At 66.0% G+C, this 57,671-nt stretch carries 50 protein-coding genes (1 of these 50 running past the window's edge); 32 read left to right on the top strand and 18 right to left on the bottom strand.

The genetic code is table 11. The annotated features are described in order from the left end of the window. Positions 1-757, top strand: the 3' portion of a protein-coding gene (locus tag D4765_RS10045; protein WP_161580407.1) for a sulfurtransferase. Its footprint begins 263 nt before the window's first position; only the last 757 of its 1,020 coding nucleotides appear in the window; its start codon lies beyond the left edge, outside the window; it ends in the stop codon at positions 755-757. A 4-nt stretch (positions 758-761) separates the two neighbouring features. On the opposite strand, the gene D4765_RS10040 is transcribed toward D4765_RS10045, so the two are convergent. Beyond that, positions 762-2,384 (bottom strand): thioredoxin domain-containing protein, encoded by a 1,623-nt coding sequence (locus D4765_RS10040; protein WP_136642165.1) that lies wholly within the window; start codon positions 2,382-2,384, stop codon positions 762-764. Positions 2,385-2,449: 65 nt separating this feature from the next. Between D4765_RS10040 and hrpA the strand changes: the two genes are divergently transcribed. The 3 genes from hrpA to D4765_RS10025 all read left to right on the top strand — a co-directional run bounded on the left by hrpA (position 2,450) and on the right by D4765_RS10025 (position 8,548). Next, positions 2,450-6,289 carry an ATP-dependent RNA helicase HrpA gene (gene hrpA, locus D4765_RS10035; RefSeq protein WP_136642164.1) on the top strand — a complete coding sequence of 1,280 codons (3,840 nt, stop codon included), beginning with the start codon at positions 2,450-2,452 and terminating at the stop codon, positions 6,287-6,289. Positions 6,290-6,380: 91 nt separating this feature from the next. After that, positions 6,381-7,589 (top strand): MFS transporter, encoded by a 1,209-nt coding sequence (locus D4765_RS10030; RefSeq protein ID WP_136642163.1) that lies wholly within the window; start codon positions 6,381-6,383, stop codon positions 7,587-7,589. A 134-nt stretch (positions 7,590-7,723) separates the two neighbouring features. Continuing rightward, positions 7,724-8,548 carry an aldo/keto reductase gene (locus D4765_RS10025; RefSeq protein WP_136642162.1) on the top strand — a complete coding sequence of 275 codons (825 nt, stop codon included), beginning with the start codon at positions 7,724-7,726 and terminating at the stop codon, positions 8,546-8,548. Between the two features lie 135 nt (positions 8,549-8,683). On the opposite strand, the gene D4765_RS10020 is transcribed toward D4765_RS10025, so the two are convergent. Continuing rightward, the gene (locus D4765_RS10020) at positions 8,684-9,667 is read right to left on the bottom strand and encodes an aldo/keto reductase (RefSeq protein ID WP_136642161.1); all 984 of its coding nucleotides are present in this window, start codon (positions 9,665-9,667) and stop codon (positions 8,684-8,686) included. Positions 9,668-9,814: 147 nt separating this feature from the next. Here D4765_RS10020 and D4765_RS10015 point away from each other — a divergent pair, with 147 nt between their 5' ends. From D4765_RS10015 to D4765_RS09985, 7 genes are all read left to right on the top strand, one after another. Then, complete coding sequence (locus D4765_RS10015) at positions 9,815-10,237, top strand: hypothetical protein (protein WP_161580406.1); 423 nt, start codon at positions 9,815-9,817, stop codon at positions 10,235-10,237. 53 nt (positions 10,238-10,290) lie between these two features. Beyond that, positions 10,291-10,977, top strand: coding sequence for a Pr6Pr family membrane protein (locus D4765_RS10010; protein ID WP_136642159.1), 687 nt, complete (start codon positions 10,291-10,293; stop codon positions 10,975-10,977). A gap of 74 nt (positions 10,978-11,051) precedes the next feature. After that, positions 11,052-11,585 carry a hypothetical protein gene (locus D4765_RS10005; RefSeq protein ID WP_136642158.1) on the top strand — a complete coding sequence of 178 codons (534 nt, stop codon included), beginning with the start codon at positions 11,052-11,054 and terminating at the stop codon, positions 11,583-11,585. Positions 11,586-11,612: 27 nt separating this feature from the next. Beyond that, positions 11,613-12,920 carry a sensor histidine kinase gene (locus D4765_RS10000; protein ID WP_136642157.1) on the top strand — a complete coding sequence of 436 codons (1,308 nt, stop codon included), beginning with the start codon at positions 11,613-11,615 and terminating at the stop codon, positions 12,918-12,920. Beyond that, the gene (locus D4765_RS09995; protein WP_136642156.1) at positions 12,917-13,600 is read left to right on the top strand and encodes a response regulator transcription factor; all 684 of its coding nucleotides are present in this window, start codon (positions 12,917-12,919) and stop codon (positions 13,598-13,600) included. The genes D4765_RS10000 and D4765_RS09995 overlap by 4 nt, the downstream gene beginning before the upstream one ends. Positions 13,601-13,642: 42 nt before the next feature. Further along, a complete protein-coding gene (locus D4765_RS09990; RefSeq protein ID WP_237280359.1) occupies positions 13,643-15,373 on the top strand; it encodes an MFS transporter in 1,731 nt (576 codons plus the stop codon). 9 nt (positions 15,374-15,382) lie between these two features. After that, the gene (locus tag D4765_RS09985; protein WP_237280358.1) at positions 15,383-15,919 is read left to right on the top strand and encodes a MarR family winged helix-turn-helix transcriptional regulator; all 537 of its coding nucleotides are present in this window, start codon (positions 15,383-15,385) and stop codon (positions 15,917-15,919) included. A gap of 68 nt (positions 15,920-15,987) precedes the next feature. Here the strand turns inward: D4765_RS09985 and D4765_RS09980 are convergent, their stop codons facing one another. From D4765_RS09980 to D4765_RS09965, 4 genes are all read right to left on the bottom strand, one after another. Beyond that, on the bottom strand, positions 15,988-16,749 hold the full coding sequence (locus D4765_RS09980) for an SOS response-associated peptidase (RefSeq protein WP_136642155.1): 762 nt from the start codon (positions 16,747-16,749) through the stop codon (positions 15,988-15,990). Positions 16,750-16,843: 94 nt separating this feature from the next. Continuing rightward, on the bottom strand, positions 16,844-18,082 hold the full coding sequence (locus tag D4765_RS09975; RefSeq protein ID WP_136642179.1) for a glycoside hydrolase family 3 N-terminal domain-containing protein: 1,239 nt from the start codon (positions 18,080-18,082) through the stop codon (positions 16,844-16,846). Between the two features lie 61 nt (positions 18,083-18,143). Beyond that, positions 18,144-18,674 carry a gamma carbonic anhydrase family protein gene (locus D4765_RS09970; RefSeq protein ID WP_136642154.1) on the bottom strand — a complete coding sequence of 177 codons (531 nt, stop codon included), beginning with the start codon at positions 18,672-18,674 and terminating at the stop codon, positions 18,144-18,146. Then, positions 18,671-19,825 carry an acyl-CoA dehydrogenase family protein gene (locus D4765_RS09965; protein WP_136642153.1) on the bottom strand — a complete coding sequence of 385 codons (1,155 nt, stop codon included), beginning with the start codon at positions 19,823-19,825 and terminating at the stop codon, positions 18,671-18,673. Before D4765_RS09965 ends, D4765_RS09970 begins: the two co-directional genes overlap by 4 nt. A gap of 87 nt (positions 19,826-19,912) precedes the next feature. Between D4765_RS09965 and D4765_RS09960 the strand changes: the two genes are divergently transcribed. Beyond that, the gene (locus D4765_RS09960; protein ID WP_136642152.1) at positions 19,913-21,685 is read left to right on the top strand and encodes a glycoside hydrolase family 15 protein; all 1,773 of its coding nucleotides are present in this window, start codon (positions 19,913-19,915) and stop codon (positions 21,683-21,685) included. Positions 21,686-21,694: 9 nt separating this feature from the next. Here the strand turns inward: D4765_RS09960 and D4765_RS09955 are convergent, their stop codons facing one another. From D4765_RS09955 to D4765_RS09940, 4 genes are all read right to left on the bottom strand, one after another. Then, complete coding sequence (locus D4765_RS09955; RefSeq protein WP_136642151.1) at positions 21,695-24,124, bottom strand: transglutaminase TgpA family protein; 2,430 nt, start codon at positions 24,122-24,124, stop codon at positions 21,695-21,697. Continuing rightward, positions 24,121-25,503, bottom strand: a complete 1,383-nt coding sequence (locus D4765_RS09950) for a DUF58 domain-containing protein (protein WP_136642150.1) — start codon at positions 25,501-25,503, stop codon at positions 24,121-24,123. Before D4765_RS09950 ends, D4765_RS09955 begins: the two co-directional genes overlap by 4 nt. 2 nt (positions 25,504-25,505) lie before the next feature. Continuing rightward, positions 25,506-26,609 (bottom strand): AAA family ATPase, encoded by a 1,104-nt coding sequence (locus D4765_RS09945; protein WP_136642149.1) that lies wholly within the window; start codon positions 26,607-26,609, stop codon positions 25,506-25,508. A 313-nt stretch (positions 26,610-26,922) separates the two neighbouring features. Beyond that, complete coding sequence (locus D4765_RS09940; protein ID WP_136642148.1) at positions 26,923-27,777, bottom strand: NAD(P)H-binding protein; 855 nt, start codon at positions 27,775-27,777, stop codon at positions 26,923-26,925. A 446-nt stretch (positions 27,778-28,223) separates the two neighbouring features. On the opposite strand from D4765_RS09940, the gene D4765_RS09935 reads away from it, so the two are divergent. Continuing rightward, complete coding sequence (locus D4765_RS09935) at positions 28,224-29,045, top strand: IclR family transcriptional regulator (protein ID WP_136642147.1); 822 nt, start codon at positions 28,224-28,226, stop codon at positions 29,043-29,045. Positions 29,046-29,059: 14 nt separating this feature from the next. On the opposite strand, the gene D4765_RS09930 is transcribed toward D4765_RS09935, so the two are convergent. The 4 genes from D4765_RS09930 to D4765_RS09915 all read right to left on the bottom strand — a co-directional run bounded on the left by D4765_RS09930 (position 29,060) and on the right by D4765_RS09915 (position 33,014). After that, a complete protein-coding gene (locus D4765_RS09930) occupies positions 29,060-29,602 on the bottom strand; it encodes a YbhB/YbcL family Raf kinase inhibitor-like protein (protein ID WP_136642146.1) in 543 nt (180 codons plus the stop codon). Positions 29,603-29,673: 71 nt separating this feature from the next. Continuing rightward, entirely contained in the window at positions 29,674-31,239 is a 1,566-nt protein-coding gene (locus D4765_RS09925) for a GMC family oxidoreductase (protein ID WP_136642145.1), read from the bottom strand. Further along, complete coding sequence (locus tag D4765_RS09920) at positions 31,236-31,862, bottom strand: hypothetical protein (RefSeq protein WP_136642144.1); 627 nt, start codon at positions 31,860-31,862, stop codon at positions 31,236-31,238. Before D4765_RS09920 ends, D4765_RS09925 begins: the two co-directional genes overlap by 4 nt. Positions 31,863-31,907: 45 nt before the next feature. After that, complete coding sequence (locus D4765_RS09915) at positions 31,908-33,014, bottom strand: NAD(P)-dependent alcohol dehydrogenase (RefSeq protein WP_237280356.1); 1,107 nt, start codon at positions 33,012-33,014, stop codon at positions 31,908-31,910. A gap of 250 nt (positions 33,015-33,264) precedes the next feature. Between D4765_RS09915 and D4765_RS09910 the strand changes: the two genes are divergently transcribed. The 12 genes from D4765_RS09910 to argG all read left to right on the top strand — a co-directional run bounded on the left by D4765_RS09910 (position 33,265) and on the right by argG (position 44,358). Beyond that, positions 33,265-34,638: an L-serine ammonia-lyase gene (locus D4765_RS09910; protein ID WP_136642142.1), complete on the top strand. Its 1,374-nt coding sequence runs from the start codon at positions 33,265-33,267 to the stop codon at positions 34,636-34,638. Between the two features lie 110 nt (positions 34,639-34,748). Then, positions 34,749-34,874, top strand: a complete 126-nt coding sequence (locus D4765_RS19965) for a hypothetical protein (RefSeq protein ID WP_272898618.1) — start codon at positions 34,749-34,751, stop codon at positions 34,872-34,874. Between the two features lie 12 nt (positions 34,875-34,886). Continuing rightward, positions 34,887-35,228: a DUF7882 family protein gene (locus D4765_RS09905; protein ID WP_201799281.1), complete on the top strand. Its 342-nt coding sequence runs from the start codon at positions 34,887-34,889 to the stop codon at positions 35,226-35,228. Between the two features lie 8 nt (positions 35,229-35,236). Beyond that, positions 35,237-36,193: a bacteriorhodopsin gene (locus tag D4765_RS09900; protein ID WP_136642141.1), complete on the top strand. Its 957-nt coding sequence runs from the start codon at positions 35,237-35,239 to the stop codon at positions 36,191-36,193. 24 nt (positions 36,194-36,217) lie between these two features. Next, positions 36,218-37,039, top strand: a complete 822-nt coding sequence (locus tag D4765_RS09895) for a methylenetetrahydrofolate reductase (RefSeq protein ID WP_136642140.1) — start codon at positions 36,218-36,220, stop codon at positions 37,037-37,039. A 52-nt stretch (positions 37,040-37,091) separates the two neighbouring features. Next, on the top strand, positions 37,092-38,021 hold the full coding sequence (locus tag D4765_RS09890) for an MTAP family purine nucleoside phosphorylase (RefSeq protein ID WP_136642139.1): 930 nt from the start codon (positions 37,092-37,094) through the stop codon (positions 38,019-38,021). Positions 38,022-38,107: 86 nt separating this feature from the next. Beyond that, complete coding sequence (locus tag D4765_RS09885; protein ID WP_237280364.1) at positions 38,108-39,253, top strand: NAD-dependent epimerase/dehydratase family protein; 1,146 nt, start codon at positions 38,108-38,110, stop codon at positions 39,251-39,253. Continuing rightward, positions 39,246-39,917 carry a glycosyltransferase family 2 protein gene (locus D4765_RS09880; RefSeq protein WP_136642137.1) on the top strand — a complete coding sequence of 224 codons (672 nt, stop codon included), beginning with the start codon at positions 39,246-39,248 and terminating at the stop codon, positions 39,915-39,917. Before D4765_RS09885 ends, D4765_RS09880 begins: the two co-directional genes overlap by 8 nt. A gap of 98 nt (positions 39,918-40,015) precedes the next feature. Further along, entirely contained in the window at positions 40,016-40,816 is an 801-nt protein-coding gene (locus D4765_RS09875) for a TIGR04282 family arsenosugar biosynthesis glycosyltransferase (protein WP_136642136.1), read from the top strand. A gap of 2 nt (positions 40,817-40,818) precedes the next feature. Continuing rightward, entirely contained in the window at positions 40,819-41,481 is a 663-nt protein-coding gene (locus D4765_RS09870; protein WP_136642135.1) for a class I SAM-dependent methyltransferase, read from the top strand. A 90-nt stretch (positions 41,482-41,571) separates the two neighbouring features. Further along, complete coding sequence (locus tag D4765_RS09865) at positions 41,572-42,876, top strand: LCP family protein (RefSeq protein WP_136642134.1); 1,305 nt, start codon at positions 41,572-41,574, stop codon at positions 42,874-42,876. A 39-nt stretch (positions 42,877-42,915) separates the two neighbouring features. After that, positions 42,916-44,358: an argininosuccinate synthase gene (gene argG, locus D4765_RS09860; RefSeq protein ID WP_136642133.1), complete on the top strand. Its 1,443-nt coding sequence runs from the start codon at positions 42,916-42,918 to the stop codon at positions 44,356-44,358. An 11-nt stretch (positions 44,359-44,369) separates the two neighbouring features. Here the strand turns inward: argG and D4765_RS09855 are convergent, their stop codons facing one another. Further along, positions 44,370-44,840, bottom strand: a complete 471-nt coding sequence (locus D4765_RS09855; protein WP_136642132.1) for a hypothetical protein — start codon at positions 44,838-44,840, stop codon at positions 44,370-44,372. Next, positions 44,840-46,135 carry a molybdopterin-dependent oxidoreductase gene (locus D4765_RS09850; RefSeq protein WP_237280355.1) on the bottom strand — a complete coding sequence of 432 codons (1,296 nt, stop codon included), beginning with the start codon at positions 46,133-46,135 and terminating at the stop codon, positions 44,840-44,842. The genes D4765_RS09855 and D4765_RS09850 overlap by 1 nt, the downstream gene beginning before the upstream one ends. A 91-nt stretch (positions 46,136-46,226) precedes the next feature. On the opposite strand from D4765_RS09850, the gene D4765_RS09845 reads away from it, so the two are divergent. The 7 genes from D4765_RS09845 to D4765_RS09815 all read left to right on the top strand — a co-directional run bounded on the left by D4765_RS09845 (position 46,227) and on the right by D4765_RS09815 (position 55,207). After that, on the top strand, positions 46,227-47,672 hold the full coding sequence (locus D4765_RS09845; protein WP_136642131.1) for a glycosyltransferase 87 family protein: 1,446 nt from the start codon (positions 46,227-46,229) through the stop codon (positions 47,670-47,672). A gap of 62 nt (positions 47,673-47,734) precedes the next feature. Beyond that, positions 47,735-48,415 carry a hypothetical protein gene (locus D4765_RS09840; RefSeq protein WP_136642100.1) on the top strand — a complete coding sequence of 227 codons (681 nt, stop codon included), beginning with the start codon at positions 47,735-47,737 and terminating at the stop codon, positions 48,413-48,415. 195 nt (positions 48,416-48,610) lie between these two features. Further along, positions 48,611-50,248: an ABC transporter substrate-binding protein gene (locus tag D4765_RS09835; protein ID WP_136642130.1), complete on the top strand. Its 1,638-nt coding sequence runs from the start codon at positions 48,611-48,613 to the stop codon at positions 50,246-50,248. 150 nt (positions 50,249-50,398) lie between these two features. Continuing rightward, positions 50,399-51,502: an ABC transporter permease gene (locus tag D4765_RS09830; protein ID WP_136642129.1), complete on the top strand. Its 1,104-nt coding sequence runs from the start codon at positions 50,399-50,401 to the stop codon at positions 51,500-51,502. 149 nt (positions 51,503-51,651) lie between these two features. Further along, a complete protein-coding gene (locus tag D4765_RS09825) occupies positions 51,652-52,614 on the top strand; it encodes an ABC transporter permease (protein WP_136642176.1) in 963 nt (320 codons plus the stop codon). A 28-nt stretch (positions 52,615-52,642) separates the two neighbouring features. Further along, positions 52,643-54,358, top strand: coding sequence for a dipeptide ABC transporter ATP-binding protein (locus tag D4765_RS09820; RefSeq protein WP_237280362.1), 1,716 nt, complete (start codon positions 52,643-52,645; stop codon positions 54,356-54,358). An 84-nt stretch (positions 54,359-54,442) separates the two neighbouring features. Beyond that, positions 54,443-55,207: a dienelactone hydrolase family protein gene (locus D4765_RS09815; RefSeq protein ID WP_136642127.1), complete on the top strand. Its 765-nt coding sequence runs from the start codon at positions 54,443-54,445 to the stop codon at positions 55,205-55,207. Positions 55,208-55,231: 24 nt separating this feature from the next. Here D4765_RS09815 and D4765_RS09810 read toward each other — a convergent pair whose 3' ends face one another. After that, entirely contained in the window at positions 55,232-56,776 is a 1,545-nt protein-coding gene (locus tag D4765_RS09810; RefSeq protein ID WP_237280354.1) for a DUF7059 domain-containing protein, read from the bottom strand. Between the two features lie 73 nt (positions 56,777-56,849). Beyond that, on the bottom strand, positions 56,850-57,545 hold the full coding sequence (locus D4765_RS20140; RefSeq protein ID WP_420824531.1) for an HNH endonuclease signature motif containing protein: 696 nt from the start codon (positions 57,543-57,545) through the stop codon (positions 56,850-56,852). Between the last annotated feature and the right edge of the window lie 126 nt (positions 57,546-57,671).

Genomic DNA, 57,671 nt, shown 5'->3' with positions numbered 1-57,671 from the left:
CCTGGTGGGCGGGCACATTCCGGGCGCCATCTTCGCTGATCTGATTGACGAGTTCAGCAACCCGACTGGCGCGTTCGGCTTCGAACGCCCCAGCATCGCGCAGTTCGAGGCTGCCGCGGCCGCCGTCGGAGTGACGAACGACAGCACCGTGATCGTCTACGACACCGCCGCGGGCCAGTGGGCAGCCCGGCTCTGGTGGCTCTTCCGGGCCAACGGCTACGACCGCGTCGCAGTGCTCGACGGTGGCCTCACCAAGTGGAACCACGAAGACCGTCCCATCGACACCGGCTCTGTCGAACCGGCTCGAGGCGCATTCACGTCGACCGAGCGCCCACAGCTCTGGGCAGACAAGACATTCGTCGCGTCGGTCGTCTCGGGCGAGGCCGCTGCCACGTTGGTGTGCGCCGTTCCGGCCAGCGAGTTCGCCGCAGAGTCAGGCGAGCGCGCCCGGCGTGGGCACATTCCCGGCAGCGTCAGCGTGCCCTCCGGGCGCCTGGTCGACGCTGAGACGAACGCATTTCTGAAACCGGATGCCCTGCGAGCCCTGTTCGCCCCGACGCTCGATCTCACCGCTCGGTCTGCCGTCGCGGGCACACCGACTCTCATCGTGGCCTACTGCGATGGTGCGATTGCGGCGGCGGCCGACGCTCTCGCACTCGCTCTCATCGGGGTCACCGACGTGGCAATCTACGACGGGTCGCTGACCGAGTGGTCGGTCGACGACGCGCTCCCGCTGGTCGGGGCGGCGATCTACTGACGCCTCAGGCGTCGGCGCTGAGCCGCAATATGATCTCGAGCGACGCACCGAAACCGATGGGCCGCGAAAGCGCATCGGCCGACAGCGGCGTCAACACCTCGACAACGGCAGCACGGTAACGCTGCTCGCCCGTCGAAAGGTACAACGCGTACGCCGCCGCTGACACTGCGCTCGTTCCAGAGGGGTAGGCCCCCTCTGACACATCGCCGTCGATGAGCAAGCCGCGCGCCGCAAGCACCGGGTCTCCGCCGCCCGGAGTCGCGAACCCAGCGTCGAGCACCTTGTCGACCAGGTCGCGGCCGGTGCGGGAATAGCGCTCGTCACCCGTGACGGCGGCGAGCGCGAGCAGGGCCTCGGCGAACATTCCGTAGTCTTCGAGGGTCGCCCGGGCGTCAGATGTGCGCTCTCCCAGCGAGGCCCGCACCAGGGTTCCATCGGGGCGGAGGTGGTGCCCGAGAAGGTAGTCGGCCGCCGCGACGGCAGCGGCCAGCCACGCGCCCGGCTGTGTTGACGATGGAGGGGTGAGCGCCGGCGACAGGGCCGCAGAAGCCCTCGCCAGCGCCGCGATGGCGAGGCCGTTGAGCCCGGTGAGAATCTTGAGGTCGCGCGCGGGGGCCGGCTGATCGACGCGCTGGGCAGCGTTCAGGGCGTAGTACCCGCCCTCCGAAGCGGTGCCGTCGACGAGGCTCTCGGAGTCTTGCGCCGCCGCGAACGCGCCGCCGTCGACCTGCAGCACGTCGACAAGAAACGAGGCGATGCCCGCGGCCGTATCGGTCGCCCACTGTTCGCCCGGGTACCGCACCGCCGCAGCGGTGTAGGCATCGAGCAGCAGCGCATTGTCGTAGAGCATTCGTTCGTAGTGCGGCTCGCTCCAGTCAGCGCGGGTGGCGTACCGAAAGAAGCCGCCCTCGACGCGGTCACGCAGGTCGGAGGCCGCCATGGCCTGAAGGGCGCGCGTGGCTACGGGTGCATCCATCGCCTGCAGAAATTTGAGCACCGGCGCGACGGGAAACTTCGGCGCACCACCGAACCCACCATTGACGGTGTCTTCGTAGTCGTCGAGTTCGAGTACCACCTGCTCCAGCTGTGCCGGGGTGGGAAGCGCGTCGACTGCCTGGTCTGCGTTCTCTACCGCGACCAGCGCGGCCGTGAGCTGGCGAGCAGTGCTCTCGACGTCGTCGCGGCGGGTCTGCCACGCGTCGCTGACGGCACCCAGCACCTGGCCGAACGAGGGGTTGCCCTGCACTGCGACGGGCGGCGAATACGTTCCCGCGAAGAACGGCTTGCCCTCCGGCGTCACGAAGACGTTGAGCGGCCAGCCGAGGTTCTGCGTGAAAGCCCCAGCCGCGGCGAGGTAGACCGCGTCGACTTCCGGATGCTCTTCCCGGTCGACTTTGATGGCCACGAAGCCGCGGTTCAGAACTTCGGCCAAGGCCGGATCGCTGAAACTCTCGCGTGCCATCACGTGGCACCAGTGGCAGGTGGAGTACCCGATCGACACCAGCACGGGCACATCTCGCCGCTCTGCCTCAGCGAATGCTGCCTCACCCCAGGAGAACCAGTCGACAGGGTTGTCGGCATGTGAACGGAGGTACGGGCTGATCGCATCACCCAGTCGGTTGGCCATTGTTCAAGCCTAACCCGAGCCTCCGGGGGCGCCCGGGGCCGGTCGGCACGTAGAATTGAGGGCCGATGAATGCTGAGACGATCTACTTTCCGCCGGAGCTGCCCGTCAGCCAACTGCGCGAGGAGATCGCGCGCACCATCGCCGCGAACCAAGTCGTGATCGTGGCCGGCGAAACAGGCTCGGGCAAGACCACGCAGCTGCCGAAGATCTGCCTCGAACTCGGCCGCACGAGCATCGGGCACACCCAGCCCCGCCGCATCGCCGCGCGCACGATCGCCGAGCGCATCGCCGAAGAGCTGGGCCAGGAGGTGGGCGACCGGGTCGGCTACCAGGTGAGGTTCACCGACAAGGTGGGGCCGAACACCCAGATCAAACTGATGACCGACGGCATTCTGCTGAACGAGATTCATCGCGACCGGTTGTTGAAGAAGTACGACACGATCATCATCGACGAGGCCCACGAGCGCAGCCTCACCATCGACTTTCTTCTCGGGTATCTGCGTGAGCTGCTGCCCAAGCGACCCGACCTCAAGGTCATCGTCACCTCGGCGACGATCGACCCCGAGAGTTTCTCCCGGCACTTCGGCGGCGCCCCCATCATCGAGGTGTCGGGCCGCACCTACCCGGTTGAAGTTCGCTACCGCCCCCTGGTGGCCGATGGCGAGGTGAGCGACGATGTCGACGACGGTGCCGACACAGACGAGGCGAGCAGCACAAGCGGCACGAGCAGCACGCGCAGCGAGAACCGCGATCCGCTCGACGCGGTGAACGAGGCGCTCGACGAGCTGGCCCGAGAAGGCGAGGGCGATGTTCTGGTGTTCTTCTCGGGTGAGAACGAGATCCGCGACGCCGAGGAGTCGATTCGGGGGCGTCTCAGCTCGGGCGGCGCGCTGGGCGCGGCAACCGAAGTGCTGCCGTTGTACGGGCGGTTGTCGGCGGCCGACCAGCACAAGGTCTTTCAGAGAACGGCCACCCCGGGCATCCGGCGCCGCATCGTGTTGGCGACGAACGTGGCCGAGACGAGCCTCACTGTGCCGGGCATCAAATACGTGATCGACACGGGAACGGCTCGTATCAGCCGCTACAGCGTGCGGTCGAAGGTGCAGCGACTGCCGATCGAGGCCATTTCGCAGGCGTCGGCCAATCAGCGCGCCGGGCGAAGCGGCCGCACGAGCGATGGCATCTGCATTCGGCTGTTCTCTGAAGACGACTACCTCGCCCGGCCCAAGTTCACTGAGCCGGAGATTCTCAGAACCAATCTCGCAGCCGTGATTCTGCAGATGATCTCGCTCGGGCTCGGCGACATTGCGAGTTTTCCGTTTCTGCAGCCGCCGGATTCCCGCGGGATCAAAGACGGCCTCGACCTGCTGAGTGAACTCGGCGCCATCAACCCGGGTGCCATCAACCCCGGCGGTAACGCAGCTGTACCCACGCTCACCCGCGTTGGCCGCGACCTCTCGCGCATGCCCATCGAACCGCGCTTCGCCCGCATGGTGATCGAGTCGAAGAACCACGGCACCAGCCGCGAGGTCATGATCATCGTCGCGGGCCTCACCGTGCAGGACCCGCGAGAACGGCCACTCGAGAAACGCCAGCGAGCCGACGAGCTGCACGCCCGTTTCACCGACCCGACGAGCGACTTTCTCACCCTGCTGAACCTGTGGAACTACGTGGAGGAGAAGCAGCGAGAGCTGTCGTCGAGCGCGTTTCGGCGACTCTGCAAGGCCGAACACCTGAATTATCTGCGCGTGCGCGAATGGCAAGACGTGTTTCGCCAGCTGCGTCAGCTCAGCAAGCCGCTGGATCTCACGCTCGGCGAGCCGTCGATGAACTCCGACGGCATTCACCGCTCGATTCTCGCGGGACTGCTCTCGCACATCGGTTTGAAAGACGTGGCGAAAAAAGACTACGTCGGTGCACGGCAGACGCGCTTCAGCCTGTTCCCCGGCTCTGGCCTGTCGAAGAAGCAGCCGAACGCCGTGATGAGCGCCGAGTTGGTGGAGACCAGCCGCCTGTTCGCTCGCACGAACGCCTCGATCGACCCAGCGTGGGCCGAGGCGTTGGCGGGCGACCTGTGCAAGCGCACCTATTCTGAGCCGCACTGGGAGAAGAAACAGGGCGCCGTGGTGGCGTACGAGCGGGTCACGCTGTACGGAGTACCGATCGTGCTCAAACGACGGGTGCAGTTCTCGCGGGTCGACCCGGCGTACGCCCGCGAGCTGTTCATTCGTCATGCTCTGGTCGATGGAGACTGGGAATCGCAGCACGCCTTCGACCGCGACAACCGACGCTTTCGCACCGAACTCGCCGAGATCGAAGAGCGCACGCGCCGCCGCGATCTGCTGCTCGACGACGAGGCGGTCTTCGAGTTCTACGACGCCCGCGTTCCTCGCGAGGTCAACACCGCGCGGAGCTTCGACGGCTGGTGGAAGACGACGCGCCACGATTCGCCGAACCTTCTGACAATGACGCTCGACTCGCTCGTGCCAGAGGGCGCGCCCGACATCGACGAGACCAAGTTTCCGGCGACGTGGCAGCAGGGCGATCAGCATCTGGCCCTCACCTACCGGTTCGAACCGGGCACCGACGACGACGGCGTGAGTGTGACCGTGCCACTCACGCTGCTGCCCCGCCTCGAGCCGGGCGGCTTCGAGTCGCAGGTGCCGGGATTCCGAGAGGAACTGGTCACCGCTCTTATCAGGGCGCTGCCGAAGAACATTCGCAAGAACTTCGTTCCCGCCACCGACTGGGCCGTCAAACTGCTGGCGGCAATTCCCGCCGACGTGGGCGGCGACCCCTTCCTGACCGCTCTCGCCCGCACAATGGCGCGTTTGGCGTTCATTCCGGTCACCGAAGCCGACTTCGACAGATCACGCATTCCTTCACACCTCTCCGTTTCGTTTCGTGTGGTGGATGATCGGGGCCACACCCTGGCCGCGTCGAAAGACCTTGCGGCGCTGCAGACCCGCTACCGTTCGGCGGCACGCGAAAGCGTCGCCCGGGCATCCAGTCAGACCGCCAACGCCATCGAGCGAAGCGGCCTCACCTCGTGGGACTTTACGGAACTCCCCCGCCATCTCGACACCCGATTGCAAGGCAGTGTGATTCGCGCGTATCCGGCGATTGTGGACGAGAAGACGTCTGTCGCCATTCGCCTCATGAGCACCCAGCAGGAGGCCGACCGGGTCTCCCCCGCCGGAGTGCGACGACTGCTGCTGCTCGCGGTGGCATCGCCCGTCTCATACGTGCGCGAGCACCTGACCCAGAACGAGAAGCTGGTGCTGTCGACGAGCCCGTACCCCGGCATCCAGGCGCTGTTCGACGACTGCATGAAGGCGGTGGCCGACCAGGCGATCCGGCTCAACCACCCCGACGGGCTCGTTTTCACCCGACAGGCATTCGAGGCCGTTCGCGACCAGCTGTCAGCCACAGTGATCGACTCGATGTACGGCGTGGTGGCAAACGTGGCAGCCGTGCTCACGAAGGCGCGCGACGCCGAACGGGCCCTCAAGAGTGTGACGAGCGTTTCACTGCTGCCCGCCCTGTCTGACGCCCGGGCCCAACTGGCGGCTCTGGTCTACCCCGGCTTCGTCTCGGCCGCCGGTGCCGAACAGTTGCGCCACGTGCCGCGATACCTCGCCGGGGTCGAGCTGCGCATGCAGAAACTGCAAGACGCAGTGGCCCGGGATCGCGCATGGATGATCGAAGTACAGAACGCGACCGCCCGCTACGAGGCCGCCGGGGGGCTGCTACCCCTGCCCCAGGGCGCTGAGGTCGTGCTGCCGGCGCCGATCATCCGGGCGCGCTGGATGCTCGAAGAGCTGCGCATCAGCCTCTTCGCCCAAACCCTCGGCACCGCTGAGCCGGTCTCGCTGCAGCGCATCCAGAAGCTGCTCGCCGTGTAGTTCTGGTACCCCGATTGTGCAGTTTCTGTTCACAGTCGGGGCACCACACGGTAGACCGGGAATACCGTCTGGCTGGTACAGTTAACCTCTTGTGAGCAGTTATTCCAGCCTTTTGAAAACCCGCGGTGTCGCGCGCATCATGGCTGCCCAATTGGTGGCCCGTTTTCCCTTCGGAATGCTCTCACTCGCGTTCCTGCTGCACATCGAACGGGTGCACAACTCCTACGGCTCTGCCGGTCTCGTTCTGGCCGCGCTGTCGATCGGGCAGGCCATCGCTGGCCCGCTCACGAGCCGTCTGATGGGTCGCTGGGGCATGCGCCCGGTCATCACGGGCACCATTGCCATCTGCGCTGTGGCGATTTCGATCATCGCCCTCGTACCCATGAGCATCACGACGACGATGATGGTCGCGTTCGTCGCCGGGCTGACGATGCCGCCCATCCAGCCCGCCGTTCGCACCATCTACCCCAAGATGGTCAACTCGAAGCAGCTCACACCGCTGTTCTCGCTCGACGCATCGGCGCAGGAGATCATCTGGGTGGTCGGGCCGGTCATCACAACCTTCACGGCGACGCAGATCGGTACAGTTCAGGGCATTCTGCTCGCCGTCACCTTTCTCGTGGGCGGTGGCGCCTGGTTCCTGGCGAGCCCCGAACTCGGCCGGGTGCGCATCCCCCGCAGCCGTCGTCGAATCGGCGCCGTTCTGGCCAAACCCCCTGTGCTTCTCGCCACGATTGTCGGCTTTCTGCTGGTCGCGGCCTGCGCGGCCATCGAGGCCGGCGTCGTGTCGGCATTCAGCCACGGCGGCGCCGAGGCAGGAATCGTGCTCGCGGTCTTCGCCGTGGGTTCGCTCGTGGGCGGTCTCGCGCTCGGCCACATCGCCATCGGGCCGTGGGCCCTCGCCCAGCGCATGTTCATCGTCTTCGTGGGCACCGCCATCGCCGCGCTGTCGCTCAACGTGGGCTGGTTGGCCGTGTTCCTCTTCCTCGCGGGCGTCGGTATCGCTCCGGCCCTCGCCGTCATGTTCTCGATCGTGTCGTCGAGCGTACGCTTCAGCGACACCGCGGAGGCCTACGGCTGGGTGGGCACGGGCCAGTTGATCGGTGCGGCAGTGGGGTCGGCGCTGGCCGGCTTCATGATCGACTCGAGCGGGTCATCCGGAGCCTTTGTCGTCGCCGCCGTACTCGCCCTGTTCGGCTTTCTGGTGCCTCTACTCGGTCGCCGCTTTCACCCCGACCTGCGCGGCAGAGACGCGAGCCCCATTCCCGACACCGAGCCCGTGGCCACCGTCACGAGCTAGCTGCACTGCTCGCAGCCGCGGGGCGCCGCCTGTTCTGCTGGCTACTCGCTCACATCGGTTCGCGTCACCCGATTCTCGACACGGCACCGGATGCCCACCCGGTCGGCCTCGCCCGATGCCGGATAATTGCGGGCATGACCTTCGCACCCCTCGTCACGCTGAACAACGGCGTCACCATTCCCCAGCTCGGCCTCGGCGTCTACAAGGTCACCGATGACGAAGCCATCACTGCGGTGGGCTCCGCGCTCGACGCCGGCTACCGCCACATCGATACGGCGACGCTCTACGACAATGAGGTCGGTGTGGGCCGGGCCGTCGCGTCGAGCTCGGTTCCGCGCGACGAGATCTTCGTCACGACCAAGGTCTTCCAAGACCGGCATGGCTACGACGAGGCTCGCCGCTCGTTCGACGACAGCCTCGCCCGGCTGGGCCTCGACTACGTCGACCTGTTTCTCATCCACTGGCCGGCGCCCCGGCAGAACCTGTACGTCGAGACGTGGCGCGCACTGGAGAAGATCCAGGCCGACGGCCTCGCTCGCTCGATCGGCGTCTCGAACTTTCACCCGCACCACCTCGAACGCCTCGCGAACGAGACCAGCGTGGTTCCGAGCGTCAACCAGATCGAGCTACACCCGTGGCTGCCGCAGACCGAGGTGCGTGCCTACAACGACCAACACGCAATCGTCACCGAAGCCTGGTCGCCGCTGGCCCGCGGTCGCGTTCTCGACAACCCGGTGCTCGACGCGCTGGCCGCGAAACACGGCCGTACCCCGGCGCAGGTGGTGTTGCGATGGCACATCCAGCTCGGCAACGTGGTGATTCCGAAGTCGGTGACGCCGTCGCGCATCGCCTCGAACATCGACGTGTTCGACTTCGCCCTCGACGCCGACGATCTGGCTGCCATCGCGTCGCTCGAATCGGGCGAGCGCACGGGGCGCGACCCCGACCTGGTCGACTAGGGTCGCGCAGCCCGGCCGTCAAACACCCGGGCGCCCGCTGAATAAGGCTATTGTGACCACCGCACCGGATGTCGTAGCTGGCGACCAAAACAGCCTTATGCAGTGCTGGTGGCGAGGTGTCGGCGAGGTGCAGGCCTACCAGCGGGAGTGGATACTCGCGCGAAAGTACCGGTCGTAGATGCCCTGAACACTGGCCTCGAACTGTTCGCCGAGCGGCGCCAGCGAGCCCGCGGCGGCGTTCGATCGCGCCTGCTCGGGGTTTCGAGCACCGGGAATGACGGTGCTCACCCCGGCCTGCTGCAGAACCCAGGCCAAGGCCGCCGCAGCCGACGACACGCCATCGGGAGCCAGAGCGGCGAACTCCTGCGCCGCCGCAAGCCCGTCGTCGTAGTTGACCCCCGAAAAGGTCTCACCCACGTCGAACGCGCTGCCGTCGCGGTTGTAGTTGCGGTGGTCGTCAGCTGCGAAGGCCGTCTGCTTCGAGTACTTCGCACTCAGCAGCCCCGACGCCAGCGGAACGCGGGCGATAATACCGACGCCCGCCTCTCGCGCTGCGGGCAACACCTCGTCGAGCGGCTTCAGCCTGAACGCGTTCAGAATGATCTGGATGGTCGCGGTTCCCGGCCTCGCTATCGCAGCGAGCGCCTGGCTCGTCTCTTCGACGCTGAAACCGTAGGTGGCGATGACCTCCTCCGAAACAAGTGTGTCGAGGGCGTCGTAGACCGCGTCGCTGTCGTAAACCGAGCTCGGGGGGCAGTGCAGCTGCACCAGATCCAGCGTCTCGACCCCGAGGTTGCGGCGTGACCGATCGGCCCAGGCACGAAAGTTGTCGAGAGTGTAATTCGAGGCGACCTGGTCGACCCGCCGGCCCATCTTCGTGGCCACGGTGATCGAGTGGCCGGGGTTCGCCGCCAGATACCTCCCGATGACCTCTTCGCTTCGACCGTCGCCGTAGACGTCGGCCGTGTCGAAGAACGTCACCCCCGACTCGACCGACGCGTCGAGTACAGCGACGGCGTCTTTCTCGTCGACGTTGCCCCAGTCGGAGCCGAGCTGCCAGGTGCCGAGCCCGATGCTCGATACGGTGCGGTGTGTTCTGCCGAGTTCGCGGTATTCCATTCGACCAGCCTATGTGCGCACCCGGGTGCCGGGGCAACCCCCCACCACAGCCGGTCTTGTTCGCCGCACAGAACACCCCCGCTGTAGGGAATCGACGACGCCTCCTCGTTGTTACACGTGACAAGGTACAAATCTCTGGAGATGCAGTTGAGCAAAATATACGTAGAAATCGAAAATGAATTCGGCGAGCTCTCGCGCTACAAGCACCACCTGAACGGTCGGGGCTTCATCTCGGCGACCGCTACCGTGCATCCCAGCGCGTACATCGAATCGTCGGCGTACGTCGAACCTGATGCGCAGGTCGGCCAGGGGGCCTGGATCGGTGCCGGCAGCTGGATCGACCGCGGAGCAATGGTGGGCCCCGGCGTCTTCATCGGCGCCAACGTGCACATCGGCCAAGACGCTCGCATCGGCCGTGGCGTCAAGATCGGCAGCCACACCCGTATCGGTGACGGTGTCGTGGTCGCCGACGGCATGAAGATCTCGCACGACACCATCGTGGCCGACCGCCAGGTCGTCAAACCTGATGCGCGGCACGCAGCTGAGGGTGGGTTCGCCAAGGCGGCATAGCGCCTGGGCAGGGCGTCGGGGCCGCGCGAGCTGCGCGGCCCTATGCTGAGCACATGCGCACACTGTTCGTCGTTCTGAGAATCGTGGTGGGGGTCGCTGTCGCGGTCGCCATCATCGCCCAGCTGGCCCACACCGTCGATTTTCAGCGGGCAGCAGGTGCAACTGACGTCAGTTTCTACGTCACGAATTTCTTCAGTTTCTTCACCATCGACTCGAACGCCGCGAGCGTTGTCGTGCTTCTGGTGGGTGCCGGCCTGCTGCTGAAGCAGGGCGTCGGCAACGACGCCGCCCGAGACCCACTGCTGTTCACCACCGTTCGCGCCGCCGTCGTCACCTACATGGTCACGACCGGCATCGTCTACAACCTGCTGCTGCGCGGCATCTCATTGCCGCAGGGCCAGACCGTCGAATGGTCGAATGAAATCCTGCACGTGGTCGGGCCGCTCTACCTCCTGCTCGACTGGCTCTTCGCTCCGGGGCGCATTCCCCTGAACTACCGGCGTCTCTGGGCGATCGTGGCGTTTCCCATCGTCTGGGCCGCGTACACGCTGATTCGCGGGCCGTTCGCTCTCGACCCTGTCACCGGCGCAGCGTGGTACCCGTACCCGTTTCTCAACCCCGTCACCTCGGCCGAGGGCTACTTCTCGGTGACGTTCTACGTCATCCTCATCGCTCTGGTGATCTGTGCGCTCGGTGCCGGTGCCATCGCGCTCTCGCGCAGGAAGCCCGTCACGGCCTGATCGTCTGAGATCTCCACCCTCATCTCCACCCAGGGGCGGTGGATGCCCACCCCACGCCTTGCGAGACTTCGGTCATGACATTTCAACTTCTCGCCAACGCGGCCATCATCATCGCTGCCGTGGCGTTCCTGGGGTTCCGCCAGCTCGCCTGGCGCCCCGTGGTCACAAGTCGCCTATGGCGGTTGCCGGTTGTGCTCGGCATAATCGGGGTCGTCACCCTCGCCAACGCATCGAGCCCCCTTGCTCTGTCGACGCTCGACATCAGCCTGCTGATCATCGAGGTGGTCGTCTCGCTGGGGGTCGGCGCTGCGATGGGTGTCATTGCACGGTTCCGCCCGATCTCCGCTGCCGACCAGGCGCGGTATCACGCGAACGGCAAGCCCGGAGACCCCGTGCCGAATCTCGAGAGCCGAACCGGCTGGGTGGGGTTCGCCCTGTGGGCCGTCTTCATCGTGGTGCGCATCGGCCTTGACGTATGGGCCACTCAAGCCGGTTCGCAGCTGGCGACATCGACTGCCGTGATCCTCGTCATGATCGCCGCCAACCGGGCCGCACGTGGTGCCGTGGTGGCTGCACGGGTGATTCGTCTCGAGGCGGTAGCTGCGTAGCCGGGCCGCCAGCGAGAGAATGAACCTATGTCGCACACCACTCGCCTGAGCCCGCTGAGCTTGGGGCTCAACCTGCTCGGCGTGGCGGTGGTCACCTTCTACCTGCTCACATCGTTCACACCTGTCATCGATCTCTGGCTGAGCGCCGTGGCTCTGATCGGCATCGCGGCCTGGATCGCCGAAATCGTTCTGGCAACGCTGAACCAGCACGCTGACCGCCGCATTCGGGCGCTGGCGCTGTGGCTCACGGCAACCTGCGGCGCACTCGTGGCGGCACCGACGCTCGGGCTCGGCTGCACACTGATCGTGGTGGGGGTACTGCGAGCGATCGCCAACCTCGAATGGCCACTGTGGCGGGCTGTCACCCTCACTCTCGTCACCGCCGTGATCGTGCCCATCGGTGCGCTCCTGGCCACCCTGCCGCCGCTCGCCCTCGTGGCGATCGAATGCTCCGTCGCCCTCGCCGCGCTGGGCGGTATCAACCGCCGCCAGTTCCGTCGGGCCGATGCGCAGGCCCGGGCGTTGCTCGACGAGCGCCTCGCGATTCGCGAAGAACAGGCGCGGGTGCAGGTTCTGGCCGACCGCCAGGCCGTGGCGCGCGACATCCACGATGTTCTCGCCCACAGCCTCGGCGGCCTGGTGCTGCAACTCGACGCCGTCGAGGCGCTGCTCGAGTCGGGGCACCTCGACGACGCTCTCCGTCGTGTTCACGACGCCCGCCTGCTTGCGGCATCCGGTCTCGCCGACGCGCGCCGGGCGGTGGATGCCCTGCGAGCCCACCCTGAGAACACCACCGCGCTGACGCTCCCCCTCACCGAGGTTCTCTCGAGCATCGTCACCCTCGTCGAGTCGCACCGCTCGTTGGGCGGTGCCGTCACCGAGCACCTGCCACAAATCACGGCGACACATGCCGTGAGCGTCTCACCCGACGCCGCGGCGGCCCTCACCCGTGCAGTGCAGGAAGGCCTCACGAACGCCCGCAAACACGCGCCCGGCAGCACTATTCACCTTGTCGTCAGGCTGGCGGCGGGCTCCCTTACGCCGACGGTCGAAGTCGCTCTCAGCACGGCCCTCGAGCCGGGCATCATCTCTGCACCCGCCGCCCCCTCTGCACCCGCCGCCCCCTCTGCACCAGGCCGCACCACAGAGCCAGCGCTCATCACGGCGGCGCCCCTCATCGCCAGCCTGCAGCAGTCCGGCGGCCAGCACGGCCTCGCCGGCATGCGCGAACGGTTCGAGGCGCTGCCGGGCGCCTCCCTGAGCGCCGGGGTGCAGAACGGCCACTTCGTTGTCGCGGCTATCGTGCCGGCTCGCACTGTGGCAGAGCCTGCATGACGGCCGATCGCATTCGCGTACTCGTCGTCGACGACCAGGCCATTGTTCGCGACGGGCTCGTCACCGTGCTCGCGCTACTGCCCGACATCGATGTGGTTGGCGAGGCAGCCGACGGCGAAGAGGCCGTGCAGCGCGCGGCCGAGCTTCGGCCCGATGTCGTGCTGATAGATCTGCGCATGCCCGTGCTGGGCGGCACCGAAGCCACGGCACGCATCGTCGCCGAGCGGCCCGCGACGGCCGTACTCGTGCTCACGACGTTCGCAGACGACGAGTCGCTGCTGGGTGCCCTGCGGGTCGGTGCTCGGGGGTATCTGACAAAAGACGCCTCCCGGGCCGAGGTGGCGTCGGCCATCCGTGCCGTGGCGAACGGTCAGACCACGTTCGGCCCCGAGATCGGCGCGAAACTGATCGACAGTTTCACCCAGACGAACACGCTAACCCCTCAGCCTGCCGCTGCGTCTTCGATCAACACCGCCGCGGGCATCCAGAGCCGGTTTCCGCAGCTCACTCCGCGAGAGGCGGGGGTGCTGCAGCTCATCACGGAAGGCCTCAACAACCCGGAGATCGCCGCCCGACTGTTCGTGAGCGTCGCGACCGTGAAGACCCACATCAATTCGATCTTCACCAAGCTGCCCGCCAGAGACCGGGCGCAGGCCATAACCCGAGCACAAGAGTTATAGTTAGTTGAGCTAACACAACTTATTATTGTTCGGAGAATCACCGTGGCCACTCGAACCGGCTTGTTCACCCGCGACCACCCGCGCTACCGGTGGATCGCGCTCAGCAACACTACGCTCGGCGTGCTCATGGCCACCATCAACTCCTCCATCGTGATCATCTCGCTGCCGGCCATCTTCAAAGGCATCGGGCTCAACCCGCTTGAGCCCGGCAACGTGAGCTACCTGCTCTGGATTCTGATGGGCTACATGCTTGTAACCGCCGTGTTCGTCGTCACATTCGGGCGCCTCGGCGACATCTTCGGCCGGGTTCGCATCTACAACATCGGGTTCATCGTCTTCACGGTGGGCTCGATCGCGCTGGCGCTCGACCCGTTCGCGGGCGGAGCCGGCGCGATGTGGCTGATCATCTGGCGGCTCGTGCAGGGGGTCGGCGGCGCCATGCTGTTCGCGAACTCGACGGCCATTCTCACCGACGCCTTTCCTGTCAACAAGCGCGGCTTTGCCCTCGGTATCAACCAGGTCGCCGCCATCGCGGGCAGCTTCATCGGCCTCATCGTGGGTGGCCTGCTGGCCGTGGTCGACTGGCGTGCCGTGTTCTTCGTGAGCGTGCCCATCGGCATCATCGGCACCATCTGGTCGTACAAGTCATTGCATGAGGTCGGAACCAGCACGAAGAGCACAATCGACTGGCCCGGAAACATCACGTTCGCACTGGGGCTGACAGCGGTGCTCGCCGGCATCACCTACGGAATCCAGCCCTATGGCGGCGCGAGCATGGGGTGGCTGAACCCGTGGGTTCTGGCAGCCATCATCGGCGGCCTCGCGCTGTTGGTGGTCTTCGTGGTCATCGAGCTGCGGGTGGCCAACCCCATGTTCAACATGCACCTCTTCACAATCCGGGCGTTCTCAAGCGGCATCTTTGCAGGCCTCCTTGCGGCCATCGGGCGCGGTGGTCTGCAGTTCATGCTGATCATCTGGCTGCAGGGAATCTGGTTACCGCTGCACGGTTACTCGTACGAAGACACACCGCTGTGGGCCGGCATCTATCTCCTGCCCATCACCATCGGGTTCCTCATCGCCGGCCCTCTCTCGGGCGCGCTCAGCGACCGGTTCGGCGCTCGCGCCTTCGCCACGGTCGGGCTGCTGTTGAACGCGGCCACTTTTCTGGCCCTGCTGGTTATTCCGGTCAACTTCGACTACTGGGAGTTCGCTCTCATCACCGGGCTGAGTGGTATCGGCTCAGGGCTGTTCAGTTCACCCAACCGCACGGCCATCATGAACAGTGTTCCGGCGAATCAGCGCGGTTCGGCCTCCGGGATGGCCGGGGCAGCGCTCAACGCCGGCAGCTCACTCTCGATCGGGGTGTTCTTCTCGCTGATGATCGTGGGGCTCTCGGGTTCGTTACCCGGCGCACTCACCGCTGGGCTCGCGAACAACGGGGTGCCCGCGAACATCGCAGCGCAGATCGGCCAGACACCTCCGGTGGGCAGCCTGTTCGCCGCCTTTCTGGGGTACAACCCCATCCAGAGCCTGTTGGGGCCGAGCGTTCTCGGCTCGCTGCCGGGCAACAGTTCGGCCGTGCTCACCGGGCAACAGTTCTTTCCCGAGCTGCTCTCGGGGCCGTTCCACGACGGGCTCGTGCTTGTCTTCGTGGTGGCGGCAGCCATGTCGGTGGTCGCGGCGGTCATGTCGATCACGCGCGGCAGCAAGTACGTGCACGACGACTCCGTTGTCGCGCCGACGCCGGCCGCCGCATCGGCCTCGGCAGTGTAGGGTCATAAAATGCCCGAATCTGCCGATGAAACGATCGACCGAACGGCAGCCGTGGGGGCCCAGGGCGAGACCGTACCCGCCAGCACGCCTGCCGTCGGTTCGCCCGAATCCATGCTCATGCCCGACGTGAACCGCGACGATGTCGCCGAACGGCTCACCCTGGTGATCAGCCGGCTCAGCCGGCGCATCCGACCCGTCGGAGACGAGCTGAGCCACGGCGTACTGTCAGCATTGTCAAGCGTGAAGACCGCGGGCCCCCTGCGGCCGAGCGACCTGGCACGCCTCGAGAATGTCGCGGCTCCCACGATGACGCGCATCGTGGCCGACCTCGAGAACCGCGGGCTCATCGAGCGAACCGCCGACCCCCTCGACGGCCGTTCGTTTCTCCTCCGTGCGACGCCGGCTGGTGTCGGCGCGGTGGCCCAGGCTCGGTCGTCGCGCACGGCCCGGGTGCTCACCATGCTGGCCGAGCAGTCTGATGCCGATCTGGCAAGCCTCGCCAGAGCGTTGCCGGTTCTCGAAACCGTCGCGGCCGGCCGACTCTGAGCCAGAACTGGCGCGTCCTGGGCCTGGCGTGGCCGACCCCGCGATGCGATGGCACCGCTACCGACTCGTCAGAGCGGTAACGACACCGGGGCGATGAGCGTCGGATCAGCCGGGTCGAGCGTGCGCGAGTTATTCACAGCGCGGGCGACCGGGTACGTCGTGATCGAGCGCGCCACCGCGAGACTCGAGCGGTCGAGTGCCGCGAGTGCGGCATCCTTCGCTGCGATGGGAGTGGGGTCGAGCCACCGATCCCAGAGGTCAGGCGTCAGAAAGACCGGCATGCGCTCGTGCACGTCGCCCGATGCGTCTCTCGCCTCGCGGGTGATGATCGTGAACGTGACCTTCCACTCGTCGTTCACGCGGCGCGCGCTGTAGAGCCCGGCCGCCGCGAGCAGGTCAGTGTCGGCATGGATGAAGTACGGCTGTTTTCCGTCGGCCTGCTGCTGCCATTCGTAGTATCCGGTCATCGGAACAATGCACCGATGCGACGCGAACGCCGACCGGAACATGCCATTCGTCGCCACTGACTCCAACCGAGCGTTTATCGGCGCTGGCCCACCGGGTTTCGCCCAGGCCGGCTTCAGCCCCCACGCCGCGAGCTCCAGTTCACGAATTGCCTCGGCCCCAGAGCCCTGCGCCGCATCTGCACCTTCATCCGCACCCGAATCCGTCTCACCCTCTGACGTATGCATTCGCTCGCGGATGATCGGGGCAGAGTCGGTCGGAGCCACGCTGTAGCTCGGCCGCCACTGCTGCGGGTCTCCCCCACGAGCGACGAACTCGAGAATGAGGTCATCGGTTTCTTTGTTCATTGCAAACCGACCGCACATCAGGCACCACCCGTTCTCTCGTCTCGCGCATCCGGAGCCCCGACCGCCACAACCACCGCGACCGCCACCCCGACCCCGACCCCGACCGAAGACTTCACGGCGCGGGATGCGTTCGGAGCCACGCCACCCGCTGCAACTGCAACACCCGTGTCGCCGACGCGTCGATCTGCTGTTCGCTGATGGTTCCAGCCTGCACCGCGGCAACAATTGCGGCAACCGGTGGTGCCATATCGATTGCGCTGTCGTACAGCAGGAGGTCGTTGCCCGCGGCCACCGCCGCCACGGCGTTCGCCGACGGATCAGCGAACTGCGGCAGCCCCGAATCCTGCAGCATGAGCATGTCGTCGGTCACAGCCACGCCCGTGAAATGCAGATCGTCGCGCAGAATCTGGTGCCAGCGCAACGACAACGAGGCCGGCGCCGTGTCGACAGAACTGTAGGAGAGGTGCCCGAACATCACGAGCCCGGCGCCGGCTGAGATCCCGGCCACGAAGGGTGGGGCATCCTGAATCTGCCAGCGGTCGAGGGTCACTTCGGTGCTCGGGATGCTCGTATGCGAGTCACCCGTGGTCTCGCCGTGCCCGGGAAAGTGTTTCAGGGTGCTGAAGACGGAGTCATTCTCGGCCGCGACGGATGCCGCCACCCGCTCACTCGCGGCGGCGGGATCGGTGCCCAGAACTCGGTCGAAGATGAACGACGAGGGGTTGGCTGTGACGTCGGCGACGGTTCCGAAGTTGACCGAGACGCCCGCCGCGGTGAGAAGGGCGGCGCGCTGCGTGAAGGCGTCAGTGGTGGCTTGAACGGGCATCGACTTCAGCTGGTCGGCACCGGGAAAGGTGTCTTGACCGAGTCGGGCGACATCGCCGCCTTCTTCGTCGATGGAGATGAGGGGGCTGAGCCCGGTCGCGGTGCCGACGCCGGAGAGCTGGGCGGCGAGCGCGTCGGCGGTGGCGGGAACATTGCTGCCGAGCAGAAGGAAGCCGCCGGGCCGATTCGCCGCGAGGTAGGCCTGCATGGGCGCCGGGTCGGTGCCCGCGACCTGCACCATGAACAGGAGTGAGACCTTGTCGACGAGGCTCATCGAATGCATGCGCGTTCGGGCATATACGTCGTCGAGGTCGGTCGCGCCGGGCACAGGTGGCACGGCAGGAACGCGCGGCACGGCAGGAACGGCGGGCACGGGGCTGGCTGAGGGCGTTGCGGTGAGAGCGGGGGTCTCACCCTCGGCGGTGCCTGTGGAAGGTGCCGGCGACGACCCTTCAGCCGCGACCGACGCACCACTGCACCCCGACAACAGGATCGAAACGGCAATCGCGCCCGCAACCGCGTTCACCCCACCCCGCGCGGCTCCGAGCCGAGAGACCCCACTTCGCGTGAACCCACCTCGCGTCACCTCAGCCGCCTGCCGCGACCCGATGCTCGGCCGACAGCCGCACGTACGTCGCAGCGTTCTCCCGCACGGCAGCCCGCTCGGGAGCCGTCAGCTCACGGCGCACCTTGCCCGGTACGCCGGCAACCAGCGAACCGGCCGGAATCACGGTGCCCTCGAGGATGAGCGCACCCGCCGCCACCAATGACTCGGCACCGATCACGGCGCCGTTCAGCACCGTGGCGTTCATGCCGATCAGACAGTCGTCTTCAATCGTGCAGCCGTGCAGGACCGCACCGTGGCCCACACTCACGCCGGAGCCGATCCGGGCCGGAAAACCGGGGTCGCCATGCACCACAACAGTGTCTTGAAGGTTGCTGCGGGCACCCAGGGTGATGGCTGAGGAGTCGGCGCGCACCACCGCCCCGTAGAACACGCTCGCCTCGGCCCCCACAGAGACATCGCCGATCACGGTGGCTGTCGGCGCCAGCCATGCGGTCTCGGCTACGAGCGGCGTGCGCCCACCGAATGGGATGATCAGTGCGACAGACGTCATGAGAGGGGCCCCAACCAGGCATTGGCAACGGTCGAATGCGCTGATTCGCCGTCGGAGGGATGAAACATTCCGGCCAGCACGTCGCGGTAGAGCCGCCCGAGCTCGCTCGTGGCGCTCATCGACGAGCCACCGGCAACCCTCAGCGCCTGATCGACCACGAATCGCGCGTTCTCGGTCGCGCGCACCTTGAGCCCCACGAGCCGGGGAAACCACTCGGCCCCGTGATCCGCGCCCGAATCGACGTCGCGCGCGAGCGCCTCGACCTGCGGATACAGCCCGTCTTGGGCGATGGCTGCCTCGGCGACCTTCCAGCGAATGTCGGGGTCGGCCGCATACGTTCGCCCATCGTTCTTCATCGACGTGCGGCGATGCGCCGCCTGCACCGCGAGCTCGAGAGCCCGCTCTCCGATTCCGGCGTAGACAGCGGCGATGAGAATCTCGAAGTTCGCGAACATGGCGAAGATGAACGGGTCACCGTTCGGCCCCACCGGCAGTCGCCTCACGATACGGTCTGCGGCCACCTCGGCACCCTCGAGTACGGTCGTTCTGCTCTGCGTCGCCCGCATTCCGAGGGTGTTCCAGTCGTCGAGGATTCGGTAGCCGGTGGCCTCCCGTGCAAGAAAACCGTGCACCAGCACGGGCGAGCCCGGCTCCGAGTCGTCACGCCCGAAAATGCCGAGCCTCGTCCACGCCGGTGACAGCGACGTGAAGATCTTCTGCCCGAAGAACCGGTACGCGCCGCCGGGTTGCGGTTCAGCCCGAGTGGTCGAGTCGAACAGCACCTGGTCGTTGCCGGCCTCGCTGTTGCCGAAAGCGAACACCTCACCCTCGGCAGCCTCGCGTAGAACGAAGTCGAGCGAATGATCGCCCCTGTCGTGCAGCAACCGGGCAACCCCTGTCCAGACCAGATGCATGTTCACAGCGAGCGCGGTGGCCGGCGCAGCGGTGGCGAGACGGGTCTGCTCACGGGCGACACTGGCCAGCCCCAACCCCGGGCCGCCGAACTCTGCCGGAACGAGCATCCGGAGATAGCCGGCCTCGGCCAGTTCGGCGAGGTCTTCGGTGAAGAAACTGTTGTCGGCGTCGTAGCCGGCGGCACGAGACCGGATGCCCTGCAGCAGGTCGTCGCTGACCAGGCTTTCGATACTCACCTCTCAACCCTAAGTCTTTGGCCCCGAACGTGCGCTGGCAACCGCGCCCGCGCTGCAACCCCGCGCCCAGTCGGGCAAGATAGGGAAATGGCCCTTCCCATCGAGAACTACGCGCTCATCAGCGACTGCCACACCGCCGCCCTGGTGGGCATCGACGGCAGCATCGACTGGTTGTGCCTGCCGCGCTACGACTCCCCCTCGACATTCGGCGCACTCCTCGGCGACGAGGGCAACGGGCGCTGGATGATCGCCCCCGCCGACCCGAACGCTCACGCCCGCCGCGAATACGTGGGCAACACCTTCGTTCTGCGCACGGTCTGGAGCACGGCGACCGGCGTCGTGGAGGTCACCGACTTCATGCCGCACGGCGACCGCCATGCCGACCTCGTGCGCCGCGTTCACGGGGTCTCTGGGCACGTCAACATGACCACCGACCTGCGCATTCGGTTCGCGTACTCGAGCGCACTGCCCTGGGTGCGCCAGGTGCGGGGTGACGACGGGCGGGTCTCGCTGCTCGCTGTGGCCGGCCCCGACGCACTGGTCTTTCGAGGGCCGGAGCTGCATTCGAAGGGCAAGACCCACTCGCACGGGCGCGACTTCACCGTCGGCGCCGGTGAAACGGTCGACACGGTGATGACCTGGTACCCGGCGCACCGCCCGGCCCCCGCGCTGATCGACGTCGACAAGGCACTGGCCGACACGTGCGAGTGGTGGGAGAACTGGAGCTCGAACAGCACCCACGAGGGCCCGTACAAGGCCGCAGTGGTGCGGTCGCTGCTGGTTCTGCGCGCCCTCACCCACGAAGACACCGGCGGCATTGTGGCAGCGGCGACAACGTCATTGCCCGAGTCATTCGGCGGCCAGCGCAACTGGGACTACCGCTACGTGTGGCTGCGCGACGCGTCGCTCACGCTCTCGGTGCTGGTCAAGCACGGCTTCGTCACCGAAGCGAACGACTGGCGCAGCTGGCTGCTGAGGGCCATCGCGGGCGACCCGAACGACCTGCAGATCATGTACGGCATCGAGGGCGAACGCTGGTTGCCCGAGCGCGAGCTCGACTCACTGCCCGGCTACCAGGGCGCGTCTCCCGTGCGGGTGGGCAACGGTGCGGTCGACCAGTATCAGGCCGATGTCATCGGCGAGGTCATGGTGGGCCTGCACGAGGCTCGCGAGGGCGGCGTGGAGCAGAGCCAGGATGCGTGGGCGCTCGAACGCGCTCTGCTCGGCTTTCTCGAAGAGAACCTGAAGCGCCCCGACTCAGGAATCTGGGAGATCAGAGGGCCCGCCCAGTACTTCACCCACTCGCGTGTCATGGTGTGGGCGGCGTTCGACCGCGGTGTGAAAGCCATCGAACAGTTCGGGCTGCGCGGCCCGGTCGCCACCTGGCGGCGCATCCGCGATGAAGTGCGAGCCGAGATCGAGGAGAAGGGTTTCAATACCGAACTGGGCACGTACACCCAAGTGTTCGGCGGCTCTGAGGTCGACGCATCACTGCTGCAGCTGGCCCAGGTGGGCTACTGCGAACCCGATGACCCCCGAATGCTGGGCACGGTGTCCCAACTCGAGAAGACGCTGCTGCGCGACGGGCTGGTCATGCGGTATCGCACCGAGAGCGGCGTCGATGGCATGCCAGCCGGCGAGCATCCATTTCTTGCCTGCTCGTTCTGGCTGGTCGAACAGTACGCCCGCACTGGCCGTACCGAAGACGGCGCAGCGCTGATGAAACGGTTGCTGGCACTCCGCAACGATGTCGGCCTGTTGTCTGAGGAGTACGACGTCGAAGGCGAAAGACAAGTGGGCAACACTCCGCAGGCGCTCTCGCACCTTGCACTCGTGCGCGCGGCCGACGCGCTGAACTGAGCGGCCAGCTCACTCTTCGGCCCGGCTGAACAGCGAGCGCGGCACTATCAGCGCCCACCGGTCGTCTGCCCGACTGGCGTTCTTCTGCAGGCCCCGGATGACCTCCCGCACATCGCCCGCCAGCGCCTGCCTCTGGGCGTGGTCTGGTTCGGCCGCTCCCCCGGGCGCGAAGCGTTCACGCTCGACCGCCTGCACCAGTCGCAGCACCGGCTCGGGCGGCACAGTGTCGAGCGCCGCCAACCGAGCGCCGAACGCCCGCACCGTCTCACCGGCCGGAACATCGAGCCGGTAGTCGACGGCCGTGTCGGTGATCTCCCGCCAGCCGATTGTCGCGGTCGATCTGCCCGAACCCGCCATGCGCGACAGCCGACGACGGCGACGCAGCCGACGAAGACCCGCAGGGATGAGCGCGAGGCCGCCGACAACAATAACAATCACCACGGCCACCAGCCAGGCCCGCCCGGTCTCTGCGGCCTGCGCCTGAGGGGTGAGAGCCGGGTTGGCGGCAAGGTCGGTGGGGGTCTGTGTTCTCGGTGTCACCGGCGTGGCACTGCTGGGGGCGGTACTCGGCGCCGTGGTCGCCGGCGTCGCACTCGTGTAGTTCGGAAGCGAATATGCGGGCGGGGTGAGACCGAGCCCGGGGGTGGGCTCGAACGACAGCCAACCGACCCCTTCGAACCACAGTTCGGGCCACGCGTGCAGCTCATCGCTGAACACCTGGAATGTGGCCGTGCCATTGTCTTGGCGCGACACCGCAGCACCGGGGTGATAGCCGATCGCGATGCGCGAGGGAATACCGAGGCTGCGTGCCATTACCGCCATCGCCGACGCGAAATGGATGCAGTAGCCGCTCTTTGCCGACAGAAACTTCGCCACGGCCTGAAAGTTGCCACCGTCGTACTTGCCCTCGACCGGTGCCGTGACCGAATACGTGAACGCCCCCGAGGTGAAGTACTTCTGCAGAGCGACGGCTTTGTCGTAGTTCGAGACGGCCCCGGCCGTGACCTCGGTGGCGGTGCTCTGGATGATCGGGTCGATGCCTCTGGGCAGCGACACGTAACTCTGCAGTGCAGCGGGAACCGCGGCCGACGACGCGGCAAGCTGCGCCGCCGACGGCTCGACGTCGAGGCTCGTCACCGTGTAGTTCTGGCCATCGGCGTTCGCCTCGACAGCCGTCACCGTGAGGCTACCGGGAGACTGCACCCAGTCGCCGGTCAACCCCGTGACCGTCTCGGCGGGGTAGGGCAGGGGTAACCAGTCACTGCGCAACCCGCTGACCGACACCGATGTGGTGACCTCCTGCGTGGCGACATCGGTGTTGAGGCCGTCGGGTGTGTCGAAGGCGGTGCCGAGCGGGTGCGCCGAGTCGGTGTTCTCGGGCTGCCAGGGCCCGTTGGTGAAGTTCCACAGGTTCACGAGCTTGAGGTAGAGCCCGCTGGCCGCACTGGTTGTGTAGGTCATCGACAGAACCGGGTTCGTGCGGCGCAGGTCTTGGCTCAGCTGAATGGTGGGGTCAACTCCACTCGAGTACACCGAGGGCAGCTGGCCCTGTGGCAGTGAATGAAACGAATTGGCGGTCAGGCCCGGTGTTACCGCCGGCAGCACCACCGCGAGGGCGATTGCCACGGCACCCGACACCAGCGCACGAACAGTGTTGCGACCCGGCCGCAGACTCGAAGCCGACCGTAGCCGCAGGCCCACACCCCAGCGGTCGGCGAGCCACACGAGCACGAGAAACACGGCCGCGAGCCACACGAACAGCCACACGTCGAAGTCTTGCTGGCGGATCGTGTACGGCACCGCGAGAACCGTGATGGGTACGAGGCCGACCAGGGCGGGCATCCGTACGGCGAAGACGAGTGCGTCAGCGACCAGCGCCAAGAGGCCGATGGTGAGGGCGAGCAGAAACACGATCGAGGCGACCGGTTCGGCCGGAACACCCTGTGAGGCGATCGATGCACCAGCGTCTCGCAGTTCGTCGCGCAGCGTTCGCAGCGTGTCGAAGGTGGGAAGAATGCCGAACAGCGCCTCACTCGGAGCAAACAGAACGGTGATGCTGACACCCCACGCGACCAGGGCCGCCAGCGACGGTATCCAGCTGGCAACGGGTAGCAGACGTGCGCCCGCAGCAATCGCCAGCACAACGGCAACGACCAGGCAGGTCGTGAACCACCAGCCAGTGCCCATCAGCAGCGGTGCGAGCCCGCCCACGGGAAGCGCGAGCAGCAGAAAAACTAGCGCCGACAACAGCGCCGCACGAGCGAGGCCTGGCCGCGCAGGGCGCCCGCGCGTGGAGGCCAGCTGTGTCTCGTCTGGGTCGGCGCCTCGTCTGGCCTCACCCCGGCCGGGTGCTGCACCTCTCTCGTAGCCTCGCCCGGTGGCTCCGGATGCCCGCTGTGATGCTCCGCCCGACCGGGCAGGTGTCTCGAGCCGGGTCACAGCACGAACCGTTCTGCGCCGGTGGCGCCCCACGCCGCTGCCGGTGCTTCGTCGGAGCCGACGCACTGCGCGCTCCATCCACCCGCTTCGAGCACTTCGCAGAGCCCCGTTGCCCACCGCGGTGCCCGAACGCCGGGCGACAGCGGTTCGGTGACCACGATCGCAACAGCGCCCGACGAATACCGGGCCGCCGAGGCCAGGGCCTGCGCCGACGCGTCACCGAGCTGCCCGACCACGGCGAAGACGGGGGGCAGCTCGCCCACGACGGCGTCGCTTCGGCTGAGCGCGAGGCGAAAATCGGTCTCCCACGCGTCGATCAGATCAAGCTGGGCGGCATGCAGAAGCAGAGCCTCTTCGCCTCCGTTCGGTTCGAAGCGCGTCGAGACGGGGCCGGGGTGCTGCGCGGAGCCACCTGGCCCGCGCGTGCGGAGGGCACTGTCGACGACAGCGTCAGCCGACGTGACGAGCTGAACGTGAAAGCCCTCGGCCAGCAAGTGCAGGCCGATCGACGCGCTCATCGACACTGCCCACTCGAACTCGGCCGAGAAGGTGTGCGCGGTACCGGGCGCCCCGTCGTGCTGGGCCTCGAGCCCGAAGCTCGCCGCGGCCGTGTCGAGCAGCACGATCGAGTTCTGATCACTCTGCTGATCGTCTTGGCGCACCATGAGCTCACCGAACCGTGCGGTGGCCGGCCAGTTGACGCGGCGCATGGAGTCGCCGGTCTGGTATTTACGGGAGATCACGTCTTGTTCGCCGGCACCGCCGAGCTGACGCGAGACCTGATCGGCGCCCGCGCCGGTGGCCAGGCGCACGGCTCCCCGCGGCAGGAGGGTCGTCGACGGTGTCACGGTGAGGGTGTCGGTTGTTCCGATGGCCAGACGGCGAACGACGAGCGCAAACGGGTCGGAGAGCAGCAGCACGAACGGGCCCACCGCGTGACGGCCCCGGTGCCGGGCCTCGAGCCGATAACCGAGTGAGAGCGGCACGGGGGCGTCATGAATCGAGGCGCGAAAGCCGGGCATCCGGGGCAGCCGAGAGCGGCCTGCCGCTTCAAGCGGCCCGGAGACCCTGTCGAAGAAGGCGGCTTCGGGGCTCGACAGGCTGCCCCAGTTGCGCACGAGCAATCGCACCGACACGTCAGAACCTGCCGGGGCGAGTTCGGGATCGAACCGGCGTTCGATGGTCAGCGGGGCGCTGTACAGCGATACCCCGATGGCGGCGACAACGGGAAGGGCGAGCACCAACAGGGCGACAAAACTGAACTCCCGGCGCTGCAGAACCTCCATCGCGACAAGCATCGCCGCGCCGGTCACCAGAAGGCCCCAGCCGCGCACGGTGGGGCGCGGCAGCCGCGAGAGGAGGGCCGCCAGGGCTCGCACGCTCAGCCCTTCCGAGCCGCCACGAGAGGCACCGGGGTGTTCGCCACGATGCGGCGGAGCACCTCGTCGACCGGTCGGGAGGTGCTGCCGGCGGTTGCGGCGAGGCCCGCGCCCGCGTACCCCGCCGAGGGGCGAGCGCCTGGGCGGCTGTCGGCAAGCGAGCGCCGCGTGAGCAGTACCCGGTGGGCGAAGACGGGGATGACCAGAGCATCGATATCGTCGGGAAGAACGAATTCGCGGCCGTCGAGTGCGGCCGTCACCTTGGCGGCGCGCACGAGGTGCAGGGTGGCCCGTGGGCTCACGCCGAGACGGATCTCGGGGTCGCGCCTGGTGGCCTGGGCGATGTTCACGGCGTACTGCTCCACGGCAGGAGAGACGAATACCGTGCGGGCGGTCTCGATCATGCCCCTGAGTTCGTCACGGCTCACCACAGCGTCGATATCGTCGAGTGGGCTCTTCTGCTCACGGTTCTGCAGCATGGCGAGCTCTGCACGGGCATCCGGGTAGCCCATCGACACCCGCACCATGAAACGGTCGCGCTGGGCCTCGGGGAGGGCGTACGTGCCCTCCATCTCGATGGGGTTCTGCGTGGCGACCACGCTGAAAGGAGCGTCGAGAAAGTAGGTCTGGCCGTCGATCGAGACCTGGCGCTCTTCCATGCATTCGAGCAGGGCCGACTGAGTCTTTGGTGACGCGCGGTTGATCTCGTCGGCGATGACGATGTTCGCGAAGACGGCGCCCGGCTTGAACTCGAACTCGCGGCTGTGCTGGTTGTAGATCGACACGCCCGTCACGTCGGAGGGCAGCAGATCGGGGGTGAACTGGATTCGGCTGACCGAACAGCCCACCGAGCGGGCGAGGGCCTTGGCGAGGGTGGTCTTACCCACTCCTGGTACATCTTCGACCAGCAGATGGCCCTCCGCCAGCAGAACGACCAGCGAGAGAGCCGCTATCTCGGGCTTGCCGTTGATGACGCGCTGCAGGTTGTCGAGAATGGCCGCCGCGTGCCGGCCGAACTCATCGAGTGAGGGCTCGCCTGTCTGGCCGCTCACTCTGTTGCCGATAGCACTGCCGCCGATAGCACTGTTGCCAACCGCATTCGTCATGACTACTCCCGCAGGTCTCGAACGGGGGCATCGCACGCCTGAAATCGCGCGCATCACGCCTCGTTTGCGCCTGATTGTAGCCTGCAAAACTTGAGGGTCGGTGGCGAATGCTTCACCTTGACACGGCGCCCTGTGTACGAGTCAGTGGTGACCCTCGTAATTCACAGGTTCGGGTAGCCCGGCCTCCTGCCGCACCCGCCGGGAGAGGCGCTCGATCGACTTCATCGAGAATCGAGAGCCTCATCGAGGCTAAGCCGTCTTGAGGTGTGGTGCAGGTGTTGCAGCTACGGCGCCGCACCCGATCCGGACCGTGTCACCGTTTACGTGCGCTGAACCCCTCATTCTCGTGCTGATCTTGGTTGAGCTGGCTTACGAGGCTATGCACTACGTCTGAGATGCTCGCCGGTGCGTGGCCGAGGAGTTCGGCGAGACCGTCGCTCTCCGAGGCGAACACGCCGCGCCGCACGAGCGGAAAGAGTACGGCGAACGGTCCGGTTTCTTCATCGCTGACCTCTTCCTGGCTAATCTGTCGGCGAAGCGACGCTGTCAAGGCTGTCGCCATTTCTTCAAAATTCCACGCGGGACCGCGAAGTTCCCAGAGTTGTTTCGTGGGCATGATGATCGAGGCCGTTGCTGCCGCGTCCCCCAGGTCACCGATCGCGGCGGTAGCTATCCTCTGCCCGGCACTCGCCGACTGAATCACTCCGCTCGCCAGCGCCTGGGTGAGCGCACGGTCTACGAATGGGTCTGTGTAGAGAGCGTTCCGCAATATCGCATGGTGCACGCTACTCTCGGTGAGCGCATCTTCGGCTGCGGAATGGCCCGGATCGTGTCGCGCACCCATGCCGCTCGTGTACACCACGTGACGCACTCCGGCGGCGACAGCCGCCCCCACGACCCGACGGTGCTGCGCGGTACGCACCGAAGGATCCAGTACGGGGCTAGAGACCACGATCGCGCGATCAACTCCGGCGAAGGCTCGATCCAAGGAAGCAGAATCCGAATAGTCCGCAACACACGCTGTGAGCCCACGGGCAGCGTACTCAGCCGCCGCGCGCTCTGTGCGCACCAGCACCCGCACATCTGCCACACGAACGTGAACGAGCAGGCTGCGAAGCGCCGCCGTACCAAGGTTGCCGGTCACACCAGTTACGAGAAAAACAGTCATTACTTACTCCAGTTGAGAGATTTTGTGTGGGTCGAATCGAGCGGGGACCCAAACTCGGGCCCCGCTCGAAGGCACACAAAATCGCCATCCCTGGGCGGCGTAGTGAACTACGGCTGCAAAGAAGGATGCTAGTCAGGCAACACAACGAATAAGCATTCACCTCACTGTACCCCCGACGCGGTTACGTCAGACAGGCATCCCCCGGACAGGAACTGGATAGATTACGGCCAGGGCAGAGGTAGGCCCCCGATTCCTTGATGACTCCAACGAGACGGTCGACATCCTGGGCCGTGGTAATACCGTTGAACTTCTCTCTGCGCACCGGCAGCCCCGCTTCGTTCAGCGACGACGAGGGGGTAGCCTGTTCGCCCAGAGGCGCTCTCACGGAGTGAGAAAGGCCGGGCATCCGCGTTGCACCGGAGAGACTCGACGACGAGACTGAGGGCATGCGAACCAGCGATGTTTCAGCGATTCCCCGCGAGCCTGGGGTGGCGACGGTCGAAAAGACGCTCTCAATCCTTGAGATTGTGGCGGAGCGAGGCGGGGCCACGGCGAAAGAGGTCTCACTGGCCCTCGGCTACCCGCTGCCGACCGTCTACCGCCTCATGCAGGCACTCGTCAGCAGCGACTATCTCGTGCACCTGAAAGGGCAGCGTCGGTTCGAGCTGGGGTACAAACTCGACCGGCTGGGCGTGTCACTGCACCGCCAGATCGGAGTGCCGAATCCGGTGCGGGCCGAGATCGGGCGGCTGCACGACGCGGCACAGACCGCCGGATACTTCGCGGTGTACCGCGGCGCCGATGTGGTGGTGGCGTACGTGGTCGACAGCCCCGAGCATCCGCGACTCACACCTCTCGGCTTCGGGTTTCACGAAGCGGCCCACGCCACGGCCTTCGGCAAGATCATGCTGGCCGGAATGACGCCAGAGCAGGTGAACCAGTACCTCGAAGTGCACGGAATGCCTCGGATGACCGAGCGCACCATGACCTCACGGGCACAGCTCGACGAGCATCTGGCCGGGGTGGGTCACCTCGGGGTGGCGTGGGAGCACGAGGAGTTCGTGCCCGGCATGACCTGCGCGGCCGTCGGTGTTCGAAACGGCGCCGGAATGGTGGTGGGGGCCGTGGCGATCAGCGCCCCCAGCGAGCAGATCTCCCGCGTCCGAGAGCGCGAACTCGAGCGATACCTGCGCGACGCCTCGAATCACGTCAGCCGCTACTACCGCTCGGGTCAGACCCGTAAGCCCGGCGCGCCCGCCGCCGCCTGACGCGAATGTGCAGCCTACTTCGCCTCCCACCAGGGCGTGATCACAGCACGGGCCAGGGTGTGGCCCGACATGTTGAAGCCGAGGAATGCGGGGGTCGCGCCAGCATCGATACCGAGCGACGCGACATCCAGAGCATGCACCGCAATGTGGTACAGGTGCTTACCGTGACCGGCCGGCGGTGCCGCACCGAGGAAGCGGGCGAGGCTCGCGTCGTTCTTCAGCTGAAATGCTCCGGTGGGCAGGCCCGCACCGGCATCGTCGCCGACGCCTGCTTCGAGAGAGGTCGTCTCGACGGGGATGTCGACGACAGCCCAGTGCCAGAACCCGGCGCCTGTCGGGGCGAGCGGGTCGTAGACCGTGACCGCGAAGCTCTTCGTGCCCTCGGGAAAACCGCTCCAGCTGAGCTGCGGGCTCGTGTCGCTGCCGCCGGCACCGAAGATACCGCTCACCTGGGGTGTGGGCAGCTCTTCGCCGTCGGCGACGTCGGTGCTCGTCAGGGTGAAGGTCGGAACCTCGGCGATGGCGTCGTACGGGTTGGCATTTGTCGTTGTGCTCATTGTGTTCTCCATTCGTTGTAAAACTCTACGCACCGAGGGGGCACGTACAGAAAGGGGGTTGTGCCCGAAACTCAGATACCCCCGGTTCTCAGTTGGTCGGCGATGTACTCGGCCTGCCGGATGGCCAGGGCCACGATCGTGAGCGTGGGGTTCGCGGCGGCACCGGTGGTGAACTGCGACCCATCGCTGATGAACAGGTTCGGCACGTCGTGCGCCCGCCCCCACTTGTCGACGACGCCGTCTTGGGGCTTCTCGCTCATGCGTGAGGTACCGAGGTTGTGCGTCGACGGGTACGGCGGAGTGCGATGCGACCCTGTCGCGCCCACCGCGTCGTACAGCAGCTCGGCCTGGGTGTATCCGTGTGTGCGCATCGCGATGTCGTTCGGATGGTCGTCGAAGTGCACGTTCGGCACGGGCAGGCCATTCTTGTCGGTCACGCTCGTGTTCAGGGTGACCCGGTTCGACTCCTGCGGCATGTCTTCGCCCACCACCCAGAGTCCGGCGGTGTTCGCGTACGCGTCGAGAATCTCGGTGAACTCCCGGCCCCACGCCCCGGGCTCTGCGAAGCTCGCCAGAAACGCCGGGCCGAGCGAGATGGTCTCGAGGTAGTAGCCGCCCGCGAACCCGCGGTCAGGGTCGTGCTTCGACTCGTCGGCGATCACCCCGGCCATCGTCTCGCCGCGGTACATGTGAACCGGCTTGTCGAACCGCGCGTAGACCGAGCCGGTGGTGTGGCGCATGTAGTTGCGGCCCACCTGCCCCGACGAGTTCGCGAGGCCGTCGGGAAACATCGGTGACGCCGACTGCAGCAGCAACCGGGGCGTCTCGATCGAGTTGCCGGCCACCGCGACGAGCTCGGCTGCCTGGCGTTGCAGGTTGCCGTCTGCGTCGAGGTAGAGCACAGCATCCACTCGGCCCGACGCGTCGTGCGTGATCTGCACGACGTGACTGTTGGGGCGCAGGTCGAGCAGGCCGGTCGCCTCGGCGCGCGGAATCTCCCGCACCAGCGTCGACCACTTCGACGTGTTCTTGTCGCCCTGGAAATTGAAGCCATCTTGAATCGATGCCGGGCGGCCGTCGTACTCCTCGGCGTTCGTCGCGTACGGGCCCGTCGAATAGAACGAGTACCCGACGCGTTCGGCGCCGTTCGCGAACACGGTGTAGTTGTTGTTCGCCGGCAGGGGCTTTCGCCCGTGCACGTGAGTCGAACCCATCGCGATCTCGGCGAGGTCGTAGTACGGCTCCAGCTCGGCCAGCGTGAGGGGCCAGTCGAGCAGGTTCGCCCCGTCGATGCGGCCGTACGTGCTGCGGGCCGCGAACTCGTGCGCTTTGAACCGCGGGGTGGCGCCCGACCAGTGGGTCGTGGTGCCGCCCACCGCTTTCACGATCCAGGTGGGCAGGTTGGGAAAGTCGCGGGCCACCCGCCACGAACCCGACGTGGTGCGCGGGTCGAGCCACGCCATCTGGTTGAACGCCTCCCACTCGTCGTTCACATAGTCGTCGTTCGTCAGGTACCCGCCGGCTTCGAGCACGACCACAGGGATGCCCTTCTTCGTGAGCTCGTACGCCAGGGTTCCGCCGCCAGCGCCCGACCCGACGATCACAACGGCGTTCTCGGCGTGGTCGATAGCGGTCATTTCTTCACCTCTGCCATTTCTGCGGCACGCTTGCCGGGCTGGTTGCTGGTGTCGCGGCTGCCTGTTCCGACCGGTGCGGTGGGGATCGTCGTGACCGGGCCGGTGGCCGTGGCGGCGCGACCCTTGGCGAGGGGCACGTTGTCGGCGATCTCGATCAACGTGTTCGGGCCGGTGTAGGTCTCGACCCGGGCATCCGGAAGCCAGTCGAGATCATCGAACCCACGGTCGATGTAGCCGCCCTTGTCGAAGCTCGGGCCCTCGTAGCCGAGCACCTGCCAGACGTCTTCGTTGTCGTACAGGTTCAGTACCGTGGTGCGCCGGATGAACCCGAAGAACTCGGTCGATTCGATTCGCCGCAGCACCTTCGTTGCGTCTTCTTCATTCAGGTCACGAAAGTCACCCCCGGCCAGGTGGCTCAGGGTGAGCAGACCCTGGGTGAGCGCCACCCGAAACCAGGTCGACGTCTCTGCCTCTTTCAGAATCGTGTCAGCAGTGCGCTCGTAGGGGCCATCGGGAAAGTTGTCGTGCGGAAACGCGACTCGAATGACCCGGATGAGAACGCTGCGCGCCTCGTCGGTCAGCTCGGTCGCATTCAGTTGCGGATATTTGGCGGGAAAAGCCATCAGTAGCTCCTTTGCGTGATGTGGTGGGGGTGGGGTGTGAGCCGGTCAGGGAACGAGGATGCCCCGCCCGACCAACCGGCCTGCTTCGAGGTCGGCGATGGCGTCGTTCACAGCATCGAGCGGATACACCGCGGTGTGCAGCGTCACGCGGCCCTGCGAGGTGAGCGTCATCAGTTCGACGAGGTCGTTGTAGGTGCCCACCAGATTGCCGATGACATTGATCTCCCGGGAGATGATGTCGATTGTCGGCAGGTTCACGGCGCCGCCGTAGCCGATGACGTAGTGCGAGCCGCGGTTGCGGAGCAGTTTGGGCGCCAGCAGCTCTGCACTCTTCTCGCCGACGAAGTCGAAGACCACGTGCGCTCCCCCGCCCGTGATGTCGAGCACCTGCTGCTCGACCTGGTCGTCGTTGAACGACAGAACGGTGTGGTGCGCGCCGAGCTGGCGAGCCAGTTCGAGAGCCTCCTCGCTGCGGTCGACCACGGTTATGGTGGCGCTGGTGATGGCAGCGAGGGCCTGGATACCGATGTGACCCAGGCCTCCCGCACCGATCACGACGGCGTGGGTTCCCGGGAAGAGGTCACCGGCGGCCTTCCGCACCGCATGGTAGGCCGTCAGCCCGGCATCGGCGAGCGCAGCCACGTCGCGCGGCTCGAGCCCGTCGTCGAGCTTCACCACCGCACGGGCGTTCGTGAGCAACTGGCCGGCCATGCCGCCGTTGACGTTGATGCCCGGGAAGGTGGCGTTCTCACAGTGCGAGTCTTGGCCCACCCGGCACGCCGGGCAGAGCCCGCAACTGGTGAGCGGGTGCATGATGACGGTGTCGCCGACCTTCACATTGTGAACCGCGCTGCCCACCTCGCGCACCCAGCCGGCGTTCTCGTGGCCGAGAATGTAGGGCAGACTCGGGTGCTGAATCGGATCCCACTGACCCTCGATGATGTGCAGGTCTGTGCGGCAGAGGCCGGCAGCGCCCACATCGACGATCACGTCCCACGGGCCCGACACCGTCGGTTCGGCAACCTCTTCGACGAGCGGGCTCTGACCATACTGGTGCAGCCGTACTGCCTTCACGTGTTCCTCCTCAGTGAGGTCGATCGACTTCGTCTTCTCGACCTCCTCAGCATCCCTCGCCCGAGGCTGCCCCACCACCGCCGTTTTCGCATGGTGAGAATTCCGGATGCCCGCCCCTGCCCCGGCGCCATTCTGATAAGGGACTTATTCTCGGATTAAGGGCGCGGGCGGGGCGGGAGGGTGTGCAGGGTGAGGTTGTGGAGAGAGGCGTCAGAGACTGCGGCGGTGAGGAAGGTGGCGGCGAGAAAGACGAGCGTCAGCACAGCGTCGCGGCTTTCTGTCGTGGTTTGCAGTTTTCTGTCGTGGGGCCGAGATTACACTTCTTGCAATGAGCCTCAGCGCATTCGACCTCTTCACCATCGGCATCGGCCCGTCGAGTTCTCACACCGTCGGGCCCATGAGGGCCGCCTACCAGTTCGTCACTCGGCTGAGAGAGGCGGGCACGCTCGAGGCGGTCGCCCGGGTGCGCGTCGACCTGTTCGGCTCGCTCGGGGCCACGGGCCACGGTCACGGCACGATCAAGGCCGTGATGCTGGGTCTCGCGGGCGAACAGCCGCACCTCGTCGACCCTGAGACGGCCGATGCGGCGGTCGAGCGCGCAGAGACCGCAGGGGTGCTCGAACTGGCCGGCGGGCATCCGGTGCCCTTCTCGTGGCGCACCGACATCGTCATGCACCGCCGCGAGCGCCTCGACTTCCACAGCAACGGCATGCGGTTCACCGCGTTCGACAGTGCCGGCGAACCCCTAGAACTGCGCGAGTACTTCTCGATCGGCGGTGGCTTCGTGGTCGACGAAGACGAGACAGGTCAGAAGGTCGTCGTGAAAGACCCCACGCCCGTTCCGTACCCCTTCTCGAGCGGCGATGAGCTCGTAGCGCTCTGCGAGAGCACCGGAATGCGCGTGAGCGACCTGGTTCTCGCGAACGAACTGGTGTGGCGAACCGTGGCGGAGGTGCGTGCCGAGCTGCTGCACATCTGGCACGTGATGCAGCAGACAATTGAGCGCGGATGCTCGACCCCCGGCATTCTTCCCGGTGGCCTCAAGGTACGCCGCCGTGCCGCGGCCCAACGGGCCCAGCTCGAGGCTCACCTCGACCCGTCCGACCCCCTACGGGCCATGGAATGGGTCACCCTCTACGCTCTCGCCGTGAACGAGGAGAACGCGGCGGGCGGGCGCGTGGTGACGGCTCCGACGAACGGGGCCGCCGGCATCATCCCGGCCGTTCTGTCGTATTACACAGAGTTCGTGCCACGGGCCACCGATGACGGGGTGGTGCGGTTTCTGCTCGCGGCCACCGCCGTCGGCATCCTCTTCAAAGAGAACGCATCGATTTCGGGCGCCGAAGTCGGTTGCCAGGGCGAAGTCGGGTCGGCCTGCTCGATGGCGGCCGCCGGGCTCACCGAAGTGCTCGGCGGCACACCGAAACAGGTCGAGATGGCGGCCGAGATCGGCATCGAACACAATCTGGGCCTCACCTGCGACCCGGTGGGCGGCCTCGTGCAGATTCCGTGCATCGAACGGAATGCGGTGGGGGCGGTGAAGGCCATCACGGCCGCCCGCATGGCCGTGCGCACCGACGGTGAGCACCACGTCTCGCTCGATCAAGCGATCAAGACCATGCGCGAGACCGGTGCCGACATGAAAGACAAGTACAAGGAGACATCGCGCGGGGGCCTGGCACTGAATGTGGTGGAGTGCTGAGCATGTCGTAGGGCGCAGAAAGCGCACGATGCTAGCCCCGCGTCGCCCTCCGCACAAGTCCCCAGGGCAGTAGCCGCAGCTCCCGCACAGCCCCGCGTATTTTGGTGTTCATGAGCGACAAAAAAGATGAGACTCCCGACACGTCAACCGACACCCAGCAGAACCACAATGCCGAGACCGATGAAGACACGGCCTCGGGCGGCGCGGCAGCCGATACAGACCCCAAAGACCTCTAGACAGGCCGGGTTTTGGGCCTACTGCTTTACGGGAGCCCCAGCATCGAGATCAGTTTCGATGACCGGGCTCTCCAGCATCTCCAGATTGTCATCACCGCCAAACTCCGCCGCCGGGAGAGCTTTGTATTCTCCTGGAACGATTCGGCTGAGGTCGGCAGCGGCCGCAGTTCTATTTGGCTCGACGCCAGCAGCACTCTCTACTACCGGTTCTTCGGCTCGCGCGTTCCCTCTATAAACAGGGAGTGGATCGACGCGCTCATGGAGTCGGCGAACAGTGGCAGCGGTCTCTTTTTTCTTCCCGAACCGGGTTCGGTGGCGCACACCGCGGCTCCGGCCGGCCGAGCTCGAGTCTAGGAGCGTCAATGAACCTCATTCCTCCCTGGACCGCCACCCTCACAACGGCCGAGTTCCAGCTCACTCTGTACTTCTTTGTTCTCGCCGGTCTCGCCCTGCTCGCCGGGTTCATGCGCAGCATCGTCACGCAGGCTGAGGTCGGTTCACGCTTTCGTCCGGCCGTCGTGGCACGGCTCAGCATCACGGGCATCGCCTTCGTCTCGTACATCGGGTTGCTGCTCACCCTGCTGCTGAGCTACACCCACTCCGGCGGCGCGTACTCGCCCACCGATTCGACCGTCTCGCTTTTTGCTCTGCGCTACAGCGACTGGTCGGTCACCGTTCCACTCCTCACGTTCGAGTTGCTCGCCGTCTGTACCTTCACCGGCGCCCACCTGCGGCGCACACAGCTGATGGCTGGCGGCTTCTCGTTTCTGATGATCTTCTGCGGCTTCATGGGCGCGATCATCGTCGATGGCGGCGAGAACCGCGTGTCGACCCTGCTCTGGGGCGGCATCAGCGTGGTGTTCTGGATCGCCACCAACATCGTGCTCATCGGCGCCGTACAGAAATCGCTTCCGAACGTCACCCCTCGGGCGGCTGTTCTGCTGAAGAACGCGGCGATTGTGCTGCTCTCGGGCTGGGTGATCTACCCGATCGTCTTCCTCATCCAGATCTTCGGCGATGGCGGCGCGTGGGCCACGACGATGCAAATCGCGCTGTGCGTGGCCGACGTCGTGGTGAAGCTCGGCTTCGGCACCCTCATACACCGGGTGGCGAAGCTGCGCACGGCCGAAGATGTACGGGCAGGTGACGACGTGCATCCGGAGTCGATCTGGATCTCGTCTGAGAAACTCTCTGATGCGGGCCAACCGCTCGAGGTGCATCTCGCGAAGGGCGCCGAAGTTCACCCTCGGCACTCGCGGCCACCGACGAGCACCGCTGTTCCCACCGTTCAAGACCCCGAGGTGGTCGGCGACCTGTAGCCGGCATGTGACACGCTTGGGTGGGTGACCGCACTGCGTTTTGAAATCATTCCCGCCGACGGTGTCGCTGACCGGCTCGCACGCACCTTCGCCGACACCTCTGCCGTGACCCTCACCGTCACCAGCCTGCCGCAGCACGGCGTCGAACGTACCGTGCGTGCGTCGATCGAGCTTGCACGCCTCGGCTTCGGTGTGGTGCCGCACCTCTCTGCCCGCGCCATCGCCAGCCGCGGCGAACTCGAAAGCATTCTGCTCCGGATGCACGACAGCGGTATCGGCGAAGCTTTCGTCGTCTCAGGCGACGGCGGTTCCCCGGCCGGCTCGTACTCCACCAGTCTCGAACTCATCCACGACATCGTCGACCGCGCACCGCAGCTGTCGCTCGGCATCGCCGGATACCCCGAGGGCCACCCCCACCAGAGCCCCGACCAGCTCTCGAAGCACCTGCTCGAGCGGGCCCCCTTCGTCGACAAGGTCGTCACTCAACTCTGTTTCTCGGCCGAGACCATCGGCACCTACGCCGCCCAGCTGCGGGCGTCGGGCGTGACGGCACCGCTCTGGGTCGGGGTGCCCGGGGCACTCAGACGATCGCGCCTCATCTCGCTCTCGGCGCGCATCGGCGTTGGCAGCTCGCTCGGCTTCCTGAAGCGAAGCGCCGGTGTGGCGGGCGGGCTGCTGAGGTCTCGCGATTTCGACCCGGCGCCGTTCATCGCCGAGCTCGCGGCCGAGCCGCAGTTGCAGCGCGTGGGAGTAGCAGGGCTGCACGTGTACTCGTTCAACGAGATCGAGCGGCTGCCGGAGGTGCAGTCGCTGGTGGCACGTACGCACGGGGCTGCCGCCGAGTAAAGCCCCACGCGCCCCACCCGCGTTCCTGCTCGGTCGCTGTTACGTTAAACGCATGTCACACCACCACGCCGCCACCGCGACCGTCGCCGTCATCGGGGGCTCGGGGCTCTACTCGCTGTTCGACCCCGCGTCATCGGAGACGCTCACGGTCGACACGCCATACGGCCCCACCTCGAGCACCATCACGGTCGGAGAGCTCGGCGGTCGGCGCGTAGCGTTCCTCACCCGGCACGGGTCAGACCACTCGGTGGCGCCTCATCTCATCAACTACCGTGCGAACATCTGGGCGCTGAAATCGCTCGGCGTGCGCGCCATCGTCTCGTCGGCCGCCGTGGGCGGCGTCAGCCCCGAGTACCCGCCCGGAACCCTCGTGCTGACCGACCAGTTCCTCGACCGCACGTCGGGCCGACCCGACACGTTCTTCGACCGGGGCAGCGTGCAGCACCTGGCTGCGGCCGACCCGTTCTGCCCTGAACTTCACGGCATCGCGGCGCGGGCGCTCACCGAAGCGGGCGAGGTGTTCGCTTCGACGGGCACGGTCGTGGTCATTCAGGGCCCGCGGTTCTCGACGCGCGCCGAGTCGCTGTGGTTTCGCGCGGCCGGGGCCCACACGGTGAACATGACCCTGGTGCCCGAGGTGACGCTCGCCGCCGAACTCACCATCGGCACAGTGAACCTGTCGTTCGTCACCGATGCCGATGCGGGTCTTGCGCCTGCGGCTGACGCGTCTGCGTCTGCGTCTGCGTCGCTAGACGACGACTCGGTGAGCGCCGAGCTGGTGTTCGAGCGCCTCGCCGCAGCCCAGCCGCGCATCGTCGGGGCCATCGAGGCCATCATCCGGGCGATCCCCGCCGACTACGCCCCGCGCGACCTGATCGCGCCCGCCGAAGTGGCCGCTGTTCTCGCGTACCCGCCCGCCGCAACCGTCTCTGGCGCAGCAACCGTCTCTGCCGCAGCAACCGTCTCTGGCGCAGCATCGTGAGCGACCACCCCACCTCGGTCACGCAGCCCGCGAGCGCTTCGAGCCACGAACCCAGAACCCTTCTCGTCACGGGCGGCGCCGGGTTCATCGGCAGCGCCATCGTCACGGCCGCCCTCGAGCAGGGCTGGGCGGTACGCGTCTTCGACTCGCTGCGACCCGACGTGCACGCGGCGCAGCTGGGCCGGCCCGCCGGGCTCGACCCACGCGTCGACTTCCGGCTCGGCGACATGACCGACCCCGCAGCCGTTGCTGATTCCCTCGTGGACGTCACCGTCGTCTGCCATCAGGCGGCCAAGGTCGGGCTCGGAGTCGACTTTCTCGACGCTCCCGACTACGTGGCGAGCAACGAACTCGGCACCGCGATTCTGCTCGCCGCCATGACGACCGCGGGCATCGACCGGCTGGTGCTGGCGTCGTCGATGGTGGTCTACGGCGAGGGCAGCTACCGCCGCGCATCCAGTACCGGCAGCATCGAAACGGGCGAGACCGATGACACGGGCAGCGCAGGCAGCAGAGGCGAGACGGTCAGGCCACCCGCCCGGCTCGTCGCCGATCTCGAGGCAGGGCGCTTCGACCCCGTCGACACCGAAACGGGCGTGCCACTCGAGCCTGCACTCATCTTCGAAGACGCCCCCCTCGACCCGCGCAACGTCTACGCCTCGAGCAAGCTGTCGCAGGAGTACCTCGCCACAGCGTGGTCCCGTTCGACCGGAGGACGCGCGGTCGCGCTGCGGTACCACAACGTGTACGGGCCCGGCATGCCACAGAACACGCCGTACGCGGGGGTGGCGTCGCTGTTCCGCTCGGCACTCGAACGCGGCGAGGCGCCCCGGGTCTTCGAAGACGGCCTGCAACGCCGAGACTTCGTTCACGTTCGAGACGTGGCCGCCGCCAACCTTGCCGCCATCGACAACACCGCCCTGCCGAACCCGGGAGGCGCCTTTCGCGCCTTCAATGTGGGCAGCGGAACAGTGCACACCATCGGTGACCTCGCCACCGAACTGAGCCGCTGGTCGAACGGCCCGGCCCCGGTGACCACGGGCGAATACCGCCTCGGCGACGTGCGACACATCACGGCCTCGTCTGAGCGCCTGCGTCTCGAACTGCACTGGATGCCCGCCGTCACCTTCGAGCAGGGCGTGCGCGAGTTCGCCACCGCCCCCCTCCGGGCCGCCGTCTCGACACCTTCAACTGCCCCACCCTCAACTGCCCTACCCTCGACTCATGCCTGAGTTCTCTGTCGACGTCGTATTTCCTTGCCTCAACGAGGCCGGCGCCCTGCCCTGGGTGCTCGGCCGCCTGCCGGAGGGGTACCGCGGCATCGTTGTCGACAACGGCTCTACCGATGGCTCAGCCGATGTCGCTCGCGCCCACGGTGCTACCGTCGTCAGCGAAGCACGCCGTGGCTTCGGCGCGGCCGCGAACGCCGGTCTGGTCGCCGCCACGGCCGACATCGTGGCGTTCTGCGATGCAGATGCGTCGATGGATCCGGCGGAGCTGCCGAGACTGGTCGATGCTCTGCTTTCGAACACGGCTGATCTCGTGCTCGGCCGCCGCCGCCCCACCGGGCGAGGCTCCTGGCCGTTGCACGCGAGGCTCGCGAACCGAGCGCTCAGCACGCTCATCCGGTGGCGTGCCGGAATCGACCTGAAAGATCTGGGGCCCATGCGCGCCGGGCATCGTGAACGGCTGCTGGCGCTCGGCATCGAAGACCGACGCAGCGGCTACCCGCTCGAAATGGTGTTGCGTGCGTCGACGAGAGGCTGGCGCATCCGCGAGATCGACACGTCGTACGCCCCACGGGTGGGGCGCTCGAAGGTCACCGGAACCCTGCGCGGAACCATTGTGGCGATCAACGACATGTCTCGTTTGCTCGCCGAAGTCAAGCACAGCTGAACGTTCGCTCAGCGAACCACCGAAACGAGTACCGGCTCCGAAGACTGCTCGAGGGTGCATCTGCCCTCGCCGCAGATTTATCGTCAGAGGAGTCGCAGTTGCTCACCATCATCGTCATTGCCAAAGAGTGCATACCCGGCCGGGTGAAGACCCGTCTGACCCCCGACCTCACGGCCGGCCAGGCCGCGGCCGTCGCCGCAGCGAGCCTTGCCGACACCCTCGAGGTGGTACGCACCCTTCCCGCTGACCGTCGGGTTCTGGCGTTCGACGGCAACCCCGACAACGCCCCCTCTGAAGCGCGCGGATTCGAAATCGTGCCGCAGTCATCAGGTGGGCTGGATGACCGGCTGGCAGCCCTCTTCGACGAAGCCACGGGCCCCACGCTGCTCGTCGGCATGGACACCCCGCAGTTGACCCACGAAGATCTCGCCCCCGTCGTGGCGTGGGCTGCCGCACACACTGCACCGGCGTCGTGGCAGACCCGCTTGGCGCACCCGGTCACCGGCGATGCTGCCACCGAGAGCATCGACGCATGGTTCGGTTTTGCGACCGACGGAGGGTTCTGGGCGCTCGCCCTTTCAAACCCCACGGGATCACTGATCCGCGGTGTCGGCATGTCACAAGACGACACGGGCGCACAGCAGCTGCGCCGCCTGCACGACGCGCACCTCCGCGTGGGAATGCTGCCCGAACTCACCGACGTCGACACGGTCGACGATGCGGTCGAGGTGGCCATCACCGCGCCCACCAGTCGTTTCGCCCGCGTCTTCGCCACGGCTCAGCTGCACCAGTTGCATCAGCCCCAGGCCCAGTTGTTGCCGCAGCAGTTGCCGCAGCAGCGCGTGACGCAGCCCGCCCGGGCAGCCCGCGCAGCCCGCCGACTCGTCTCGATGGTCTGAGAATGACGCCCACTTTCGGCGCCGGCGGCGGCGAACCCTACGCCCGCGCCCTGGCGAACGACGGCCAGTTGCTGCTCATCCCCGACGGTTTCGGCAAGCACGACGCCGTCGTGATGGATGTCAGCCGCTGGAGCGCCGCAGCAGACGCCACCGACATGAGCCTCATCGAAGAGGGCACAGGCCCGCTTCTCGACATCGGGTGCGGCCCCGGCCGCATGGTGAAAGCCGCGCTGACCGCTGGGTATGTGGCGCTCGGCATCGACGTCTCGCAGGCCGCCATCGACGTGGCCGAGCAGGCCGGCATCCCCGTGCTGAAGCGCAGCGTCTTCGAACCCCTCCCCCTCGAGGGAGAATGGATGACCCTGCTGCTGGTCGACGGCAACATCGGCATCGGCGGCGACGTGTCGCTCATGCTCGAACGCTGCGCCGAGTTGCTCTCACCGAGTGGCAGCGTTCTTGTCGAAGTGCAGACCGATCCTGCCACCGACGCCACCTTCGACTGCACCGTCACGCTCGACGACAACAGCGGCGCGGTCAGCGCCTCGTTTCCCTGGGCCCAGATCGGCAGTTCGGCTCTCGAAACCAGGGCCCGGATGACCGGCCTCCGCGTCACCCAGACCTGGAGCCGCGACGGTCGCACCTTCTGCCGACTCGGGCACGAGTGAGCGAAATTCTGGGCATCTGCAAAGAATTTCAGGTAGAAACGCCGTAATCGACGGAGTTCCCAGCAATCGTACGGCACCATGGTGACACGAATGACCGTTACGAGAGGGCAGCCCAGCCGACGTATGACTGCACACGAGACCCCGCTGAAACACGGTCGCCGCCCCACCCAGAGCCCCGTCGCCACTGCCGCCAAGATCTTTCTTGCCTGCATCGTGGTGCTCGCGGTGAGTTCGACGTCGGTCGCAGCCATCGCTGTCTGGCAGACGGTCGGGCGCATCAAACCGGGTATCCAACTCGCGCAGCTGCCCGGTTCGACCGCGGCGGCAATCCCGAGCGTCGGGGCTATCGACGGTGAGGTGAACCTGTTGCTGGTGGGCACCGACACACGCACGAACCAGGGAACCGGCTTCACAGACTCGGCGAATCAGAATGCCAGCTCCGGGGTCGGCAACAACGACGTCACTATGCTGCTGCACGTCTCGGCCGATCACACCAATGCCACGGTCATCAGCATTCCGCGCGACCTCATGGTGCCGGTTCCCGAGTGCCCCGACCCGAGCGGCAAGGGCACGGTCGACGCCACTGATCTCGCTATGTTCAACACCACGCTGTCGCGCGGCGGCCTCTCCTGCACCGTTCTGACCGTGGAGAAGATGACCGGCCTCAGCATTCCCTACGCTGCGGTCATCAGCTTCGACGGTGTGATCGCCATGTCGAACGCCGTCGGCGGTGTGAGCGTGTGCCTCGCCACCCCCGTGACCGATGCCTACACCGGCCTCGATCTGGCTGCCGGAGAGCAGACCCTCGTGGGCGATGAAGCGCTTGCCTTCGTACGAAGCCGCCACGGCGTGGGCGACGGCAGTGACCTCGGTCGCATCAGCAATCAGCAGGTGTTTCTGTCGTCACTGATGCGCAAGATCACCAGCGCCGGCGTGCTGGCCAATCCCATCTCTCTGTACTCGCTCGCCAACGCGGCGCTGTCGAACATGCAGTTCTCCACCACGCTGACCGACCCCACTGCCCTCGTCTCCATTGCGCTCGCGCTGAAGAATGTGAGTCTCAGCAGCCTGGTCTTCGTTCAGTACCCCGCAGTCACCGACCCCGACGATGTCAATCGCGTAATACCCGACGCCACTGCGGCGAAGCTGCTCAATACTGCCCTGCAACAGAACAAGCCCATCACGCTCACCGGTAAGACCGGCATCGCGGCCGAGGCCGACCCTTCGGCCGCGGCAACCGCGACGCCCGCGGCTACCGGTACTCCGACTCCGACGCCCACCGAGACGGGCGCGGCAACACCGACACCCACACCCACGTCGACCTCAGTCTCGCTGCCCACGAACGTGAGCGGCCAGACGGCAGCTGAGCAGACCTGCACCGTCGGCAACAACTAGGCGTCTCGGGGGCACACCCACCTCTACTAGGCTTTCGGTGTGTCTAAGGTCTTGAGCAGTCTCCCCGTCGGTGAACGAGTCGGTATCGCATTCTCCGGAGGGCTCGACACCTCCTGTGCGGTTGCCTGGATGCGGGAGAAGGGCGCAGTGCCCTGCACGTACACGGCTGATATCGGCCAGTACGACGAACCAGACATCGACTCGGTACCCAACCGTGCCCTCGAGTACGGAGCTGAGATCGCCCGTCTCGTCGATGCGAAGAGCGCACTGGTCGAAGAGGGCCTGAATGCCCTCCAGTGCGGCGCGTTCCACATCCGCTCCGGTGGCAAGACCTATTTCAACACCACCCCGCTCGGCCGCGCGGTGACCGGCACGATGCTCGTGCGTGCCATGAAAGACGACGGTGTCGACATCTGGGGTGACGGCTCCACCTACAAGGGCAATGACATCGAGCGGTTCTACCGCTACGGCCTCCTGGCCAACCCGCGCCTTCGCGTGTACAAGCCGTGGCTCGACTCAGATTTCGTCAACGAGCTCGGCGGCCGCACCGAGATGAGCGAGTGGCTCGTCGCCCGGGGCTTTCCGTACCGCGACGCCACCGAGAAGGCGTACAGCACCGATGCGAACATCTGGGGCGCAACGCACGAGGCCAAGCTCCTCGAAGAGCTGAGCTCGGGTCTTGACCTGATCGAACCCATCATGGGTGTCGCTGCCTGGCGCGACGACGTCGAGGTACTCACCGAGGTCGTGTCGGTGCGCTTCGAAGCTGGCCGGCCCGTGGCCCTCAACGGTGTCGAGTTCACCGACGCCGTTGCCCTGGTGCTCGAAGCGAATACCATCGGCGGCCGTCACGGCCTCGGCGTCTCAGACCAGATCGAGAACCGCATCATCGAGGCCAAGAGCCGTGGCATCTACGAGGCCCCCGGTATGGCGCTGCTGCACATCGCGTACGAGCGGCTGCTGAACGCCATCCACAACGAAGACACGGTGGCGAACTATCACGCGGAGGGCCGTCGCCTCGGGCGCCTCATGTACGAGGGCCGCTGGCTCGACCCGCAGTCGCTCATGCTCCGCGAGAGCATCCAGCGCTGGGTCGGTTCTGCTGTCACGGGCGAAGTCACTCTGCGACTGCGTCGCGGTGACGACTACACCATTCTCGACACCACCGGCCCGCTGCTGAGCTACCACCCCGGCAAGCTCTCGATGGAGCGCGTCGGCGACGCGGCCTTCGGCCCTGGCGACCGTATCGGGCAGCTGACCATGCGAAACCTCGACATCGCCGACTCGCGTGCCAGGCTCGAGCAGTATGCCGCATCGGGCATCATCGGCGGGGCGACGGCCGAGCTCATCGGCGCGCTCGAGGCGGGCGAGGCACGGGAGATTCTCGACCCGACCACATCGCCCGACGCGGCTGCCGACGCACTCGGGCGGGCAACCGACGCCGCCTCCGAGGGCGCGGCGTTCGACGCCGGCACCGACTGACTGAAACAGCGCTACTGCCGCTGCAACCGATTCTTCGCAGCCCGTCGCGTGTAGAGGATGCAGGTAAGGGCTGTGAGGGCCGCGATGACCAGCCACATGACGCCGAGGCGCTGGGCGTAGTCGAACGTCAGCACGGTGGGGTTGGGGCCGAGCGTCTTCGCGTACACCTCAGGCACCACAAGCAGGGTCATGATCGAGCCCACCACGACGGCGCCCTGCATGATGGCCAGCACGCCCTTCGAGACCCGATGCCCCGCTCGCCTCGCCAGCACACTGATGCCGAGCACCAGCGGCGACAGAATGGCGTCGTGCAGAATGATTGCGCCGAGCATCCACACGGCGACGCCCACGATCTGAATGGGCGTCTGCTTCATCACCAGTTCGATGGCCCCGAGAAGGAGGCCGAGCACCCCCACGCCGATGAGAATCGCGCGAGCGAGCCGGAACCTGCGGATGTCGCCCACGTCGTCAACCTCGCGCATCACATCACCTCCACGTGGTCGAGCCACTTTGTCTGCAGCACCCCGGGGCGACCGGGCGCAATCATGCGCGCGGGGTACCCGTGGTCGATGTCGAGCGTCTCACCGTTCAGGGTGAGTGCCACCAGAGTCGAGAGATCGCTCACGTACTCGGAGCCCATCTGCGTGACACGGTAGCCACCTTCTTTCTCGAGGCTCGTGATGCGAAGCGCGGCTCCATCGGGCGCCACCCTGCCCACCAGGTCGTGCAGGCGTACGCCCGACCAGGTGGCCATCTGGCTCCATCCCTCAACACACGCGATCGGCAGGTTCACGGTGGTCTGCGGCATGGCCAACAGCTCGGCCCGGGTGAAAGCGACCGTCGTTGTGCCGTTTGTAATGCGAAGCGCCCACGCCGCATCCATCGCCGTGTCGGTCACCTGCGCGGCCATAGCGGTGCGGTTCACGGGCACCTGGTTCGGCCCGATTCCCTTTTCGCGGGGGGCGAAGACATTGAACGGTTTGAGAACGGCGAACGACTGACCCGCGGTGAGCAGCACTACGGCCGCAACGCTCGCACCGACGGTGGCGAGAAAGGTGCGCCGTGAGGTGCGGGGCTGAGGGCGAGGGGTGCCGTCGATCCACGCGAAGACGCGACCGGTGAGACCCGATGCCTGCGAGGCCACCTTCGACGCGACAGGCTCGAGGGGTGTGCCCAGAACGGGTCGGGGCACATCGATGAGGGGGGCATCCAGAGCCGACTGTTCGTCGGCGTCGAACGACACCTCGGGGCGGTAGCCGTCTCGTTTGCGCCAATACCGCGCAATGATCGGCAGTTTCACGGCGATGTGAATGGCGAGCGAACCGATGATCACGAACGACAGCGCGAAGTGCACCTCACGAAAGCCGAACGGCCACGGATAGAACTGAAACGTGTTCAGCAGGCCGATGGTGATCTCGACGAGCGATGCGCCCACGAAGACGGCGATGGATGCCCGGGCCAGCAGAGAGCCGATGCCGGTGATCGGCGGGGTCTCGAACAGGTTCGGGAACACCGTGTACAACTTGCCGAACAGTAGCGGAAAGCACGCGATTCCGGCGGTGATGTGGATGCCCTGCGTGTACTGGTACAGGTTGCTCGGCTGGGTGGGGAAGTGCATCCACGGCAGCGGTTCCTGCAGGAAATGGGAGTAGAGCCCGGTACCGAAACACACGAGGAACGCCGTTGCGAGCAGACGCCCGATGACAACGGCGAGCCGAGGGTTGCGGCTGGGCGCGGCAACAGCACGTTGCATGTTCAGCAGCAGTCGTCGCAGCATGATCCCCATCTAATCGCTTGTGGTGACTGTAGTTCGGAGCCGAACGCGAATTGGGCGGGACACGGCATCTTTGTGATGGCAAGATGAGCGTGTGACCGGCCGACAGCACTCCGCGAGCCGAGGCTTCGGTGGTGCGATTCGTGTCGGCGTCGTGGCGCTGGTTCTCGCGGCGATGGCGGCGCTCACGGTGCTTTCGGTCACGACGCTCGGGTTCTTCGACCCCGGCGCGGCCGGCGAGGGTGCCGGCGCGGGCGGCATCATCGGGTACACCGCTGCGCTCTGGGCGCTGTTCGGGCTCGCAGTGTGGCTGCTCTGCCGGGTGCCCGCGAAAGCGGCGGTGGCGCTGGTACTCGCCGGATCGGCAGTGTTGGGGGCATCCGCCCTCGCCGGGCCGCCCAACACGAGCACCGACTCGGCGCGCTACGCGTGGGACGGCATCGTTCAGACCGAGGGCATTTCCCCCTATCGATACACCCCGGCCGACGACGCGCTGGCGCAGTTTCGCACGCCGTGGCTGTTTCCCCCTTCGGTGCTCGACGCCGACGGCCGCCCGCAGTGCGACGGCGTGCGCGTCGAACGCACCATCAGCGTGCCCTCGTTCGTGGTTCTCTGCACCACCATCAACCGCCCGCAGGTGCACACCATCTACCCCCCTGCGGCTGAGATCTACTTCTTCGCCGTGCGATCGGTGGTCGGCAGCAGCGCCGAGTACTGGCCCTTCCAGCTGACCGGGCTCCTCATCTGTATTGCGATCACACTCGCCCTCGTTCTGGCACTGCGCCGGCGCGGAATGAACGTGCGCTGGGCCGCCCTCTGGGCGTGGAGCCCGTTCGTCGCCACCGAGGCCATCACGAATTCGCACGTGGATGCTCTGGCCGCGCTGCTCGCACTCACTGCCACCCTGCTCGTGTCGCGCGGGCGGCGCGGAACCCCGACGAGCTTCTTCGGTGGCGTCAGCCTCGGAGTCAGCATTGCGGTGAAACTCGTGCCCGTCATCGCGGCCCCCGCACTGCTGCGGAGGCAGCCCTGGAAGGTGATTCTCGGGGCCGTACTCACCTTCGTCGCCCTGTACATTCCCTACATTCTCTCGACGGGAATTGCGGTGATCGGGTATCTGCCGGGCTACCTCTCTGAAGAGGGCTACGACGACGGCAGCCGGTTCGCCCTGCTCTCGATCGTCGCCCCTGGAACCGGCGCGCTCGTTCTCGCCGCGCTCATTCTTCTTGTCACCGCCGTGCTGGTGTGGCGACGCACCGACCCTGAGAATCCCTGGCTCGGCCAGGTGGTGATGATCGGCGTCACACTGCTCGTCGTGACCCCGCACTACTCCTGGTACGCCTTGCTGCTCGTACCGTTCGTCGCCCTCAGCGGGCGGTGGGAATGGATGGCCGTTCCCCTCGCCCTCACCGCGCAGCTGCTCGTTCCCACCCTTGCCGTCGCTCGCGTCTCCTTCGCCCTCGCCATCGTCGTCGTACTCGTTGGGCTCCTCGCTCGGCGTGGCCTTTTTACACGAGACCAAACCTTTTTGTGGGGGTGACCGAACTACTGCTATCGAGATGGCAACCGCTTCTCGCACACAGCCTGTTAGGACTCCCCCTCATGCGCAACATCAAAACTGTCTCGCTCGCTATCGCGGCGTCGGGTCTGCTCGCGTTCTCTCTCGCCGCTTGCTCGACCTCCTCAACGACATCGTCATCGACGTCGTCTCCTTCAGCTTCGGCCTCCACGAACGGCACCCCGATCGCGACGATCCCGGCCCTGTCGGGTGTCGATACCGAGGTCACGGTCGATGCCGGGTTCCTCGCCGCACTGAAGAGCCTCTCCCTCACCCCCGGTGTCATCGGTACCGCAACCCTGTCACAGGCCGGCGTTCTCGCGTTCCCGATCACGGGCGGTAACGTGAAGTACTACGACCCGGCCCAGTCGTACCGCCCCTACGTGCAGGGCACCATCGATCACGCCGGTTCGGGTCTGAGCCTGACCGGTGGCGGTATCGAGGTCGACCTCACGAACTTCACCATCGACCCGGGCACCTCGAAGCTCTACGGTGATGTCGCCGCGAACGGTGCATCAGTCGCGAAGCAGGCATTCCTGTTCGATCTCGATGGTTCAACGCTGAAGCCGCTGCAGACCGGTACGAACGGTACCGCGATCCTCGAGGGCACGACCGTGCACGTGTCAGCTGACGCTGCCGCACTGCTGAACAAGACCTACAACACGACCGCCGTCAAGGCCGGCCTGCTCGTGGGTGTCGCGAAGATCACCGTCAACACCAAGTAACACCCCGCACCACCCGCACCACGCACCACCCTCGCACCACAGCTGAAGGGCCCCGACGAAAACCGTCGGGGCCCTTTCGCTGTGCATCCATTCATTGCGTTGCTGTAAACATTTCGGCGAATTGAACTTTGCCTCGCTTTCGGTGTGTTAAGACTGGTTACACAGCAAACAGCAAACTGAAAGAGGTAGACGTCCATGTCGTCCGCATTCACCAAAAAGCGACTGGTCGGTGTAGCCGCAGGGCTCGCCGCCTCGGCGCTCGTGCTCGCCGGTTGCTCAGGCAACTCGAACAACTCATCGTCGACCGGCTCCGCAGCCAGCTCGATCACCATCGGCACCACCGACAAGATCACCACCATCGACCCGGCCGGTTCGTACGACAACGGTTCGTTCGCCGTGATGAATCAGGTCTACCCGTTCCTGATGAACACCCCCTACGGCAGCCCCGACGTCAAACCCGACATCGCCGAGTCGGCCACATTCACCACACCCACCCAGTACACGGTGAAACTCAAGAGCGGCCTGAAGTTCGCCAACGGCGACGACCTCACCTCCTCTGACGTCAAGTTCAGCTTCGACCGCCAACTGGCCATCGCCGACCAGAACGGCCCGTCGTCACTGCTTGGCAACCTCGCCAGCACTGCGGCTCCCGACCCCACCACCGTGGTCTTCACGCTGAAGGCGGCAAACGACCAGACCTTCCCGCAGGTGCTCTCGAGCCCGGCCGGCCCCATCGTCGATGAGCAGGTCTTCTCGGCCACTGCGCTCACCTCCGACGCCGACATCGTCAAGGGCAACGCCTTCGCCGGCCAGTACATGATCAAGAGCTACGACTTCAACAACACTATTCAGTACGTGGCGAACCCGAACTACCAGGGTCTGCTGGGCGCCGCGAAGACCAAGACGGTCAATGTGAAGTACTACGCCGAGTCTGCCAACCTGAAGCTCGACATCCAACAGAACAACATCGACGTCGCGTTCCGCAGCCTGTCGGCGACCGACGTGGCCGACCTGAGCACGAACAACAAGGTCAAGGTCGTCGACGGTCCCGGCGGCGAGATCCGCTACATCGTGTTCAACTTCAACACCCAGCCGTTCGGCGCCACCACGGCCGACGCCGACCCCGCCAAGGCACTCGCCGTGCGCAAGGCCGTCGCCGACCTCATCGACCGTGACGCCATCGCCTCGCAGGTCTACAAGGGCACCTACACGCCGCTGTACTCCTACGTTCCCGCGGGTCTGACCGGTGCCACCACCGTACTGAAAGACCTCTACGGCGACGGTTCGGGCAAGCCCAGCCTCGACAAGGCGAAGGCCACCCTGGCCGCAGCCGGCGTCACCGACAAGATCGTCTTGAACCTTCAGTACGTCTCCGAGCACTACGGCCCGTCGTCAGGCGATGAGTATGCGCTCATCAAAGACCAGCTCGAGTCGAGCGGCCTGTTCACGGTCAACCTGCAGACGACCGACTACGTGCAGTACTCCAAAGACCGTACGAAAGACGTCTACCCGGAGTACCAGCTCGGCTGGTTCCCCGACTACTCCGACGCCGACAACTACCTGACCCCGTTCTTCTCGGCCGACAGCTTCCTCGCCAACCACTACAACAACACTGCGGTGCAAGACGAGATCACGAAGCAGGTCGGCGAGACCGATTCGGCTGCCCGCACGACAGAGATCCAAGACATCCAGGCGAAAGTCGCTGCCGATCTGTCGACGATCCCCTATCTGCAGGGCGCGCAGGTTGCCGTGGTCGGTTCGACCGTCAACGGGGCCTCCGACACGCTCGACGCGTCGTTCAAGTTCCGTTACGCGGCGCTCACGAAGGGCTAGTCGTTAGCTAGAATCGCTTCACCGAGGGGGCGGCTCGTTTCGACGGGCCGCCCCCTCACACAGGCCCACTGGGCCATAAGAGTTCCAGAATCTGCACCACCGCACAGCGATCACCTGCACAGCACTACCCTTCACTGACGATTGGCATCCATGACAGCGACCGCCCAGGCCCTGGTACCCCCGGTACCTCCGGCCTCCCCCGCTTCACCCGTTGCGAAGAGCAAGGCCTCCGGAGGAGGCCTCGGTCGCTACATCGTCATTCGCTTCCTGCTCATCATTCCCACCATCTTCATCCTGGTGACCCTGGTCTTCTTTCTCATGCGGGCGACGGGCGACCCGATCACCGCGGCCCTGGGCGGCCGTCTCAGCGGCGCACAACTGCAGGAGCGCATCCATGCAGCCGGCTACGACCGGCCCATCCTGGTGCAGTACTTCGAGTACCTCGGCCAGATCGTCACGGGCAACTTCGGCACCAGCATCAGCGACAACCGGCCCATCACCGAAATTCTCGCCACCTATGGCGTAGCAACCCTCGAGCTGGCGTTCTACGCCCTCATCGTGGCGTTCATCGTGGGCATTCCGCTGGGCATGCTCGCCGCCTACTTTCGTGACAAGGGTCAGGATGCCGCACTGCGCGTCTTCGCCATTCTCTGTTACGCCACTCCTGTCTTCTTCGCCGGCATTCTGCTGAAGCTCATCTTCGCCGTGTGGTTGAACGTTCTGCCCGTCGCGGGCCGAGCCACCACGAGTTCGGAGTTCGAGATGCAAGACCTGCCGAACCGAACCGGCATCTACCTCATCGACGCGTTTCAGACCGGTGACCCGGCCGTCATCGGCGACGTTCTGACTCACGCGGTGCTGCCCGCCATCGCGCTCGGGCTGCTCACAGCCGGGGTCTTTCTGCGGTTGGTGCGCACGAACGTCATCGGTACGCTCTCGACCGACTACGTCGACGCGGCACGTTCGCGCGGCGTGAGCGAGTATCGGCTGGTTCGCCGGCACGCGTACAAGCCGGCGCTGATACCCATCATCACCGTCATCGGCCTGCAGATCGCGCTGCTGCTGGGCGGCGCGGTGCTCACGGAGTCGACCTTCGAGTGGAAGGGCCTCGGGTTCCAGCTCGCGCAGTACCTTGCCGCGCGCGACTTCGTCGCCGTGCAGGGCATCGTCGCGCTACTGGCTGTGATCGTGGCCGTGACAAACTTCATCGTCGACATCATTGCGGCGCTCATCGACCCGAGGGTGAGGTACTGATCGTGAGTGCACCAACAACAGCACCCGAGACCGCAGGCGGGCCGACCGCGTCACCGGCAACGAAAGCCACCCGGCCGCCGAAACAGAGCCTGTTCTCCCGTCTGCCCGTCGTGCACCAGCTGCGCCAGAGCGTTGGGCTCCAGCGCGGCATGCTCGTCATCGGCCTCATCATCACAGCCGTGTTCGTCATCTGCGCGGTCTTCGCCCAGTTCATCGCTCCCTACGGCTTCTCTCAGTTGCGCGACGACAACGGTCCGTTCGGTGCCCAGCTCGCTCCCGGCGGTTCGCACATCTGGGGAACGACCGTGGGCGGGTACGACGTATTCTCCCGCGTCATCTGGGGCGCTCAGACCGCGCTCGAGGTGATGGTCGTGGCGATCATCCTGTCGATCTTCCTCGGGGTCTTCCTCGGCCTCGTTTCGGGGTACTTCGGCGGTTGGCTCGACCGAATCCTCGTGGTTCTGGCCGACGCGATCTACGCGTTTCCGTCGTTGCTGCTCGCCATCGTGATGTCGATTGTCATCTCGGGCGGCCAGTCGAACCTGTACGGCGGCATTCTCGCGGCGGCCATCTCCATCACAGTGGTCTACATTCCGCAGTACTTCCGGGTCATCCGGTCAGAGACCGTGCGCATCAAGGGTGAGGCGTTCGTCGAGTCGGCGAAGGTCATCGGTGCGTCGAACACACGCATCATGTTCCGACACGTCCTTCGCAATTCGACCCGAACGCTGCCGCTGATCTTCACGTTGAATGCCTCAGAGGCGGTTCTCACGCTGGCTGGCCTCGGGTTTCTGGGGTTCGGCATCGAGCCGACGGCCGCGGCGGAGTGGGGCTTTGACCTCAACAAGTCGCTCTCCGACGTCACCAGCGGAATCTGGTGGACGGCGGTGTTCCCCGGGCTCGCCATCGTGCTCTCGGTACTCGGCGTCACCCTCGTGGGCGAGAGTCTGAACGACCTCGCCGACCCACGGCTGCGTGGTCGGCGCGCCGTCTCTGCGGCGTCGGGAGATGTGGCACAGACCTCTGTCGTACCCGGCGGAACCCTTACCGCGGGCCCCGCCGGACTCGCCGGCCTCGAAGACACCGAAGGTGAGGCCGATCGTGACCGATAGCCCCGTACCCGCACGCTCCCCCGCACACATCGGCACCGCAACCGCCGCCTCCAAGGCTCCTGTCGTGTCGATCCGCAACCTCGAGGTGTCATTCTCCACCGATGCCGGTGCCATCAAGGCGGTCGACGGCGTCAGTCTCAGCGTCGCCGCCGGCGAAGTACTGGCTATCGTCGGCGAGAGCGGTTCGGGCAAGACCGTGACCGCGAAGACGATCCTGGGCTTGCTGCCCGAGACGGCTACTGCGCGCGGAGCCATCGTGCTGTCGAACCGCGCGGGAACCGACTCGAACGATGTGCTCACTCTCACGAAGAAACAGCTGCGGGGCATCCGGGGCTCAGACGTGTCGATGGTGTTTCAAGAGCCCTCGACAGCGCTGAACCCGGTGTACACGGTGGGCTGGCAGATCATGGAGGGGTTGCGGGCGCACTCGAAGATCTCGCGCTCCGCGGCCAAAGCGAAGGCCATCGACATTCTGCGGAAGGTGGGCATTCCCGACCCCGAGACGCGGGTCAACTACTACCCGCACCAGTTCTCTGGCGGGCAGAAGCAGCGCGTGGTCATTGCGCAAGCGCTGGTGCTCGATCCGGGGCTGATCGTCGCCGACGAGCCCACCACGGCGCTCGATGTCACCGTGCAGGCCGAGATTCTCGACCTTCTGCGGCGGTGCCGCGACGAGTTTGGCACGGCCATTGTGTTGATCACGCACAACATGGGTGTCGTCGCCGACCTCGCCGATCGGGTCGCAGTCATGTACGAAGGCAAGGTGGTCGAAGAGGCCGACGCCGTGACACTCTTCTCGAACCCGCAGAACGACTACACCAAGAAGTTGCTCGCGTCGGTGCCGCACATCGGCCAGGGCGCGTTGCAGACGGCCGAGCGGGCATCAGGTCGCGAGCAGTCGTGGCAGAGCACGGCCCCTGTGGTCGTCGCAACCGATCTGCGAATCGAATACCCCGGGCGGCTCGGCCGCGGCGGGTTCGTTGCCGTCGACGGTGTGAGCTTCGAGATTCGCGCGGGCGAGGTGCTCGGGTTGGTCGGTGAGTCGGGGTCAGGTAAGACCACCATCGGCCGAGCCATCGGCGGGCTCACCAGGGTCACCGGGGGTTCGCTGAAGGTTCTCGACCACGAGATGAACGGCGTTCGCGAGCGGGTGTTCAAGAAGACGCGGTCGAACATCGGGTTCGTCTTTCAAGACCCAGCCTCGAGTTTCAATCCGCTGCTGACGATCGCAGAGTGCGTGGCCGAGCCGCTGGTCATCCACGGCCGAGCCCGCGACCCGCGAGCTGCGAGAACACGAGTCGACGAGCTGCTCGAGGCCGTGCAGCTGCCGAAGAGCTACGGCGATCGGTATCCGCACGAGCTCTCGGGCGGTCAACGCCAGCGTGCGAGCCTCGCGCGGGCCATTGCGCTCGAACCGGCACTGCTCATCGCCGACGAGCCCACCTCGGCGCTCGACGTCTCTGTTCAGGCCCGCGTGCTTGAACTCTTCGCTGAGCTTCAGCGGGAGTTCGGCTTTGCGGCCCTGTTCATCAGCCACGACCTGGCCGTGGTCGACCTGTTGGCCGACCGCATCGCTGTGCTGTTCAAAGGCAAGCTCGTAGAAGAGGGCACGGGGGCAGAGGTGCTCGGAGACCCGAAGCACCCCTACACTCAGCGCCTGCTCGCCTCACTGCCGGTACCCGACCCGATCGAGCAGGCGAAGCGGCGGGATGCCCTGCGGCTGCTGCGCGCGGCCGGGCAGTAACCCAGTACCTCTGCCCGCCTGCTCGTCTGCCCGTCTGCCCGTCTGCCCGCCTGCCAGCCCTCCCGCCCGAAAGGCCCACCCCGCATGACTGGTTCTGTCGAACTCAGTGCCGCCGAGCATCCGTTCACCGCCTACGTGGCCACGCCCGACGGCGACCCTGCCCAATGGCGCGGTGCCATCGTCGTGATCCATGAGGTGTGGGGGCTCGTTGAACACATCACGACGATCGCCGACCGCTACGCAGCCGAAGGGTATCTCGCGCTGGCCCCCGATCTGATGGGCGGGCTCGGTGTGACCGCCGAGGTCGCCGCCGACCTGCAACGGCAACTCTTCGCAGCCGACCCCGAAGAGCGAAGCGCGGCCCAACCGCGCCTTCGCGAACTGATGGCCCCCATCGCGGCGCCCGAGTTCGCCGCCGCCGCAATCACCAAACTGATCGCCTGCGTCGACTACCTCGAACAGCAACCGGGCGTCGACGGTCGCATCGGCGTCACCGGGTTCTGTTTCGGCGGAAGCTACGCGTTCAGCCTGGCCGTCGCCGACGCGCGGGTGAAAGCGAGCGCCCCCTTCTACGGCTACGCCAACTTGACGAACGAACTTCTCGCCGAGATCGAGTGCCCGGTTCTCTACTTCGTGGGCGAAGACGACCTGAACCTCTTCGGGGCTCTGCCCGCCCTCACCGAACAGATGCACGAATCGGGTGTTGACTTCGAGGCCGTCACCTACCCGGGTGCGGGTCACGCATTCTTCAACGACACCAACGCACACGCCTACCGACCGGATTCCGCACACGACTCCTGGCAGCGAAGCACCGAGTTCTTCGCTCGCCACCTCGTCACGTCAGCCTGACGCCTGTTCGCCGTTCGACATCGATCAGGCTGGCAGCAGAAACCCATCGTCGATGAGCGAACGCATCCGCGGCAGCACATCGGCCACCAAAGAAGCCTCATCGACCTCAAGCAGGTGTGCGATGGCACCGCAGATCTGGCCGATCGTCAAGTCGCCGTCGCAGGCCCCAACCAGCGCCGCCAGTGCCGTGTCGAGCGAAACCGTTCGCGCGAACCCTGAGCCCTGACGCAGCGTCATCACCGTAGGGTTCTCCTGGCCCGGCCAGTAATGCCGTTCTTCAGTCACATCGGGGGCGTACGTCACGGTTGACGCGAGCAGCTCTTTATCTGAACGCGACGACTGCCAGTCGTGGCCCGAGAGGCTCGTCGCGAAGTACTGGCCGAGCCCCGACGGGTTCGAGCCCCGAGCGCCGTCGAGACGCTCGAACCGACGGAGCGGAGCGGGAGCCCCCGGTGTCGGCGATTCGACCGGGCGGCGAAGCAGCACGTACCCGAATCCCACCTGGGTGACCGCGCGCGCATCGAAATCGTCGAGCCAGGCGGCGTAGAGCTCATCGAATTCAGGGGTGCCGGGGCGGGTGCCGCCATCACGAATCCACGTCTCGGAGTACTGCGGAGCATCCTGAAGCTCGCGCTCAATCACCCACGCATCGAGCGACGAGCCGTCGACCCATCCCTTGACCCGGTCGAGGCCTTCGGTTTCGGCCGTGTACTCCCAGTTGGCCAGCAGCTGGGCGATACCGCCGTCGGTGAGGTGATCTTCGCACCCACGAATGACTGTCGACACCAACGCATCACCGACCATGCCTCCATCGCGATACTCGTACAACGGCACGCCCTGCCTGCGCGGAGTGATCACGAACGGCGGGTTAGAAACGATCTGGTCGAATCGTTCGCCCTCCACCGGGTCGAACAGACTACCCAGCCGAAACTCGATGTTGTCTATTGCGTTCAGTTCGGCGTTGAGCCCGGCGATCCACAACGCCCGTTCAGAGATATCTGTGGCGACCACCGTGAGCGCGTGGCGCGACGCGTGCATGGCCTGAATTCCGCACCCCGTACCGAGGTCGAGTACGCGTTCCACCGGTTCACTGATCATCAGCCCGCTGAGGGTGGTGGATGCCCCACCCACGCCGAGCACATGCCCAACGCTGAGCGGCCCGCCGACCGCGACCTCGCCGAGGTCAGAAAGGATCCACCAGCTCCCGGCGCCGAACGCATCGACGAAGCTGTACGGACGCAAATCGAGCAGCGCACTCACCTCACCCGTCTCGAGCCGTCGCACAAGCTCGAGTGTGAGCGCACCCTCGACCCCCAGCTGCGGCAGGGCTGAATCTGCATCGACTTCTGACACCGGCACATTCAGAACGAAGAGAGCGGCCAGGGTTTCCGCACGCGAAAGGGCTGTCGATGCGGCTCGCCGAGAATGCAACGCGCGCAGTGCTGGAAGCCGCTGGCCCCTGTGAAGCGCCGACGCAGCCTCATCGCCCCACAGGTCGCTGACCGTCTCGACGCTGAAGTTGGAAGTGATGAGATCGCGTCTCAGGTCAGAAATCAGGGAAGAACTCACCCCTCCATTCAAGCGCACGACTGATTGTCGGGTGCACCGGCCAGTCTTCCTCAGAGTCAGAGCTGGGTCGTGCTCAGGTTGTGTATGGTCGTGGTTGTCTGACCCATGGTGGTAGTGGTGTTGTGGGGAGGGGTCCGCGTCGTCTCGATCTGATTTGGGAGCAGGGTCTGGGGGTTTGTTCCCAGTCGATGCTTTTCGGTGGGATCAAAACGGGGACGCCGTTCTGCATGGCGAGTTTCCACTCAGAAGAATGCACATGTGTGTGGTGGAAGTGACACAGCAGTGCTCCGTTGTCGATGTCTGTGCGCCCGGGTGCGTAGGTTTGGTGTTTCCAGTCATCGACGTGGTGGCTTTCGCACCAGGACGGGCCCCGGTCGCAGCCCGGCCACACACACCCGCCATCCCGTGCGGCCATAGCGGCCTTTTGCGCGGTCGTGAACAGCCGTTTCGTTTTCCCGTGCTGGAGTACTTCCCCGTGCAGCCCGAAGACGGTGGTCGTGATGTCGCCGTGGCAGAGGATCTGTTCCACACTCGACATCGGGACCGGGTCAACAATCCCATCAACCCAACCCACACCATGCCCGGCAGTGAGATCATCAAGTTCCACCCGGATGTTCAGCACCGGGGCGGCACCGTTGATCCGCGGCGCACCGGTCAGGCCTGCCGCGACGGTCAGGAGGTCATAGAACCGGTCGAAGACGAACTGCTCACCCGTACGTACGTCTTTGATGATCTCGTCGCTTGGTTCACCGTTCCGGCCAAGACACACGTTGGGGGCTGCCGCGCCCTGCGGGCTTGCCCCTGAACGCGACGGCCCGGATTCGCCATCGGCAGGAGTGTCGGTTTCGAACTGGGGGCGCACCCTCGGGGACTGCAACGCTTCCAACAACGCCCG

Origin of the sequence: Subtercola vilae, from assembly GCF_004923255.1 — a bacterium.
GTDB lineage: Bacteria > Actinomycetota > Actinomycetes > Actinomycetales > Microbacteriaceae > Subtercola > Subtercola vilae.
The sequence above is the reverse complement of the archived record's forward strand: the minus strand, read 5'-3'. Positions and strand labels throughout refer to the sequence as shown.

Excerpts from the sequence above, each read along its gene's own strand:
- D4765_RS09940 (WP_136642148.1), bottom strand. The coding sequence starts at position 27,777 with ATGACTGTTTTTCTCGTAACTGGTGTGACCGGCAACCTTGGTACGGCG.
- D4765_RS10010 (WP_136642159.1), top strand. The coding sequence starts at position 10,291 with ATGCGCACACTGTTCGTCGTTCTGAGAATCGTGGTGGGGGTCGCTGTC.
- D4765_RS09880 (WP_136642137.1), top strand. The coding sequence starts at position 39,246 with ATGCCTGAGTTCTCTGTCGACGTCGTATTTCCTTGCCTCAACGAGGCC.
- D4765_RS09850 (WP_237280355.1), bottom strand. The coding sequence starts at position 46,135 with ATGCTGCGACGACTGCTGCTGAACATGCAACGTGCTGTTGCCGCGCCC.
- D4765_RS19965 (WP_272898618.1), top strand. The coding sequence starts at position 34,749 with ATGAGCGACAAAAAAGATGAGACTCCCGACACGTCAACCGACACCCAG.
- D4765_RS09970 (WP_136642154.1), bottom strand. The coding sequence starts at position 18,674 with ATGACGTCTGTCGCACTGATCATCCCATTCGGTGGGCGCACGCCGCTC.
- D4765_RS09960 (WP_136642152.1), top strand. The coding sequence starts at position 19,913 with ATGGCCCTTCCCATCGAGAACTACGCGCTCATCAGCGACTGCCACACC.
- hrpA (WP_136642164.1), top strand. The coding sequence starts at position 2,450 with ATGAATGCTGAGACGATCTACTTTCCGCCGGAGCTGCCCGTCAGCCAA.
- D4765_RS09925 (WP_136642145.1), bottom strand. The coding sequence starts at position 31,239 with ATGACCGCTATCGACCACGCCGAGAACGCCGTTGTGATCGTCGGGTCG.
- D4765_RS10040 (WP_136642165.1), bottom strand. The coding sequence starts at position 2,384 with ATGGCCAACCGACTGGGTGATGCGATCAGCCCGTACCTCCGTTCACAT.
- D4765_RS09985 (WP_237280358.1), top strand. The coding sequence starts at position 15,383 with ATGCCCGAATCTGCCGATGAAACGATCGACCGAACGGCAGCCGTGGGG.
- D4765_RS09900 (WP_136642141.1), top strand. The coding sequence starts at position 35,237 with ATGAACCTCATTCCTCCCTGGACCGCCACCCTCACAACGGCCGAGTTC.
- D4765_RS09825 (WP_136642176.1), top strand. The coding sequence starts at position 51,652 with ATGCTCGTCATCGGCCTCATCATCACAGCCGTGTTCGTCATCTGCGCG.
- D4765_RS09930 (WP_136642146.1), bottom strand. The coding sequence starts at position 29,602 with ATGAGCACAACGACAAATGCCAACCCGTACGACGCCATCGCCGAGGTT.
- D4765_RS10000 (WP_136642157.1), top strand. The coding sequence starts at position 11,613 with ATGTCGCACACCACTCGCCTGAGCCCGCTGAGCTTGGGGCTCAACCTG.
- D4765_RS09935 (WP_136642147.1), top strand. The coding sequence starts at position 28,224 with ATGCGAACCAGCGATGTTTCAGCGATTCCCCGCGAGCCTGGGGTGGCG.
- D4765_RS09995 (WP_136642156.1), top strand. The coding sequence starts at position 12,917 with ATGACGGCCGATCGCATTCGCGTACTCGTCGTCGACGACCAGGCCATT.
- D4765_RS09835 (WP_136642130.1), top strand. The coding sequence starts at position 48,611 with ATGTCGTCCGCATTCACCAAAAAGCGACTGGTCGGTGTAGCCGCAGGG.
- D4765_RS09840 (WP_136642100.1), top strand. The coding sequence starts at position 47,735 with ATGCGCAACATCAAAACTGTCTCGCTCGCTATCGCGGCGTCGGGTCTG.
- D4765_RS10005 (WP_136642158.1), top strand. The coding sequence starts at position 11,052 with ATGACATTTCAACTTCTCGCCAACGCGGCCATCATCATCGCTGCCGTG.
- D4765_RS09890 (WP_136642139.1), top strand. The coding sequence starts at position 37,092 with ATGTCACACCACCACGCCGCCACCGCGACCGTCGCCGTCATCGGGGGC.
- D4765_RS09920 (WP_136642144.1), bottom strand. The coding sequence starts at position 31,862 with ATGGCTTTTCCCGCCAAATATCCGCAACTGAATGCGACCGAGCTGACC.
- D4765_RS10020 (WP_136642161.1), bottom strand. The coding sequence starts at position 9,667 with ATGGAATACCGCGAACTCGGCAGAACACACCGCACCGTATCGAGCATC.
- D4765_RS09870 (WP_136642135.1), top strand. The coding sequence starts at position 40,819 with ATGACGCCCACTTTCGGCGCCGGCGGCGGCGAACCCTACGCCCGCGCC.
- D4765_RS09865 (WP_136642134.1), top strand. The coding sequence starts at position 41,572 with ATGACCGTTACGAGAGGGCAGCCCAGCCGACGTATGACTGCACACGAG.
- D4765_RS09945 (WP_136642149.1), bottom strand. The coding sequence starts at position 26,609 with ATGACGAATGCGGTTGGCAACAGTGCTATCGGCGGCAGTGCTATCGGC.
- D4765_RS09980 (WP_136642155.1), bottom strand. The coding sequence starts at position 16,749 with ATGTGCGGTCGGTTTGCAATGAACAAAGAAACCGATGACCTCATTCTC.
- D4765_RS10025 (WP_136642162.1), top strand. The coding sequence starts at position 7,724 with ATGACCTTCGCACCCCTCGTCACGCTGAACAACGGCGTCACCATTCCC.
- D4765_RS09830 (WP_136642129.1), top strand. The coding sequence starts at position 50,399 with ATGACAGCGACCGCCCAGGCCCTGGTACCCCCGGTACCTCCGGCCTCC.
- D4765_RS09815 (WP_136642127.1), top strand. The coding sequence starts at position 54,443 with ATGACTGGTTCTGTCGAACTCAGTGCCGCCGAGCATCCGTTCACCGCC.
- D4765_RS09910 (WP_136642142.1), top strand. The coding sequence starts at position 33,265 with ATGAGCCTCAGCGCATTCGACCTCTTCACCATCGGCATCGGCCCGTCG.
- D4765_RS09855 (WP_136642132.1), bottom strand. The coding sequence starts at position 44,840 with ATGCGCGAGGTTGACGACGTGGGCGACATCCGCAGGTTCCGGCTCGCT.